This window comes from Burkholderia sp. Ac-20379, from assembly GCF_017104645.1.
In the GTDB taxonomy this organism is placed as follows: Bacteria; Pseudomonadota; Gammaproteobacteria; order Burkholderiales; family Burkholderiaceae; genus Burkholderia.
On record NZ_JAAGPF010000026.1, the window covers coordinates 1 to 42,905 of the forward strand.

General features: G+C 63.3%; 36 protein-coding genes. 23 read left to right on the forward strand and 13 right to left on the reverse strand.

Annotated features, from left to right (window positions below; translation table 11 throughout):
• Window positions 1-920, forward strand: a 920-nt coding sequence (locus G3N92_RS05625; protein ID WP_206126471.1) for an electron transfer flavoprotein-ubiquinone oxidoreductase, incomplete at its 5' end; no start/stop codon positions are given.
• Between the two features lie 74 nt (window positions 921-994).
• Here the strand turns inward: G3N92_RS05625 and G3N92_RS05630 are convergent.
• From G3N92_RS05630 to G3N92_RS05645, 4 genes are all read right to left on the reverse strand, one after another.
• Window positions 995-2,380, reverse strand: a complete 1,386-nt coding sequence (locus G3N92_RS05630) for an MFS transporter (protein ID WP_206126472.1) — start codon at window positions 2,378-2,380, stop codon at window positions 995-997.
• An 81-nt stretch (window positions 2,381-2,461) separates the two neighbouring features.
• Window positions 2,462-3,640 (reverse strand): CaiB/BaiF CoA-transferase family protein, encoded by a 1,179-nt coding sequence (locus G3N92_RS05635; protein WP_206126473.1) that lies wholly within the window; start codon window positions 3,638-3,640, stop codon window positions 2,462-2,464.
• 13 nt (window positions 3,641-3,653) lie between these two features.
• Window positions 3,654-4,817, reverse strand: coding sequence for an acyl-CoA dehydrogenase family protein (locus G3N92_RS05640; protein WP_206126474.1), 1,164 nt, complete (start codon window positions 4,815-4,817; stop codon window positions 3,654-3,656).
• 26 nt (window positions 4,818-4,843) lie between these two features.
• On the reverse strand, window positions 4,844-5,686 hold the full coding sequence (locus tag G3N92_RS05645; protein WP_206126475.1) for a MaoC family dehydratase N-terminal domain-containing protein: 843 nt from the start codon (window positions 5,684-5,686) through the stop codon (window positions 4,844-4,846).
• A 141-nt stretch (window positions 5,687-5,827) separates the two neighbouring features.
• Between G3N92_RS05645 and G3N92_RS05650 the strand changes: the two genes are divergently transcribed.
• Complete coding sequence (locus G3N92_RS05650; protein ID WP_206126476.1) at window positions 5,828-6,775, forward strand: LysR substrate-binding domain-containing protein; 948 nt, start codon at window positions 5,828-5,830, stop codon at window positions 6,773-6,775.
• Here G3N92_RS05650 and G3N92_RS05655 read toward each other — a convergent pair.
• Entirely contained in the window at window positions 6,772-7,710 is a 939-nt protein-coding gene (locus G3N92_RS05655; RefSeq protein ID WP_206126477.1) for a LysR family transcriptional regulator, read from the reverse strand. The two genes, G3N92_RS05650 and G3N92_RS05655, sit on opposite strands and share 4 nt — an antisense overlap.
• Window positions 7,711-7,827: 117 nt before the next feature.
• Between G3N92_RS05655 and G3N92_RS05660 the strand changes: the two genes are divergently transcribed.
• The 3 genes from G3N92_RS05660 to G3N92_RS05670 all read left to right on the forward strand — a co-directional run bounded on the left by G3N92_RS05660 (window position 7,828) and on the right by G3N92_RS05670 (window position 10,536).
• Window positions 7,828-8,364 carry a phosphonopyruvate decarboxylase gene (locus G3N92_RS05660; protein WP_206126478.1) on the forward strand — a complete coding sequence of 179 codons (537 nt, stop codon included), beginning with the start codon at window positions 7,828-7,830 and terminating at the stop codon, window positions 8,362-8,364.
• Entirely contained in the window at window positions 8,364-8,960 is a 597-nt protein-coding gene (locus G3N92_RS05665; RefSeq protein ID WP_206126479.1) for a thiamine pyrophosphate-dependent enzyme, read from the forward strand. The genes G3N92_RS05660 and G3N92_RS05665 overlap by 1 nt, the downstream gene beginning before the upstream one ends.
• A 271-nt stretch (window positions 8,961-9,231) precedes the next feature.
• Window positions 9,232-10,536: an MFS family transporter gene (locus G3N92_RS05670; protein WP_206126480.1), complete on the forward strand. Its 1,305-nt coding sequence runs from the start codon at window positions 9,232-9,234 to the stop codon at window positions 10,534-10,536.
• A 264-nt stretch (window positions 10,537-10,800) separates the two neighbouring features.
• On the opposite strand, the gene G3N92_RS05675 is transcribed toward G3N92_RS05670, so the two are convergent.
• Complete coding sequence (locus G3N92_RS05675; protein ID WP_206126481.1) at window positions 10,801-11,724, reverse strand: LysR substrate-binding domain-containing protein; 924 nt, start codon at window positions 11,722-11,724, stop codon at window positions 10,801-10,803.
• 161 nt (window positions 11,725-11,885) lie between these two features.
• On the opposite strand from G3N92_RS05675, the gene G3N92_RS05680 reads away from it, so the two are divergent.
• The 4 genes from G3N92_RS05680 to G3N92_RS05695 all read left to right on the forward strand — a co-directional run bounded on the left by G3N92_RS05680 (window position 11,886) and on the right by G3N92_RS05695 (window position 15,383).
• Window positions 11,886-12,545: an RraA family protein gene (locus G3N92_RS05680; protein WP_206126482.1), complete on the forward strand. Its 660-nt coding sequence runs from the start codon at window positions 11,886-11,888 to the stop codon at window positions 12,543-12,545.
• Window positions 12,546-12,581: 36 nt separating this feature from the next.
• Window positions 12,582-13,244, forward strand: a complete 663-nt coding sequence (locus G3N92_RS05685; protein WP_206126505.1) for an RraA family protein — start codon at window positions 12,582-12,584, stop codon at window positions 13,242-13,244.
• Between the two features lie 25 nt (window positions 13,245-13,269).
• The gene (locus G3N92_RS05690) at window positions 13,270-14,487 is read left to right on the forward strand and encodes a pyridoxal phosphate-dependent aminotransferase (protein ID WP_206126483.1); all 1,218 of its coding nucleotides are present in this window, start codon (window positions 13,270-13,272) and stop codon (window positions 14,485-14,487) included.
• An 80-nt stretch (window positions 14,488-14,567) separates the two neighbouring features.
• Window positions 14,568-15,383, forward strand: coding sequence for an alpha/beta hydrolase (locus tag G3N92_RS05695; RefSeq protein ID WP_206126484.1), 816 nt, complete (start codon window positions 14,568-14,570; stop codon window positions 15,381-15,383).
• A gap of 432 nt (window positions 15,384-15,815) precedes the next feature.
• Here the strand turns inward: G3N92_RS05695 and G3N92_RS05700 are convergent, their stop codons facing one another.
• On the reverse strand, window positions 15,816-16,400 hold the full coding sequence (locus tag G3N92_RS05700) for a TetR/AcrR family transcriptional regulator (RefSeq protein WP_206126485.1): 585 nt from the start codon (window positions 16,398-16,400) through the stop codon (window positions 15,816-15,818).
• 81 nt (window positions 16,401-16,481) lie between these two features.
• On the opposite strand from G3N92_RS05700, the gene G3N92_RS05705 reads away from it, so the two are divergent.
• The 5 genes from G3N92_RS05705 (at window position 16,482) to G3N92_RS05725 (ending at window position 25,120) form a co-directional block, all read left to right on the forward strand.
• The gene (locus G3N92_RS05705) at window positions 16,482-17,567 is read left to right on the forward strand and encodes an FAD-dependent monooxygenase (RefSeq protein WP_206126486.1); all 1,086 of its coding nucleotides are present in this window, start codon (window positions 16,482-16,484) and stop codon (window positions 17,565-17,567) included.
• Window positions 17,568-17,670: 103 nt separating this feature from the next.
• Window positions 17,671-19,008: an MFS transporter gene (locus G3N92_RS05710; RefSeq protein ID WP_206126487.1), complete on the forward strand. Its 1,338-nt coding sequence runs from the start codon at window positions 17,671-17,673 to the stop codon at window positions 19,006-19,008.
• A gap of 172 nt (window positions 19,009-19,180) precedes the next feature.
• Window positions 19,181-20,422, forward strand: coding sequence for an efflux RND transporter periplasmic adaptor subunit (locus tag G3N92_RS05715; protein WP_206126488.1), 1,242 nt, complete (start codon window positions 19,181-19,183; stop codon window positions 20,420-20,422).
• Window positions 20,423-20,490: 68 nt separating this feature from the next.
• A complete protein-coding gene (locus G3N92_RS05720) occupies window positions 20,491-23,658 on the forward strand; it encodes a multidrug efflux RND transporter permease subunit (RefSeq protein ID WP_206126489.1) in 3,168 nt (1,055 codons plus the stop codon).
• 10 nt (window positions 23,659-23,668) lie between these two features.
• Window positions 23,669-25,120: a TolC family protein gene (locus G3N92_RS05725; protein WP_206126490.1), complete on the forward strand. Its 1,452-nt coding sequence runs from the start codon at window positions 23,669-23,671 to the stop codon at window positions 25,118-25,120.
• Window positions 25,121-25,189: 69 nt separating this feature from the next.
• Here G3N92_RS05725 and G3N92_RS05730 read toward each other — a convergent pair whose 3' ends face one another.
• Complete coding sequence (locus G3N92_RS05730) at window positions 25,190-25,852, reverse strand: GntR family transcriptional regulator (RefSeq protein ID WP_206126491.1); 663 nt, start codon at window positions 25,850-25,852, stop codon at window positions 25,190-25,192.
• A 395-nt stretch (window positions 25,853-26,247) separates the two neighbouring features.
• On the opposite strand from G3N92_RS05730, the gene G3N92_RS05735 reads away from it, so the two are divergent.
• The 4 genes from G3N92_RS05735 (at window position 26,248) to G3N92_RS05750 (ending at window position 30,807) form a co-directional block, all read left to right on the forward strand.
• Window positions 26,248-27,033, forward strand: coding sequence for an aldolase (locus G3N92_RS05735; protein WP_206126492.1), 786 nt, complete (start codon window positions 26,248-26,250; stop codon window positions 27,031-27,033).
• A gap of 54 nt (window positions 27,034-27,087) precedes the next feature.
• Window positions 27,088-27,792, forward strand: a complete 705-nt coding sequence (locus G3N92_RS05740; protein WP_206126493.1) for a haloacid dehalogenase type II — start codon at window positions 27,088-27,090, stop codon at window positions 27,790-27,792.
• A gap of 296 nt (window positions 27,793-28,088) precedes the next feature.
• A complete protein-coding gene (locus G3N92_RS05745) occupies window positions 28,089-29,417 on the forward strand; it encodes an MFS transporter (protein WP_206126494.1) in 1,329 nt (442 codons plus the stop codon).
• A gap of 376 nt (window positions 29,418-29,793) precedes the next feature.
• The gene (locus G3N92_RS05750) at window positions 29,794-30,807 is read left to right on the forward strand and encodes a GlxA family transcriptional regulator (RefSeq protein WP_206126495.1); all 1,014 of its coding nucleotides are present in this window, start codon (window positions 29,794-29,796) and stop codon (window positions 30,805-30,807) included.
• Between the two features lie 252 nt (window positions 30,808-31,059).
• On the opposite strand, the gene G3N92_RS05755 is transcribed toward G3N92_RS05750, so the two are convergent.
• Genes G3N92_RS05755 through G3N92_RS05765 form a run of 3 tightly spaced genes read right to left on the reverse strand, consistent with a single transcriptional unit; the run spans window position 31,060 to window position 37,001 of the window.
• Window positions 31,060-32,595, reverse strand: a complete 1,536-nt coding sequence (locus G3N92_RS05755; RefSeq protein ID WP_206126496.1) for an efflux transporter outer membrane subunit — start codon at window positions 32,593-32,595, stop codon at window positions 31,060-31,062.
• 13 nt (window positions 32,596-32,608) lie between these two features.
• On the reverse strand, window positions 32,609-35,728 hold the full coding sequence (locus tag G3N92_RS05760) for an efflux RND transporter permease subunit (protein ID WP_206126497.1): 3,120 nt from the start codon (window positions 35,726-35,728) through the stop codon (window positions 32,609-32,611).
• Window positions 35,729-35,735: 7 nt separating this feature from the next.
• Entirely contained in the window at window positions 35,736-37,001 is a 1,266-nt protein-coding gene (locus G3N92_RS05765; protein WP_339385817.1) for an efflux RND transporter periplasmic adaptor subunit, read from the reverse strand.
• Window positions 37,002-37,239: 238 nt separating this feature from the next.
• Between G3N92_RS05765 and G3N92_RS05770 the strand changes: the two genes are divergently transcribed.
• On the forward strand, window positions 37,240-37,944 hold the full coding sequence (locus G3N92_RS05770; protein WP_206126498.1) for a response regulator: 705 nt from the start codon (window positions 37,240-37,242) through the stop codon (window positions 37,942-37,944).
• Window positions 37,944-39,041, forward strand: a complete 1,098-nt coding sequence (locus tag G3N92_RS05775; RefSeq protein WP_206126499.1) for an ATP-binding protein — start codon at window positions 37,944-37,946, stop codon at window positions 39,039-39,041. Before G3N92_RS05770 ends, G3N92_RS05775 begins: the two co-directional genes overlap by 1 nt.
• A 53-nt stretch (window positions 39,042-39,094) precedes the next feature.
• Here G3N92_RS05775 and G3N92_RS05780 read toward each other — a convergent pair whose 3' ends face one another.
• The gene (locus G3N92_RS05780) at window positions 39,095-39,418 is read right to left on the reverse strand and encodes a hypothetical protein (protein WP_206126500.1); all 324 of its coding nucleotides are present in this window, start codon (window positions 39,416-39,418) and stop codon (window positions 39,095-39,097) included.
• Between the two features lie 93 nt (window positions 39,419-39,511).
• On the opposite strand from G3N92_RS05780, the gene G3N92_RS05785 reads away from it, so the two are divergent.
• Genes G3N92_RS05785 through G3N92_RS05795 form a run of 3 tightly spaced genes read left to right on the forward strand, consistent with a single transcriptional unit; the run spans window position 39,512 to window position 41,988 of the window.
• A complete protein-coding gene (locus tag G3N92_RS05785) occupies window positions 39,512-40,048 on the forward strand; it encodes a transposase (protein ID WP_206126501.1) in 537 nt (178 codons plus the stop codon).
• Window positions 40,024-40,377 (forward strand): IS66 family insertion sequence element accessory protein TnpB, encoded by a 354-nt coding sequence (tnpB, locus tag G3N92_RS05790; RefSeq protein ID WP_206126502.1) that lies wholly within the window; start codon window positions 40,024-40,026, stop codon window positions 40,375-40,377. Before G3N92_RS05785 ends, tnpB begins: the two co-directional genes overlap by 25 nt.
• Before the next feature lie 30 nt (window positions 40,378-40,407).
• Complete coding sequence (locus tag G3N92_RS05795; protein ID WP_206126503.1) at window positions 40,408-41,988, forward strand: IS66 family transposase; 1,581 nt, start codon at window positions 40,408-40,410, stop codon at window positions 41,986-41,988.
• Between the two features lie 54 nt (window positions 41,989-42,042).
• On the opposite strand, the gene G3N92_RS05800 is transcribed toward G3N92_RS05795, so the two are convergent.
• Entirely contained in the window at window positions 42,043-42,795 is a 753-nt protein-coding gene (locus G3N92_RS05800; RefSeq protein WP_339385818.1) for an aminoglycoside phosphotransferase family protein, read from the reverse strand.
• Window positions 42,796-42,905 lie beyond the last annotated feature (110 nt).

A 42,905-nucleotide genomic window follows, 5' to 3' on the forward strand; every position in this document is an offset into this window, starting at 1 on the left:
ACACCTACGGCGGCTCGTTCCTGTATCACCTCGACAACAACCAGGTGGTGGTCGGCTTCGTGGTCGGCCTCGGCTACTCGAACCCGTATCTGTCGCCGTTCGAGGAATTCCAGCGCTACAAGACGCATCCGGAAATCCGCACGTTCCTCGAAGGCGGCAAGCGCGTGTCGTACGGCGCGCGCGCGATCACGGCGGGCGGGCTGGTGTCGCTGCCGAAGACGGTGTTCCCGGGCGGCGCGCTGGTCGGCGACGACGCGGGCTTCCTGAACGCCTCGCGCATCAAGGGCAGCCATGCCGCGATCAAGACCGGCATGCTGGCCGCCGACGCCGCGTTCGAGGCCGTCCAGGCCGGCCGCGAGCGCGACGAGCTGAGCGCCTATCCGGACGCGTTCAAGCAGTCGTGGCTGTACACCGAGTTGTACAAGGCGCGCAACTTCAAGCAGTGGATGGGCAAGGGCCTGTATCTGGGCACGCTGATGGTGGGCATCGAGCAGAAGCTGCTGGGCGGCAACGTGCCATGGACGCTGCATCACCAGCACGCCGACCACGAGATGCTGAAGCCGGCCTCGCAATGCACCCCGATCCCGTATCCGAAGCCGGACGGCAAGCTGACGTTCGACCGCCTCTCGTCGGTGTTCATCTCGAACACCAACCACGAGGAGAACCAGCCGGCCCACCTGACGCTGAAGGATCCGAGCGTGCCGGTGAACGTGAACCTGCACACCTACGCGGGCCCGGAAGCGCGCTTCTGCCCGGCCGCCGTGTACGAGTTCCAGAAGAACGACGACGGCAGCGACCGCCTCGTGATCAACGCGCAGAACTGCGTGCACTGCAAGACCTGCGACATCAAGGATCCGACGCAGAACATCGTGTGGGTCACGCCGGAAGGCGGCGGCGGGCCGAACTACCCGAACATGTAGCGGGAAACCATCCTGGAAGACAGAGCGGGCATCATCAATTGATGATGCCCGCTCTGATTGCATTACATGGTTGGCTAGGTCGACTGCTTGGTTGCCAGGCTTGATGCCATATCGTCAGGCCCTTGCGTTTCAATCTCTTCGAGCGATTGCTGACTCGTTTCAACACGGAGCAAGACGATGGCGATGGTAAGTAAAACGAATACCACGGTGACCATCGAGATGACGCCGGAGACACCGAACTTCTGATAGAGAAAGAGTGCGAGGTAGGGCGTACCAATCGAAGACGCGCGTCCGCACGTGCCCGCGATGCCGGTGCCACGGAGGCGCAGGGAGGTCGGGAACAGTTCCGGGATATAGCCGAACAGCCCCAGCGTCGTCAGCGTGTAAATCGACGTCACCAGGCCGAATCCGACGGCAATGATGGCGGCAGGCTCGCGCAGCGACACGTAGATCCAGCCGAGCACGATGCTGACCGCGAGCGAAAGGATGATGCCTCTTGCACGCCCCAGACGGTCAGCGATGGCGTAGCCAATCAGGCCGCCGACAGGCGAGCCAATCGACATCAGAAATACGAACCCCAGAGACTTCACGACCGACAGGCCTTCCGAAACGAAGAACGTCGGAAGCCACGCGATAAAGCCGTACAGACCGACATTGACGCCGACAGCAGTCAGCGCTGCCACGAAGGTGCGGCTGGCCATACCCTTCGCGAACAGGCGCGAAATCGGAACGCGGCCTGCTTTCACAGCCGTGATCTGGAGCGGCGGCGGCAACTCGCCAACTTGCGCGCGAACCTGGCGTTCAATGTCGGCCAGTGTCGCTTCGGCCTCCTCGATGCGGCCGACCGATTCGAGCCAGCGCGGCGACTCGGGCATGCGATGGCGAAGGAACCAGACGAACAGTGCCCCGATGCCGGCGAGCGCGAACATGTAGCGCCAGCCGAGGTGGGGGATGACCCAGTAGCCTGCGGCCAGCGCAGCGAACAAGCCGCTGTTGGTGACGACCGCCAGCAACGAGACCCACTTGCCGCGGGTAGCCGGCGGCACGAATTCGGCCAGTGTTCCTGCCGCAACGACCAATTCGGCACCCAGGCCGATACCCATGACAAATCGCAGGAAGATGAGCCATTCGATCGTCGGGGCGAAGCAGGCTGCAATCGAGGCGATACCGAAAACGGCGAGATTGAGCTGGTAGGAATAACGTCGTCCCAGCCAGTCGCCAACCTGGCCCGCTGCAAATGCGCCAATCATCATGCCGACGAAGGTCGACGAGATGAACATCGCGCCATGATGGAGGTCAGTGAAACCTTCCTTGACCATGGATGCGACTGCGCCGTTCGCCAGGTAAATGTCGAATGCGTCCAGGAAGGCGCCACCGGCGATGAGCCAGAGAATCTTCCAATGAAAGCGTGAAATCGGCAGGCGGTCGAGGCGGCCTGCCGCATTGACTGTGGTGGGCATATCAGTGTCTCCAATGTTTTCGGCCCCGACCTGGCTCAAGCAGAAGTGGGGCCGCTTTAATGTTGCGTTCCGGCTCGCCAGCTACACGGCGTTTTGCTCGTGGAGACCGGCAATCTGTTCTTCGTTGAAGCCGAGTTCGCGCAGGATGTCGTCGGTGTGCTCGCCGAGTGCCGGCACCGGGTCCATCCGCGGTGCGTCCGCCGCGAGAAACCCGGGGGGCAGCAGCGCCGGTACCTTGCCAGCCGGCGTATCGATGGTCGTCCACCGTTCGCGAGCAATGAGCTGTGCGTGTTTCCAAACGCTCGCCATGTCGTTCATATGGGCGTTGGCAATCTTCGCCGTCTCGAGCCTGTCGATGACGGCGTCGGACGTCAGGCTCGAGAACGCGCCCTCAATCAGCGTCTTCAGTTCGGAGCGGTGCGCGACACGACGGCTGTTCGAAGAAAAGCGGTCGTCCGCCGCGAGGTCCGGCTGCTGAATCACGGTGTCGCAGAACTGCTTCCATTCGCGTTCGTTCTGCAGGCCCAGCATCACGGTTTTTCCGTCACCGGCGACGAAGGGGCCATACGGATAGATGGTCGCGTGCGAGGCCCCGGCACGCTGTGGAGGCTGCTGCCCCTCGTAGGCGTAGTAGAGCGGATAGCCCATCCACTCGACCATGCTTTCGAGCATGGAGATGTCGATGTGGCGCCCTTCGCCTGTCTTTACACGAGCCAGCAACGCACCGAGGATGTTCGTGTAGGCGTACATCCCTGCGGCGATGTCGGCAATCGAGCAGCCGGCCTTGGATGGTTCGTCGGCGCCGCCAGTAATCGACAGAAAACCGGACTCGCTTTGAATGAGAAGGTCATAGGCCTTCTTGTCGCGATACGGGCCATTGAGTCCGTATCCGGAGATATCGCAGACAATCAGCTTGGGATACCGCTTGCGCAGGGTCTCGTAGTCGAGGCCCAGGCGCTGCGTGGCGCCGGGGGCCAGGTTCTGGACGAAGACATCGGCGTCAGCCAGCAGCCGATGCACGACGTCGAGCGCCGCAGCCTGCTTCACGTCGAGCGTGAGACTTTCCTTCGAGCGATTGGTCCAGACGAAATGTGAGGCAAGGCCATGCACACGTTCGTCATAGTTACGCGCGAAGTCGCCCACGCCCGGCCGTTCGATCTTGATGACGCGGGCGCCCAGGTCGGCGAGTTGACGCGTACAGAACGGTGCGGCGATGGCGTGCTCGAACGTGACGACACGAATTCCTTCGAGTGGCAACATGTCCAGGCTCCGGTTAGAACGACCGCGGCAGACCGAGGATGTGTTCGGCGACGTACGACAGAATCAGGTTCGTCGAAATCGGCGCGACCTGATACAGGCGCGTCTCGCGGAACTTGCGCTCGACGTCGTATTCGCACGCGAAGCCGAAGCCACCGTGGAATTGCAGGCATGCGTTGGCGGCTTCCCACGAAGCGTCCGCAGCCAGCAGCTTGGCCATGTTCGCCTGCGCACCGCATTGCTGGTGCGCATCGAAGCGACGGGCCGCCTCGAAGCGCATGAGGCTGGCGGCTTCGACGTTGATGTACGAGCGGGCGATGGGGAACTGGACACCCTGGTTCTGGCCGATGGGGCGACCGAACACGACGCGGTCCTTCACATACTGCGAAACCTTGTCGACGAACCAGTAGCCGTCGCCGATGCATTCCGCGGCAATCAGCGTGCGCTCGGCATTCAGGCCGTCAAGAATGTATTTGAAGCCCTTGCCTTCCTCGCCGATGAGGTTTTCGGCCGGAATTTCGAGGTTGTCGAAGAACAGCTCGTTCGTCTCGTGATTCACCATGTTGGGAATCGGACGCACCGTCATGCCGTTCTTGACCGCGTCGTGCAGGTCGACGATGAAAATCGACATGCCTTCGCTCTTCTTCTTCACGTCCGCGAGCGGCGTGGTGCGCGCAAGCAGAATCATCAGGTCGGAGTGCTGGATGCGGGAGATCCACACCTTCTGGCCATTGATGACGTAGCGGTCGCCCTTGCGAACAGCGGTGGTCTTGATTTTCGTCGTATCGGTGCCAGTCGTCGGCTCGGTCACCCCCATCGATTGCAGGCGCAATTCGCCGGATGCGATTTTCGGCAGATAGCGCGCCTTCTGTTCGTCGGAGCCGTGGCGCAGCAACGTGCCCATGTTGTACATCTGGCCATGGCAAGCGCCGGAGTTGCCACCGCTGCGATTGATTTCTTCCATGATGACCGACGCTTCGGTCAGGCCCAGTCCCGAGCCACCGTATTCCTGGGGAATCAGTGCGGCGAGCCAACCGGCTTTGGTCAGTGCATCGACGAAGTCGGCCGGATAGCCGCGGTCCTCGTCGACCTTGCGGAAGTATTCCGCGGAGAACTGGCTGCAGAGGTCGCGGACGGCGTCGCGGATGTCCTGGTACGGGTCGTTGATGAGGTCGTTCATGGTGATATTCCGTTTGATTGTTCGATTCAGGCGAGGACGGCATTGGCCGACATGGTCAGCCAGCCGTCGTGGTCCGCAGCCCAGAGCTGAATGGTCTTTCCGTCGTCCAGGCGCCGGCCGCTGACCGAGAAGCTCTCGCCCAGAAACGTGGGGCGTACGGCCTTGTAGGTGTATTCGCGCACGATGGCGCCCGGCACGAATCGCGCGACGGTGTCGAGCAGCAACGTCGCGATGAGCGGGCCGTGGACCACCAAATCCGGGTAGCCCTCGGTGCTTTGCGCGTACTGGCGGTCGTAATGGATCCGATGGCCATTGAACGTCAGCGCCGAATAGCGAAACAGGAGCACTTCGGTCGGGTCGATGATGCGTTCCCAGTCCGCACCGAACGGAGCGGCGGTGGGCGCTGGCTCCTTCTGGCCGGGCGTGGCCGCTTCGCGATAGACGATGTCCTGTTCCTCGCGAATCAGGCGCTCGCCGGCCGATGTGATGTCGTGGCGTACGGTAACGAACGCCAGGCGGCCGCTGCGGCCTTCCTTGTGCTCAGTGGCGACGATGCTGGATTCACGTGTGGCGGTCGAGCCGATGACGAGCGGGGCATGGAACGTGAACCGTCCGCCGGCGGCCATTCGTCGAGGCAGCCCGAGGTCGGGGAGAAACCCCCCCGTCTTCGGATGGCCGTCCTGGCCGATTTCCGCCTGAGGCGCGGCCGACCAGAAATACAGCCAATGCCACATCGGGGGGAGCGGTTGAGACGACTGCGGAACGGATGCACTGTCGAGCGTGGCCGCAAGCGCGGCGGCGGGTGCTGGGGCGATGAAGTCGGTCGTGGCCTGACTTGCCGGTTGCACGGGGATACTTTGCGGTGTCATTTCAGTCTCCAGCGCCGGTAGTCGGCGCTTTGGAATTGGAATGAACCGACTGTATGGGATTGCGGGCTGGGGCAGGAAATACCGATTGATTGTGCCCGTCATAGGGGTATCCTATGACCTGTTCCGGCAATCAAGGGCACCATGGACATTCGCCAGCTTCGTTACTTTGTGAACATCGTCGAGTACGGAAGCTTGGGGAAGGCTGCCGAGATGCTCTATGTGGCGCAGCCGTCCTTGAGCCAGCAGATGTCCAAGCTCGAGAATGATCTGGGCGTCGCGCTGCTGATTCGGAGTCCGCAGGGCGTCAAGCCGACGCCGTCCGGAGAGGCGCTTTACCGGCATGCCCGAACCGTTCTCCACCAGATGGAGCAGTTGCGGCAGGAAGTGGTCGAGGGCATCGGTGCCGAGTCGGGCACGGTGGCGATCGGGCTTCCCACCACGATGTCCGCAGTGCTGGCCATATCGGTGTTGAAACGGGTTCGCGAGCGTTTCCCCGGAATTCGGCTCCAGCTGATCGAGAGCATGAGCGGGTATTTGACCGAACTGCTGGTCAATGGTCGCCTCGATCTGGCGATTCTCTTTCGCGAATCCAATACGGTGGGGATAACAGCGATTCCCCTGTTCGACGAAGAGCTGTACGTGATGGGCGAAATCGAAGGGCTCCCCGAGCGCTCCCGTACTTGCCCGTTGGCGGCACTCGGTGGCCTGCCCTTGATCGCGCCAGGAGAAGCCAATGGCCTGCGGAGGCTACTCGAGCGGACCTTCGGCCGGGAGCAGGTTCCACTGAACATTGTTGCCGACATCGATTCGCTGCCTACGTTGCTCGCCGCGGCGAAGTCGGGCGAGGCTGCGACGATCTTGCCTGCCTCCGCCGTCGCGGCTCACTCGGCCAAGGACCGGCCGAAGATGAGGCGCATCGTGGATCCGGTTATCGAGCGGCCCGCGAGTCTTTGCTGGCCGAGCTGGTTGCCTGTCAGTTCGGCCTCTCTCGCGGTTCGGAAGGTCATCATTGAATTGGTCACCGAGCTCGGCGGCAGAGGCGACTGGATGGGGATCTCCCTGCGCGAATCGTCTCCTGATGCCGATTAACCGGCGGCAGTCGCAATCCAGCGAGAGGGCCAATCGTTATTGGCCACGGCCTCGCGGATAACCTCCACCAGCAGCTGCGTGGTGCAGCGGACTGGCGTCGCCAGACGCCGAAGGTTGGGTAGCGCGAGCGAGATTTGCCTGACGAGCTCCGGCTCGGTGAGCGGCGCGGCCTTGAGTTTTCCTTGGGCAAGTTCGTCTTGTATCGCAATGCTCGGGAGAATGGTATAGCCATGCCCACCGATGACCAGGCTCTTCTGGACATCCAGCGAGTTGGTCGCGGTAACCACGTCAAACTTCACACCGGTGTCGCGGCATGCGCGATCCAGCAGACTGCGAATGGCATGTGGCGAGCTCGTCACAATCATTGGCCAGCGGTCCAGTTCACTGAAGCGGACTGGCGTCTCGAGTTGCAGCGATGACGACGCCGAACCTACCAGCATCAGGTTTTCTTCAAGCAGAGGTTGGGCTTGAAGCGTCGGTAGCGTTCGTGCGTCGTAGAGAAGGGCTGCATCTATCTCGCCTGCTTCAAGCCATTGAAGCAGGTGGCCGGCGTAGCCGACCACGATGCGCAGTTCAATGGCCGGGTATTGAGCCTTGATGCGCCCGACGAGCGGCCCTGCCAGGAGGCCTGACGTGCTCGGGAGCAGTCCGATGGTCGCGATGCCCGAGACTGCCGCGGTGGAGGGCTGAATCTCCGCGCGTGCCCGATCCAATTCCAGCAGCGCGCGCCGCGCGTACTCGACAAGGATGTCGCCTGCATCCGTCAATTCCATTCCGTACCTGCCTCGCTCGAAGAGCGACGTGCCGATGTCCTCTTCCAGCAGCTTGAGCTGACGCGATACCGCCGGTTGGACGATGTGCAGCGCCTCGGCTGCCCTCGTTACGCTGCCTGCCTCCGCAACGGCAAGCAGCGCGCGGAGTTGCTTGATGTCCATAGTGGATACCCCTTCTCATCCATGCCGTTTTGTGATTTCTGAATCACAAATCTCTATTTCTGGGCCGTTTGTATGTGATTTTATGATAGCGCCATCCACCTAGTTGAGGAGTGAAACATGAGTCATGCGAGCGGACAGGTGCCCGAGTGGCAGAAGTCCATTTTTTCGGTGTTGAAAGCCGGCGGGGTTCAGCAGATTGCCTACGTCCCTGATGCGGGTCACTCGTACGTGATTCGGGCTGCCAAGGAGGACGCGGACATCGAGGACGTCGTGTTGACGACCGAAGAGGAGGGCGTGGCGGTCGTGAGCGGCGCCTGGCTCGGTGGCAAGCGCGCGGTGCTGCTGATGCAAAGCAGTGGCGTGGGCAACTGCGTGAACATGTTTTCGCTGCTGGAGAGCTGCCGATTCCCGTTTTTCACCCTCGTCACGATGCGTGGCGAATACGCGGAATTCAATCCGTGGCAAGGCCCGATGGGGCGCGCAACGCAAGGCGCGCTCGAGCTGATGGGCATCACCGTGCTGCGCGCGAATTCACCGGAAGAAGTCGAGGAGATCGTGAGTGCAGGGTTCGACGCCGCATTCGAAGCAGGCGAGCGCGTGGCGGTTCTGCTGTCGCAGAGCCTGATTGGCCGCAAGAAATGGGAGCGCAAATAATGAGCGAGCAAAACCAGAATACGCTGATCGAGCGTCGTTCTTTCGTGGCCAGGCTGCTGGCTGGCGTTCCCGAAGCACTCGTCGTGACCGGCCTGGGCTCGCCCTCGTACGACGTGTTCGCCGCCGGCGACCGCGACGAGAATTTCTACCTCTGGGGGGCGATGGGCGGCTCCGTGGCACTCGGCCTGGGACTGGCGTTGGCCCAACCCGACAAGCCGGTCGTCGTGGTGACTGGCGATGGCGAAGCGCTGATGGGTATCGGCGCGCTCGGTACGGTCGGCGTCAAACAGCCGAAGAATCTCACCGTCGTCGTGCTCGATAACGGTCACTACGGCGAAACCGGCATGCAACGCAGCCACTCGAGCCTCGGTACTCAACTGGTCGCGGTATCGAAGGGTTTCGGGATTGCCGATTCGTTCGAGGTGCACAACGCAGACGATGTCGGTCAGATTGTCGAACGCATCAATGCACGCGCGGGCACTGCGCTGGCTCAGGTACATATCCGCGCGGACGAGCCGCCGCGCGCACTGCCGCCGCGCGATGGCGTGTTCGTGAAGAACCGCTTCCGCGCGAACCTCGGTTTCGGACCTTACTGAGCCGAACAGCAGGCGACATCGCGCAACGTTGTCCCAACGACCTCGACGGCCCAGGCCGTACGTTTTGCAGGTACGGCCTGAGTGAGGCCGGCATTGACCAGGCGTTTGCAGCGCCGGCGCCAATCGCTGGTTGCCACCCGCGTCGCACCGGGATTGCGTTGAACCCGAAGTAAGTGAAGCTGGGCGCCCCGATACCCGATGGGTTGGGGCGCGTGCGCCCGTCAACGTGCGGCATCAGACCGTACAGGGCTTGATGGCAGGAGACAAGCATATGAAAACGCAGTCGGTGTCTGCGGAGGTGGGCTCGACCCCCGTCCGTACTTCGAGCCAGATTCGCGCAATTGTCGCGGCGTCATCGGGCAATTTGATTGAGTGGTTCGACTTCTTTGTCTACTCGTTCACCTCGCTTTACTTCGCGAGCGTGTTCTTTCCATCCAGCAATCCCACGGCCCAGCTGTTGAATACCGCCGGTGTATTCGCAACCGGTTTCCTCATGCGACCGATCGGTGGCTGGCTTTTCGGAAGAATCGCTGACCGACGCGGCCGGCGTACGTCGATGGTGCTGTCCGTATGGTTGATGTGCGGTGGGTCGCTTGCAATAGCGTTGCTGCCCGGATACGCCCAGATTGGAACGGCGGCGCCCGTGTTGTTGTTGCTCGCGCGCTGCTTGCAAGGCCTGTCGGTCGGCGGGGAATATGGCGCGAGCGCGACCTACATGAGCGAGATTGCTCAGGAGGGCCGGCGAGGGTTCCTGGCGTCGTTCCAATACGTGACGATCATCGGCGGCCAGATCGGCGCGCTCGTCGTGGTCCTGCTCCTCCAACAATGCCTCACGCCGAGCGAGCTGCATGCATGGGGCTGGCGTGTTCCGTTTGCACTGGGCGGCTTGGGCGCAATCTTCGCTTGGTACCTTCGTCGATCGCTTCAGGAAACCAGCAGCGCGAGTGAGCGTCGCCAGGATGGCGCGGGGACCATTCGAAGTCTGTTCACGCACAAGCGGGCGCTCCTGATTGTCATCGGCTTTACCGCAGGCGGCTCGTTGGCGTTCTACACGCTGACGACGTACATGCAGAAATATCTCATCAACTCGGTCGGGCTAGGTGCGAAGACCGCCAGCCTCGTCATGACGGTAGCGTTGATTGTCTACATGTTCATGCAGCCGGCGTTCGGCGCGTTGTCCGACAGAATAGGCCGTCGCCAATCAATGCTCCTGTTCGGCATTTTGAGCGCTATCGGTACGGTTCCGTTTCTTGAAGGACTGCGTTGGGTCACGAATCCCTATGCGGCGCTCGGGCTCATTCTGCTGGCACTTGCCGTTCTCAGCTTGTATACCTCGATCAGCGGCTTGGTGAAGGCGGAACTCTTCCCTGCTGGCGTGCGGGCGCTCGGAGTCGGCTTGCCGTACGCCTTGGCGAATGCCGTATTCGGCGGATCCGCCGAATACATTGCGTTGTCGTTGAAGGCGGCCGGCAGCGAACAACTGTTTTTCTGGTATGTCGCCGCGATGGGGGGCTTTGTCGCCATAGCGGCATGTGCAATGCGGGCGACTGGAAAGAAGGGCTCAAGCCTGCTGTGACTTGGGGCGGCGACGTGAATGATGACGCGTCGTTTCACGCCGACCGCTACAGTTCGCTCGCCCCCCGGCCGGGCATCGATCGGGGTGTTTGGGGCACCGATTCCATGACGTCTTGTCTTGTCTGCTTGGATGCAGACCCCTGATCTTTTCAGACACGCATCGTCGTCGAAAACACGCTTGCTGATCCGGTGCGGGCTTTTGAACCAGCAGCAAATCACAACCGCAATGTCTGCCCGCTGGCACCAAGCCTGCTCGCCAAGCTCCCTATGCCGAACTGGCCTTGGCGTGGATGCCGGCTATCTTTGCCCATTCGACCACGGCGGTAACTATCGGATGGTGGCGGCTTGCATTCCATGCAAGTGCCGCTGTAACGACCATCACCCTTTCCTTGAGAGGGCGAATGACCACGTTGTCGGATGCAAGTTGTTCCATCGAAGCTGGAACCAGCGCGACACCCTGGCCGCATCCGACATAGGCAATCTGCGACATCACGGACCGAACTTCATGCAGCACCCGTGGAGCGAAACCGTGACTCTGGCAAATCGAAGTCAAGAAGTCGAAATACGCGGGGCTGACTTGCCGCGACGACATGATGAGCGACTCGTCCGCGAGTGAGCGCAGACGAATCCGCGGCACTGCTGCGAGTGGGTGGCCACTCGGGACTGCAACCGCGAGCCGGTCCTCGGCCAGCGGTATCGTCGAAATCCCGTGATCTACGCTGCCATCGAGCCTCACAAACGCGACATCCAGCTCTCCGCTTTCGAGCGCCGGGATGGCGTCCACGCTATCGATTTCCCGGATGAACACTGTCAGATCCGGGTGATCTCGTTTCATGGCCGCCAACATCGCCGGAACCGTCTCCAGCATTGCAGACGTTATCGCCCCGACCTGCAGGACGCCGGTGTGGCCTGCTGCAACCTCTCGAACGACGCGCTCCAGGCGCTCGACCTGTTCCGCGAACTGTTTGACGGCGGGGAAGATGGCGGCGCCGGCCGCGCTCAATTGCGTGCCCCGGCGCGAGCGCTCGAACAGCGTGAGCTTGAGCGAGTGCTCGAGCACCTTGATCTGCTCGGTCAGCGGTGGCTGCGACATGTTGAGCCGCTGCGCGGCGCGCCCGAAGTGCTTCTCTTCCGCCACGGCGAGAAACATCCATAGCTGCCGAATCAGGCGGAAATCAATGGTGGACATCTCGGAGGCCTTGTCGAAGTGGGCGACCTGCCAGCTCCTGAGCCGGTTGCTCCGAGCAGGGTCGCTGATTGCTAAATCGTATCAGACAGATACTGTATCGATAATTTACATATCAGCTTGACGAGTCGACCATTGCGTCACCGTACCAATGGACGTCTTTCATGACTCACGCTTCCACCCTTGAGCGATTGGCTTCGCTCGATACCAACACCGTTTCCGATGCGCTCGATTTCCTGGGCCTTCCGGGGGCCACTTATGGCCTGCGGCCGCTTTGGGACTGCCCCAAAATCGTTGGCCGTGCGAGCACCATCCAGCTCGGTCCCAAAACGGACATTGCGCCCACTGTTCATCTCATCTCACCCGTCATCGATGCGGTGACGACCGACGACCGTGTGCTGGTTATCGGTGGTGGTCTCGAGGGCATCTCCTGCTGGGGCGACATCCTCGCCAACGCAGCGGTTGCAAAGAAGGTGAGGGGTTCGATCATCGACGGCGTGAGCCGCGACATCGAAGGCAGCGAAGCGGTGGGGTACCCGGTGTTCGGTCGCGGCGTCACGATGATCAGCGCGCGCAATCGGGTCGTGCAGGTCGCCTCTGGCAAGCCGGTTCAAATCGCCGGCATCACCGTCAATGAAGACGATTTCGTGATTGCCGACCGGTGCGGCACGGTGTTCGTGCCGGCAGCCAGGATTGATGAGGTCCTCGAGCTCGGCGAGCGCATCGTTCGTCGTCAAGACGGGATGGTCGCGGCCGTTCGGGCGGGGCGCTCCGTTGCCGAGGTCATGCACGACAAGGAATTCGAAGCCATTCGGGCTCGATAACTCTCTCTGGAGCTCCCTATGACGAATCCGAAATCCATATCCGCTGAAGACAGGGAACTGGTCGAACTTTTTGCCGGTCTCGACACGCCCGGCGTCTCCGATGCGCTCGACAAGCTCGGCATCCATGGACAGGCGCTGGGCATCGCCCCGCTTGCGGACTACACCCACGTTGTCGTCGGCCCGGCCTTCACGGTCAAGTACGTACCTGCGAGCGTGCCGCCCGGCACCGTCGGCGATTTCATCGATGAAGTCGCGCAGGGCGACGTCGTCGTCATCGACAACGATGGGCGAACCGACTGCACGGTTTGGGGCGACATCATGACTCAATACTCGGGCCTGCGCGGTATCGCCGGTACGGTGATTGATGGGGTCTGCCGCGACGTGAACAAGGCGCTGGGCGATGGCTACCCCTTGTTCACCGCTGGCCGCTTCATGCGCACCGGCAAAGACAGGGTCCAGGTCGAATCGGTCAACACGACGGTCGGCATCGGAACGGTGCGTGTGGCGTCACGAGATATCGTCGTCGCCGATGCGAACGGCGTGGTCATCGTGCCCCGAGCCCGTGCGAAAGAAGTCGCCGCGACGGCGCGCAAGATTGAAGAGACCGAGTCGCGTATTCGCGAGCTGCTCGTCGAAGGCAAGACGCTTGGCGAGGCGCGCGAAGCATTGGGTTATCACACACTGCAGAGGAAGTCATGAGGTTGACAAGCTGGAGAGCCTCGCAATGACGACGGAACTCCATACATTGAACCGCTTCCTTGCGGCCGCTCGTCCGTCTGCAACGTACAAGGTAATCGACCGTGTCGCCGCGCGCCGGGCCAGTGGTGCATCCATCATCTCGCTGAGCGCGGGCGAGCCCGATTTCGATACGCCCGAGCACGTTCGCGAGGCGGGAATTGCAGCAATCAAATCCGGCCAAACGCGCTACACGCAGGTTGCCGGTCTTCGAGCGCTGCGAGAGGCGATTGCGCAGAAGTTTGCGCGCGAGAATGGCCTGCCGACCGAGTGGCAGGACACGCTCGTTTGCAGCGGTGGCAAGCAGGTCATCTTCAACGCGCTGGCTGCGACCCTCAATGAAGGCGACGAAGTCGTCATCCCGGCGCCATACTGGGTGAGCTACCCGGAAATCGTTCAGCTTTGCGGCGGCGCTTCTGTCATCGTGCCTTGCACTGCGCAGACCGGTTTCAAGCTGACACCAGACGCGCTTCAGGGGGCAATCACGGCGAAGACCCGCTGGGTGATTCTGAACTCTCCGTCGAACCCGACGGGCGCTGTCTACAGCCGGGCCGAGCTGCAGGCATTGGCCGAGGTATTGCTGGCGCATCCGCAGGTGCTGGTGCTATCGGACGACATCTACGAGCACCTGATTTTCGACGACGTACAGTTCGTGACCATCGCACAGGTTGAACCCCGCTTGCGAGGGCGCGTTCTGACGATGAATGGCGTGTCGAAGGCGTACGCAATGACGGGGTGGCGCATTGGATATGGCACCGGTCCGCGTTGGCTCATCGATGCGATGGAGAAGTTGCAGGGGCAGCAGACGTCGGGCGCGTCGAGCATCTCTCAGCACGCAGCGCTTGCGGCGCTGACAGGGCCTCAGGACTTCATCCTTCAGTCGCGGGCCGTATTCCAGAAGCGCCGCGACCGGGTTGTCGAGCTACTCAATCAGGCACCTGGGTTGCATTGTCTCGTGCCGCAAGGCGCCTTCTACGCGTTCGCGTCTTGCGAGGGCTTGATTGGCAAAACGACGCGTGCAGGGGCCCCTCTAAAAGACGATGAGGCCGTAGTGAGCGCTTTGCTCGACGAAGCCGGTGTAGCAACCGTGCACGGCACCGCCTTCGGTCTCGGCCCGTACATCCGAATCGCCTATGCACTGGACGATGAGTCCTTGGCACGCGCGTGTGACGCCATCAAGCAGTTCTGCATGACGCTCTCGCACTGAACTCATGAGGAGCCGGCGGCACGGCCGGTAGTGTTCACTAAGGCAGGCCATCGATTTGCCTGCCAATCTTTCTCCACATCATGACGCCCGAATTCCAACATTCGAAAATCCCTCTGACCGTGGCTGAGTCGTCCGTCACCGTGTCCGCGATTTCCAGGCAAGGTCCAAGGGCACCGGTCCTGTTTCTCCACGGATTCGGCTCGACTAAGGAGGACTACGCAGACATCGTCCGTTATCGCGAATTTGATGGCCGAAGTTTCGCTGCTTACGACGCCCCGGGTTGTGGAGAAACCGTCTGCGACGACCTGGACAAGGTATGCATCCCGTTCCTCGTGGATACCGCTCTCGCTGTCGCCGGGCACTTCGGTTTTGAGCGGTTCCATCTCGTCGGCCATTCGATGGGAGGGCTCACGGCATTGATGCTGTCGTCGCAACACCCGGAGCGCGTTCTTTCCTTCACGGATATAGAAGGAAACATCGCACCGGAGGACTGCTTCCTCAGTCGCCAGATCGACCAATACCCGGCCGGCAGCGCGACGGAATTCTTCGACGATTTCATTGAGCGTGCACTGCATGCACCGGCATTCGCCAGTGCCCTGTATTCGTCGAGTCTGCGCCACAAGGTGCGTGCCGGCGCGGTCTCGGGCATCTTCAAATCGATGGTGCACCTGTCCGACCATGGAGCGTTGATGAGCAAGTTCCTCGGGCTCCCGTTTCCGCGCATGTTCATGTATGGGGCACAGAATTCACATCTGTCCTACCTTCGCCACATCGAACGTGAAGGGGTCGAGCTGGCGGAAATCCCCGCGTGTGGGCATTTTCCGATGTATTCGAATCCGGTCGCCATGTGGAAGGCAATCGGCGATTTCATTGGGCGGGCAGAGCCTGAGTATTGATTCAATTTTACAAACGTCAGGTTTCGCCACAGCACAGCTAATTTTCTAATTCGCCCGCTTCATCAATTCGTCGGCGCTCCTTTTCCGCTCGCTGTGGCGATCGACCATAAATGGATCGAGAGGCCGCCGAGTAGGTTGCCTACGCCGCTCAAGAATGCAACCGCTGGCGGCATCGCCTTGTATGTCGCTGGCTAGGCGAGCCTCCTCCGCATCGCTCGGACCGTCCGCGATACCTATTCCGCCGACCACCTGCTCGCGATAGCGAAACACGACCCCGACCACTGCTGGCACGATCCCCAGGATTGCCCCGATGAAGTGACAAACGGGATTGATGGCTGGCGGTTCAACGACAGTCAGCTTTGTTGACGCGCCGACGGAAGTTCGCCGACGGTATCAATGGGAACCGCCATCCAAGACGCTGTGGCCGTTGCGTTACGTTTGCGCGACCATGCCGGCAAGCAGCAACTCAACCATTCGAACCGCTGAAGGCTTCCAGTTTTCGCTCACCCTGATCGTTGCCACGCCGGATAGCGCGCGAAGCAGATCCAGCGGCTCGATATCGCGATGGCACTGGCCGGTTTCAATCGCGCGGTTCACCAGCGTCGTGATCGGTAACGCCAGCCGGTCGGGCGTCTTGCTGTACAGATCCTCCGGCCCCCCGATGAGCGTATCCATGGCTTCCGCCATGCCATGCTTCGCATCGAGAAAATCGACGAAAAGCATCAACCACGCTCGCAGCGCCGCCACCGAGTCGGGTTGCTCCATCAGGCGCTCCGCCGCTTCGATGAGCGCATCGACTTCCTGTCGATAGACCGCCGAGATCACCGCGTCCCGCGTCGGAAAGTGACGATAGAGCGACGCGATGCTGATCTTGGCCTCGCGCGCGATTTGCTCGAGGCTGGCCGACGCCCCCTTTTCCGCAAACACCTGCTTGGCCGCATCGATCAACCGCAAGCGGTTGCGTTCGCCGTCGGAACGCGGGCGACGGCTTGATTTGGAAGGCGGATCCGATTGCACCTCAGAAAGCTCCTTGTTAAACGTAGGCTTCCTACGTTACTATAAACGTAGTGTTCCTACGCATATTACAGGATCGAGCGAATGAGGCATACGACAGACAAAACCCGAGGCGAGGCCGTACTGGTCGGGGCATCGTTGTCGGGACTGATGACGGCACTGTCGCTGTCCCGTGCCGGGATGACGGTCACGCTGCTGGAGCGTTCGGGCGAAAAATCCCGAGCTGGGGCCGCTTTGCCGGTGGGCGAGGGTCTCATCCAGCGCTTGACCGGCCGGCATGCCAGCGCGGACGCGCTGCCTTCCGGGCCGCAGGCCTGGGCCGATGTCCATGCCCGCCTGCGCGCCGTCGTCGATGCCGATCCGGCTATCCGGGTTCGCGCGCCGGTGCGCGTGACAGGCGTCGAGCAGGACGATCGCTCGGCGTGGGCGGTCATGGAGGGCGGGGAGCGGGTGGGCGGCGACCTCGTCGTCGGCGCGGATGGTCACGCCAGCGTCGTCCGCCGCCACGTGGCGCCCGACCAGCCGCACGCGGTGTTCGCCGGTTATCTGATCTGGCTCGGCATCGTTGACGAATGCGAACTTCAGGCGCCGCCGTGGCCGGAATCGCTCGCGATACTGGACGCGCGCGGTTACTGCCTCAACGCCTACTACCTGCCGGGCACGGACGGATCGCTGGCGACGGGCCGGCGCCGGTTGGGCTTCGGCTGGTACGACGCCGGACGCGACGACCTGTTGCGCGCGAGCGGCGCCGTGCTCGGGGATGTGGTGCAACGGACAGTGCGCCCTGGCGATATTCCCGATTCGGTATTCGACGATCTGGCGGCGGAAGCCAGGGCCATCTGGCCGTCTCCCTGGCGCGACGCCATTCTTCACTGCCTGTATCGGCGTGCCGTGATCGGCACGCCGATCGGGGAATACATGCCGTCTCGCCTGGCGCGCGGGCGCGTCTGTCTGGTCGGCGATGCCGCCCATGTGCCGTCGCCGATGACCGGCCGGGGCTTCGACGCCTCGGCGCTCGATGCGATGGCCTTGCGCGATGCGCTGCAGGACGAAGCGCGGCGCGATGGCATCGTCCGGGCGTTGCGTCGCTACGAAACTCGGAGGCTTCGGGCAGCCCGCGAACTCGTGCGGGCGGGATACGACTTCAGCGAGTCGTTCGCGTCGCATTGAATGCAACGATTCCGTGCCGTTTCCCGCAATCGGCAATACAAACCAGTGAAAAACAATGGACATGCCTCATCCGACCCAAGATCGCGGACGCGACGCGCCGCCGATGACCACACGACAACGGCTCGTCGTCGTGCTGCTGCTCGGTGCCAACTTCATGCTGTCCGCCGATTTCTCGATCCTGAACGTCGCCTTGCCCGAAGTCGGGCAGGCGGTCGGCCTCAAGGTGGGCGATTTTCCGTGGATCGCCACGGCCTTTGCGTTGCCGGCCGCCGGGCTGTCGCTCGTGTTCGGGCGGCTCGGCGATCTCTACGGCCTGCGCCGTATGTTTCTGATCGGCCTCGCACTGCTCGCGGCGTCGTCGCTGCTGGGGGGCGTCGCAAGTGAGGCCGTTCCGGTTCTGGCCGCTCGCGCGCTGCAGGGCGTTGCGACAGCGATGACCGGGCCGGCGGCGTTGGCATTGCTGATCTCCGCATTCGACGACGACCGTCAGCGCGCGCGGGTGCTCGGCCTGAGCGGCGCATTGCTTTCCGGCGGTTTCACGTTCGGCGCGTTGGTGGGGGGCGTGCTCGTCGACGGCTTGAGCTGGCGCTGGGCGTTCCTGATCAACGTCCCGATCGCGCTCGCGATCCTCGCCGCGACGCCGTTCGTCGTTGCCGCGGCCCATGCCCGAAGCGGCGTTCGCCTGGACGTCCCGGGCGCCATCTCGGGCACGCTGGGGCTGGTGGCGATCGTCTTCGGTTTCACCGAGCAGTCCGCGTTGGCGATCGCAGTGGGCGCGGCGCTGCTCGTGCTGTTTGTCTGGATCGAACGGCGCGCGCCGGCGCCGCTGGTGGCCATCGACATGTTGGCGTGGCCGTCGGTGCGCTGGGGCAACGTGGCGATCCTGGTCATTTTCTCGATGGAAGCCGGCCTGATTTATCTGGTGACGCTCTATCTGCAGGACGTCCTGCATTTGGGCGCGTTGGCGACCGGCCTGGTGTTTGGGATCCCGGGGCTGGCGTCGGTCGCCGCCGGCGTACTGGCCGGCCGGATCGTGGCCAGGCGCGGTGCGCGCGCCGTGCTGCTCGTGGCGCTGCTGGTGCAAGGCGGCTTCACGGCGCCGCTTCTGCTGCTCGGCGCCGATGCCAGCGCGATGTGGATATTGATTCCGGCGTTGTTCGTCGGTTTCTTCGGACATATCTCGGCGGTGGTGGCCGCCACGGTTGCCGCAACCATGGAGGTGCCGGAAGCCAGTCGAGGGCTGGCTTCCGGTCTGACGACGACCAGCCAGCGCGTGGCGTCCACCGTCGGTATCCCGGCCCTGGCGGCCGTGATGGCCGCACGGGCGGACCTGCTCGAAGGTGTGCATCTCGCGGTGGCGGCCGATGTGCTTGTCACGGCGGTCGCGGTGATGGCGATTGCCGCCGGTCTGCGTGCGCGCAAGTCAGGCGTCGCTGGATGAGCGTGCGTGTGCCTGTCTGACCGGATGTAGCGCCGCCGCTCGATCGGATCGGCAACGTTGCATCCATAAACAGAGGATTACTAATGATAGAGCGAAGCATATCCATGCCGGGTCGGCGCCGTTCGCGCTTTCGCGCTCGTCCGAGGTTGCACATGTGGAAAGGAACGCAACGATGATCGATGATCGAAAGGGCGCGTCCCGGCGGGCTCGCCTGCTGCGCCGATATTCCGGCCTGCTGACCATTTTCGCGACAGGCGTGGCGCTGGCTGCGTGGCTGCTGGTCGAGCATGCCGGCCGCAAGACGCAGGCAGCCGGGCCGAGCGAACAGCGCGTCACGGTCGCGCAGCCGCTGCAACGCGACGTGCGCGAATGGGACGCCTATACGGGACGATTCGAGGCGAGCCGGACCGTCGAAGTGCGCCCGCGCGTATCGGGGCAGGTGAGCGAGGTGAATTTCCGTGACGGCGAGATCGTGAAAGCCGGTCAACGTCTGTTTACCATCGACCCGCGTCCGTTCGAGGCGGCGTTGGCGGAGGCGAGGGCGGCCCTCGCCGGCGCGCGCAGCGACCTGGCCCTGGCCCGCGCGAATGCCGCCAGAGCCGCGCGTCTCACGGGCGACGACGCCATTTCCCGAAGCGACGTCGATGCGCTCGAGGCCAAGGTTGACGCAACCCTGGCGGCTGTCGGGCAAGGGGAGGCCGCGGTCCGTCGGCGCGCGCTCGATCTGGCGTTCACGCAAGTCCGGGCACCGATCGCAGGCATGGCTTCGTATCGGCGCGTGGACGCCGGCAATCAGGTGGCGGCGGGAAGTGCCGGCACGCTGTTGACGACCATCAACGTGGTCGATCCGATCTATTTTTCGTTCGACAGCTCGGAATCGCTCTTCATCAAGATGAAGCGGATCGGGACGGCGGGCGGCGCGCCGTTGTCCGTCGACATCCGTTTGCAGGACGAAACGTCGTATCCGTGGCACGGCGTGGTCGATTTCACCGACAACGCGCTCGACGATCGCTCCGGCACGATCCGGATTCGCGCGACCGTCTCCAATCCCCATCTGTTCCTGACGCCCGGCATGTTCGGCGATCTGCGATTGCCGATGGCCGGCACGCAGCGCGTCGTGCTGGTGCCCGACACGGCCATCTCGAGCGACCTGACCCGCAAGATCGTGTTTGTCGTCGGTACAGGCGATGTGGTCGCCGCGCATGCGGTCGAGCTGGGGGCGCGCGTCGACGGCCTGAGAGTGATCCGCTCCGGACTGACGCCCGCGGATCGGGTGGTGGTCAGCGGCGTTCAACTCGTCAAGCCCGGACAGAAAGTCCAGCCGCTTCCGGGCCGAATCGCCGCGCAGCCTCAGGCCGCCAGCGAGACGTTCTCCGTGCCGCAGGCCGGCGCGGCGACGATGGGGGTGCAATGAACCGTGACGTGTTTTGCGGCATCGCGCCGACGGGCTGCGATCTGTCTTGTCGCCAGGAGAGCTGACGCATGAGATTCTCACGCTTCTTTATCGACCGACCGATCTTCGCCGCCGTCATCGCGACCGTGGTGACGATCCTCGGGGCCATCTGCTACACCGTATTGCCGATCGCGCAATATCCCGAAGTCGTGCCGCCCACCGTCCAGGTCACGGCGACCTATCCGGGCGCGTCGGCGGAAACGGTCGCCGAGACGGTGGCGGCGCCGATCGAACAGGAAATCAACGGCGTGGACGGCATGCTCTATCAGTCGTCGCAATCGACGGGAGATGGCCGGCTCGTCATTACCGCCACGTTCAAGCAGGGCACCAACCTCGATACGGCGCAGAACCTGGTCCAGAACCGCGTGGCGACGGCGGTGCCGCGTCTTCCCGAGCCGGTGCAGCGGCTGGGTGTCGTCACGAAGAAGACGGCGCCCGACATCCTGCTCGCGATCAATCTGATTTCGCCCGATCACTCGCTCGACGAAGCGTATATCTCGAACTACGCCGTGACCCGCATTCGCGACGAACTGTTGCGCGTGGAAGGCGTGGGCGACGCCGAGTTGTTCGGGTCCCGCGAGCTGAGCATGCGCGTATGGCTCGATCCGCGGCGCGCCGCGGCGCTCGGTCTGACGGCAGGCGACATCGTGAGTGCGCTGAGAAACCAGAACGTGCAGGTTGCGGCGGGCACGCTCGGCCAGCCGCCCTCCGACGGCGACGCGTTCCAGCTCAACGTGCAGACGCAGGGGCGGTTCACCCAGCCGTCGCAGTTCGCGGACGTCGTGATCCGCACGGATCCCGACGGGCGGCAGGTTCGCGTCTCCGACGTCGCGACCGTGCAGTTCGGCGCGGAAGATTACGGTCTCGCCGCGTATCTCGGCCGCCAGAAATCCGTGGTCATCCGGGTCGTGCAACTGCCGGGTTCGAATGCGCTTGCCGCGGCCGAGGGCGTGCGCGCCGCGATGGCGCGCCTCGCACGGCAATTTCCGCCGGGGCTGACGTACCGGATCGCCTACGACCCGACCGAGTTCATCCGGAAGTCGATCGACGAAGTCGTGCAGACGCTGGTCGAGGCCGTGTTGCTGGTGACGCTGGTGGTGATCGTGTTCCTGCAGAAGTGGCGCGCCGCGATCATTCCCGTGCTCGCCATTCCGGTTTCGCTCGTCGGCACCGCCATCGTGCTGGCCGGAGTGGGGTACTCGCTGAACAATCTCTCGCTGTTCGGGCTGGTGCTGGCGATCGGGATCGTCGTCGACGATGCGATCGTGGTGGTCGAAAACGTCGAACGTCATATCGAGCAGGGGAAATCTTCCGGGGAAGCGGCCCGGATCTCGATGGACGAGGTATCGGGCGCATTGGTCGGCATCGTCCTCGTGCTGTGCGCGGTGTTTCTCCCGACGCTGTTCATGAGCGGGCTGTCGGGCGCGTTCTATCAGCAATTCGCGGTGACGATCTCGACTGCGACCGTCATCTCGTTGCTGGTGTCGCTGACGCTGTCGCCCGCGCTCGCCAGAATCCTGCTCGAGCCGCATCGCGCGGAACGGGCCCGCGGGCGCGGATGGCGGATGGTCGAGGCGGCCGGCACGCACTTCAATGCTGCGTTTTCCTGGGCGAGCGAGCGTTATGCACGGCTGACCGCGCGGCTCGTGCGCCGGCCGAAAATCATGTTGCTGATATACGGCGGGCTCATTTCCGCGGCGGCGGCGCTGTTCTGGATCACGCCGGTCGGCTTCGTTCCGGCGCAGGATCAGGGCTACTTCATCGCGGCGATCCAACTGCCGCCGGGTTCGTCGGCAGCGCGCACGCAAGCGCTGCTGGAAGCAGTGTCGGCGCGCGTGCTGCCGATTCCCGGCATCAGAACGAGTATCGGCTTCGCGGGCGTCGACGGCCCGTCCGAGACGCGCGCGGCGAGTTCGTCGGCCGCCTTCTTCATGCTCGACGACTACGATGCTCGGGCGCGTCGCGGCCAGACGCTCGACACGCTGATCGACGCGGCGCGCTCCGCGACCGCCGACCTCACGGATGCCAAGATCATGATCGTCAAGCCGCCGTTGATCCGGGGCATCGGATCGGCCGGCGGCTACCGGCTCATGGTGGAAGACCAGAACAGCGCCGGTTATCGTCAACTGGAACAGGCGTCCAATGCGCTGATTGCCCGGGCCAACGCGACGCCCGGGCTGACGGGTGCGTACACGTTTTTCGATACGGCCACGCCGCGCGTCACGGCGAACATCGATCGCGTCAAGGCGCAGATGCTGGGCGTGCCGCCCGAGCGCGTATTCGAGGCGCTGCAGGTGTATCTCGGCTCGGCGTTCGTCAACGATTTCAACCTGCTGGGACGGACGTTCCGCGTGACCGCGCAGGCCGACGCGGCATTCAGGCGAACCAAGGCCGACATCGCCAACCTGCAGACGCGCTCCGATTCCGGCGCGATGGTGCCCATCGGATCGGTTGCCACCTTCGGCGACGACACCGGGCCGTATCGCGTGATGCGCTACAACCTGCACCCGGCCGTTGCGGTCGACGGCGACACGCAGCCCGGCACCTCGTCCGGCGCGGCGCTCGCGGCCATGGAGCGCGCCGCCGGCTCCGCCTTGCCGGGCGGGTTCTCCTACGAATGGACCGGCATCGCGTTCCAGCAGCATGCGGCCGGCAACACGGCGCTCCTCGTGCTCGCGCTGTCGGTGGTGTTCGTGTTTCTTGCGCTGGCCGCACAGTACGAGAGCTTCACGCTGCCGCTCGCCGTCATTCTCATCGTGCCGATGTGTCTCTTTTCCGCCATGGCGGGCGTGAACCTGCGCGGGCTGGACAACAACGTCCTGACGCAGATCGGGCTCGTCGTGCTGATCGCCTTGGCGGCGAAGAACGCCATCCTGATCGTCGAGTTCGCCCGGCAGGCGGAGGCGCAAGGCGCGTCGCCGCAGGAGGCGGCCGTGATTGCCGCGAGAGAGCGGCTGCGGCCGATCCTCATGACCAGCTTTGCGTTCGTGCTCGGCACGCTGCCGTTGCTGATCGCAGCGGGCGCCGGCGCCGAGCTGCGCCAGGCGCTCGGCACGGCCGTGTTTTTCGGGATGCTGGGCGTGACCGCGTTCGGGCTGTTGTTCACGCCGACGTTCTATGTCGTGTGCCGGCGCATGTCGCGGCGCCCGGCCGGCCGGCGCGACAACGGCGCGGCCGCGAACCCGATGGTGAAATAGGAGAAACCGGATGCGCTTCTTATCTTGGACCGGCATCGGCCTCGCGCTCGCGCTGGCTGGTTGCGTGGCGGGGCCGGACTACGTGCGCCCCGTCGCGCCCGCCTCGGCGAACGGCGCGTTCGTCGCAACGATGGCCGCGGTCAGCACGGCCGACGCCGCGGACGACTGGTGGCGCCTCTATCGCGATCCGGTGCTCGATCGCCTGATCGCGGATGCGCTGACGGCCAATACCGACGTGCGCATGGCCGTCGCCCGGCTTGCGCGTGCCCGTGCGGCGGAGCGCGAGTCGGCTGCGGCGCGGCTGCCCGACGTGGAGGCGGAGACGAGCGCCACGTATGGCCGCACGAGCGCGGTCGACACGATACCCGGCAATGCGCGGCGCGGCCGGCGCATCGATCTGGGTCTCGATGTCGGCTACGAACTGGATCTGTTCGGCCGCGTGAGCCGCAGCGTGGAAGCGGGGCGCGACGACACCGCCGCGTCGGCCGCCGATCTCGACGCCGTTCGCATCGCCGTCGTGGCCGAGACGACGCGTGCCTATGCCGATGCGGCATCCGCGCTCGCACGCCTTCAGACGGAGACGCGCGCCATCGCGCTGCTCGATCGCAGCGTGACGATCATGACGCATCGCGTCGGGATCGGCCTGATCACGCCGCTGGAGCCGGCGCGTATCGCCGCGTTGCGCGATCAGCGCCGCGCGGACGTCATCGCCATCGAGGCGGAGCGGCAGGCGGCGTTGTTCAGGCTGGCGACGCTGACAGGACGGCCGCCGGCCGACTTGCCGGAAATCGCGGCCGAGCGTTCCATGCCGCTCGTCTACGATCAGCCGATCCCGGTGGGCGACGGCGCCCGATTGCTGGCGCGCAGGCCGGACGTGCGCGCGGCGGATCGTCGCCTTGCCGCGGCGACCGCGAGGATCGGCGTCGCCACTGCCGACCTGTATCCGCGCATCACCCTCGGCGGCGCGCTCGGCTCGACGGGGGCGGGCGTGGACGACCTGTTCGGCGGAGGGCCGCTCCGTTGGCTTGCCGGGCCTCGAATCAGTTGGGACGTGACCGGCGTGCGTGCGCGTGCGCGGATCGGGCAGGCGCAGGCCGATCAACGGGAAGCGCTGGCCGCATTCGACAAGACGGTGCTTCGTGCGCTCGAGGAAACCGAAACCGCGCTGTCCGATTACGCGCATCTGCTGGCGCGGCAACAGGCGCTGCGGGCGGCGCGGGACCAGGCGCAACGGGCTGCGGACATCACGCAGGCCCAGTTGCGGGAAGGGCGCGTCGACACGCTTGCCGCACTCGATGCGGAGCGAACGCTGGTGCAGGCTCAGGCCGACGTGTCGCGCGTCACCGGGCGCGTTTCGGATGCCCAGATCGATCTGTTTCGGGCGTTGGGTGGCCGCTGGCAGGATGCGCCGCTGCCCCGCGCTGAATCGGCTGGCGCACGCGTTTGGGTCGAGCAGCCGTAACCTTATCGAATGAGGCTTCCGATCCACCGAGGTATCCGGCCATGCGTCGCGGGAAAATTTTACGACCGACTAGGCTGTTCGCATTTTTTCGCGGCGCTCGGAAATGATGGTCTCGTAGTCGACTTCGAGGCTCTGCTTGTGGATGTGCTCGCTCCACACACGTTCCAGTTCCGATATCTCGCCTTTCTCGATCGCGTCGTACACCTCACGATGTTCGCCGACCGTCTTGAGCATGTCGTTCATCCCGGTCGTCAGGCCCAGGACGATGACAAGCTGGCGGGACGTTGCTTCCCAGAGATGGAGAACGGTTTCATTCCCGGCGATCTTGACCACTTCCCGATGAAATGCCACGTCGGCCAGCGCCAGCTCGTAATGGTCCTGACGTAGCGCCATCAGTTCGATCACGTCGATCCGATTGCGCAGCCGTTTCAGAAAGTCGGCTGAACGATGATGTTTGTCGGCAACCATCTTTCGAAGGGCGACCAGTTCGAGGGCAATGCGAGCCTCGAGCAAATCCGCGACCCGCTGACGAGTAACGGGCGTCAACCGGATGCCCTTGTTCGGAATGCTGCTGACGATTCCCTGCATCTCGAGCATGCGAAGCGCTTCCCGCACCGGAATGCGGCTCACGCCCAGTTTCTCCGCGATCTGGGATTCGACGATCCGATCGCCGGGCAGGATCAAACCCCGAGATGCGCCGGCGACGATGGCGTCGACCGCGGCATCAACCATGGTGCGCGCCTTCACAGGCTCCCACGTTGGGACTGCTCCACTCATATCTGCTCTCTCCAAACACGCCTCCCGTGCGAGGCCGTTCAAGCGGCTTTCGACGGCTCGACCGGTCAATCGGCGAGTCTCTCACAGATGTATACACGCATGCAATTGGGCGATTTGCTGCATTGCGCGATCCGGCGACGACGGGATTGATGTCCGCGCAGCGACCAAGTGCTCCGTGTAAACCCTGCGACTTTGCGCGAGTCAGTGTGCTTGACATGTGTATTCTTTCACGATTGTATACAGGTATGCGAAATGAGCGCGACGCAATCTGTCGGACGCTCCGGTGAAAGGGGCGGCCTCAGAGGCAAGGGCGAGCTTCCGGCATGACGATCAATACGAGGAGGTAGGCGATGGCAGTTGAACTGGTAGTCAAAAGCGGCGGGCGCGGCGTCGATGTCGATGTCGACACCGATGCGATCTGGAACGCGCGGGTTGAACTGGCGGCAGCGCTGCAAATCAGCGGTCACCACGGATACAGCGAGGGGGTCGACAACCATTTTTCGGCGGTGGTGCCGGGACGCAGCGATCTTTTCCTGATCAACCCGTATGGCCTGGCATTTCGGGAGGTCGTGGCTTCCTCGATCGCGGTTTGCGATTTCGAGGGCAATGTCTATTCGGGGAATGGCCGCCCCGAGGCGACGGCATTCTGGATTCACGCGCGCATCCATATGCGCCGGCCGGACGTGAAAGCCCTGTTTCACACGCACATGCCGTATGCCACCAGCCTGTGCATGCTGGATATCGATCCGTTCGACTGGTCGCTGCAAACGTCGATGAAGTTCTACGACCGGATTGCGATTGATCGCAACTACAACGGGTTCGCGCTCAGCGAAAACGAAGGCGATCGGATTGCCGATGCAATGGATGGCAAGCCGATCGTATTCATGCAGAACCACGGGGTGGCGGTGGGCGCGCCGTCCATTGCCGAAGCCTGGGACGATCTCTATTTCCTCGAGCGTGCGGCGGAAACACAGGTGAAAGCGCTGAGCACCGGATTGAAAACCGTGCCTGTCGACATCGGGATCGTCAAAACGGTGGCGGCCGCGGAGCGGGCGTCGGCCGTCGACAGTGCGCGGCTTCACTTCGCCAGCATCAAACGCTTTCTCGACAAGGCCCAATCCGATTACGCGTCCTGAGCCGCTCGTCGGCCTACGGACGCGATTTTATTATTTTTGATGAGGGAGACGACGATGTCGCTGATGGGAACGAAACAACCGAAGTGGTTGACTTTCGACTGCTATGGCACCTTGATTCAATGGGATGAGGGGCTGCGTCATGCTGTCCAGACAATACTCGACGATCGACAATCGGGCAGCCTGGACGTGACCGCGTTCATCGAGGCCTACGATCGATATGAGCACGCGCTCGAGCAGGAATCCCCGTTCCGCTCGTTCAGGGAAGTTTCCGGCCTGGGGCTGAATCTTGCATTGGACGCGTTCGGGCTCGATGGCAGCGCGCGCGACGCCGAGATTCTGACTTCCAGCATTTCGAGCATGCCGCCGTTCCCGGAGGTCGTCGAGGCATTGGGCGCCCTCAAGGCGATGGGGTACAGACTCTGCATCGTGTCGAATACCGACGATGAAATCATCGCGGGCAATGTCGCTCAGCTCGGCGGCCACATCGACAAGGTGATCACCGCGCAGCAGGCCGGTGCCTACAAGCCTTCCAAACGCATATTCGAATACACCTATGCGTCGCTCGGTGTTTCGAAAGACGAGGTTGTGCATATCTGCGCCAGTCCGCACCTGGACCACGCCGCCGCACGCGATATGGGATTTCGCTGCATCTGGATAGACCGAGGGACCGGCCGGAAATTGCTGCCGAATTACAGCCCGGATACCACGTTGTCGACATTGGATCAGGTGCCGAGGCTCTTCACATCGCTTGGCTGGTGATGGTCTTCTGTCCGTTGATGCGCGAAGCGATATCTCGCCAATAGCGCTGTCCCCAGAAGCCGGCTTGCGCGAAGCAACGGTTTTTGGGGATGTCGCGAGTCTTGAACTTGAAGCGGGGCGTGTGACGCGCCCCTCGCCAGGCCCACTCCGAAACCATGGGCTCGCTTGAGCGAATCCGCTCGCGAATGGGGTTGGTCCATGGCCCGGCTTTCTGATTCCCCATATTAAAAATGCGTTGGGCTGGTGGTTGGGTGTAATCGTCGCTTCATCTAATACGAAAAAATTGGAGGCATGCAATGAGTGTCGTTGAGTATGGAAAGGGTGGTGGTGTTCAATCGATGGCGCCATGCCGATTCGAGGATTCCGATCTTCGAACGATACATTTCAAGGCGCTCGCAGGCGCGATGGGCGGCCAGTTCGCCGATGGCTACATCATCGGAATCGTCGGGATTGCGCTGAGTCTGGCGACTGTTTCTCTGAAAATCGACGCGTTCTGGGCCGGGCTGATTGCATCCGGTTCGCTCATCGGGATACTGATAGGCAGTTTGATTTCCGGGCTGGTCGTCGATCGGTTCGGTCGAAAAAGCATCTATGTGCTGACCGTCGAAGTTTTCGTCGTCGTATCTGTCCTTCAGTATTTCGTTCATTCCCCTGCTCAGCTTCTGGTTCTGCGCGTGATTTTGGGGATTGCAATCGGCGCGGACTATGCCGTTAGCCTGTCTTTGATGAGCGAGCTGTCTCCGAAGCGTTATCGGGCGAGGATGATGAGCGCCATCATGGTCGCTTGGTATGCCGGCTTCGTTACTGCCTACATTGCCGGCCTCTATATCGGGAGATTGGGGGGCGACGCCTGGAAATTGGCCTTTGTCAGTTGCGCGGTGCCGGCGGCGATCACGCTTGTCGTTCGTCTTGGAACCCCCGAATCGCCGCTCTGGTTGCTTTCCAAGGGCAGGGTGGAGGATGCGCGACAGGTGGTGGTGCGGCATTTCGGTGAAGATGTGGCGCTGCCTATTTTGAGCAAGGAGATCAAGCCCGGATCGTTTTCCCAGTTGTTTGGTAAAAAATGGAGAAGAAGTACGTTTGTCGGATCGGTGTTTTATTTCTGTCAGGTCATTCCTCTCTTTGCGCTGGGTGCATTCATTCCGAGAATCATGGAAGCGATCGAGGTGAAGGATCCGAGCGTCGGCGTGGTTGTGTATAACGTTTCATTGTTCGTGGGGGTTTTTCTGGGGCTGTGGGTCGTTGGCAAAATCAGCCGTCGGGCTTTTTTGGCCGGGTCGTTCTACTTCAATGCCGCGGCGCTTGCAATTCTGACTTTTTGGGGAGGCATGCCGGCATTCTGGATTGTGGCAATATTCTGCGCGTTTGCATTGGTGATGTCCGGCAGCAGCGTGCTCGAATATGTCTATCTGCCCGAGCTGTTTCCGACTGAACTCCGGGGTTCCGGCATCGGGTTTTCCGTGGCCATGAGTCGCGTGGGCGGCGCTGGCGCGACGTTTCTTTTGCCGATCATCATGAGCGGATATGGGGTGCATATCACGCTCGGTTGCTGTGTGGCGGCGCTTGCTTTTGGCGGGGTGATTTGCCATCTCTTTGCGCCGGAGCCGGAAAAAAACTTTCACTGATCCGAGGCCGCGAGACGCTTCGTTGCGACGAGCATTTCGCGGGCTGACAACCGTGCCTGACGGCATCGAGATCGCCGAAGCTGCGAAAACGATCTTGGCCGCGTGGCCGGTCTCCGCGGTTGTCGGCGCGTCACTTCACTTCTCAAACCCAGGCCGCAGGGGACACGTTCCCTGGTTCGCATGGCAATCGAGGCTTCATGCCCGATCGTATTGCCTGCCCTGCATCCGGTGTCGGATCCGCAAGCCGGGAGCGCACGATGCATGTCGCGACGTGCGCTCCACACGATCACAGTGTTCTCGTGCCGAAGGTTCGAACGCCAGCCGCTTACAGCCCGGGTGATCGCGCGCAGCGGTGCCACGATAATCGGTGATATGCATGTTTTCTCAGGATTCTCCAATCGGTCAAATCGGTGAGGCGCCGATTCGCTTTGGCATCGTGCTCCTGCCGAATTTCACGCTGACGGCGTTCTCAGGGTTCGTCGACATGTTGCGGCTGGCCAGCGATGAAGGAGACTGCAGCCGGCCGGTGCGATGCACGTGGGTGATCGTCGGTGAATCGCTGGCGCCGGTACGCGCCAGTTGCGGAATTCAAGTCGCGCCGTGGAAGCACTTTGATGAAGAGGCGGCGTTCGACTACCTGATCGTAATCGGCGGCTTGTTGCACGCCGGTCCGGCCGCCAGCGACGCGACGCTGGCGTTCATCCGTGCAAGCGCGCAGTGCAAGACCGTGATCGTCGGACTTTGCACTGGCGCATTCGCGCTGGTGCGAGCCGGAACCATGGATCGATATCGGATTTGCGTGAGCTGGTTTCACTATGTCGATTTTGTCGAACGGTTTCCGGCTTTCGACGAGCGCGACATCGTTGCCGACCGGCTGTTCGTGGTCGATCGGGGGCGCATTACGTGTTCCGGCGGGCGAGCCTCGATCGACGTCGCTGCAACGATCCTCTTGCGCCATGTCGATGCCAGCGTTGTTCAGAAGGCATTGCGAATTTTGATCGTCAACGACACCCAAAAGGGCAGTGCGCCTCAACCGTATTCGACCCACGCGGCCGCGGCGATGCACCCGCGGATTCGCCGTGCCGTGCTGATCATGGAGCAGCACATCGGAAATCCGTTGTCGTTGGCCGAACTCGCACGGCGCCTGGATTTGTCCGTTCGGCAAATGGAACGCCTGTTCTCATCCGAAGTCGGAAAAACGCCCAGTGCGTTCTCAAGGCAGATGCGGGTGCGAAGCGCCGCATGGCTGCTTGCAAGCTCCGACCGGTCTGCATCGGATATCGCCATCTCGTGCGGATTTTCCGACGCGTCGCATCTTGGGAGGGCGTTCCGGAAGGAATACGGTACGTCTCCCGGGTCTTATCGGATGCGTCATGCTTCGGCGCATTGATTGTTCCAACCCTTGCGCACGCAACCGATGATCTGCTCTTCGGTGAACCGTGTCTTCACGCCCTGGCTGCTGGCGAAATGATTGGAGTCTAGAGCCGCTAACACAACCTGGGCGTGACGCTGCGAACGTCGTATTGTCTGAGCGACGTCCACCGCCCTCGAATCGCGCGACGCTTTAGCGTCCAATCACGTAGTGGCCGGTTCGCGTTCCGCGTCACGATACCGAGCACGGAGCGTCGCGCGGCCGCCTCGGTCACCGTGAATCGGCAATCCCGTCCCAGCCGCCGCCAAGCGCCTTGTTGAGCGCGATGTAGTCGTTCGCGATGAGAACCTGGCTTTGAATCAGCGCATCCCGGGCGGATAGCTGGGCGCGCTCGGCGATCAGTGCGTCGAGGAAGCCGGTCGAGCCGGCATCGAAGAGCGCCCGCGCCAGCGTCGCGGCCTGCTCGTACGATCGTGCGGACGCCTGAAGCGCCCGCACGCGCGCCGTTTCGCGAGACAGCGCGACGCCGGCGTTCTCCACGTCCTTCAGGGCCGACAGCACCGATGCGTTGTAGGCGATGAAGTATTGCTCGCGCTGCGCGTCCGCCATCTCGACGGCCGCCTTGAGCCTGCCCGCGTTGAAGATCGGAATACTGAGCGACGGCCCGATCGACCAGCCGATCGTCGAGCGGCTGCCGAGGTCGCCGAATTGCGTTCCGGACGTCACGATGTTGCCGGTCAACGTGACGCTCGGATAGCGCGCCGCTTCGGCTTGGCCCAGCTTTGCGGTGTATTGCGCATAGTGGCGCTCCGCCGACCGAACGTCCGGGCGTGCCAGCAGGATGTCGGCAGGCACGCCGGCCGGCACGGGAAGGTCGGGCTGCGGGATCGGGCCGGGCGCCGCCATGCGGTCGATGAGCGCGTCGGGGGCCTTGCCGCTCACGACGGCCAACGCGGCGACGGCCTGCAGATACGACGTCTCGAGTTCGGGGATCGAGGAACGGGTGGTCTGGGCCAAGCCGTCGGCATTGGCCACATCGAGCGCGGACACCGCGCCCGCCGCGTATCGCACGCGCGTGAGCCTGGCCGTCGCTTCCTGAGACGCCGCGGTATTGCGCGCGAGCGCGAGCCGCGCCTGATACCCGCGCGCCGCGACGTAGTAGGTCGCGACGTCGCCGATGAGCGTCAGTCGCGAGGCACGCAGCGTCCACTCGGCGGCGTCGAGACCGTATTGGGCCGATTCCGCCGCGCGGCGATTCGCGCCGAAGATATCGAGTTCCCAACTGGCATCGAAGCCTGCCTGATACAGGGACGACGGGCCGCTGGAGGCCTGCGTGTCGGCCGATGGCGCGTTGGTGAGGGCCGCCGCGTTCGTCGAGCCCAGGGCGGCGCCGCTGCCGCCGCCGCGTTTGTAGGACGCGGTGCCCGCGAGCGACGGGTAGCGCGCCGCGCCGGCCTGACGTGCGAGCGCGCGAGCCTCCCTGACTTTCGCCCGCGCGCTCGCCAGATCCAGGCTGCCGGCCGCCGCATCGGCGATCAGCGTGTCGAGCATGGGGTCGCCGAGCTGCTTCCACCATGCGCCCCTGCGCGGCGGGCGCGGATCGATGGCGGCGTCCTGCTCGGCCGTGGCGTGCCACTGCAACGGCACGCTCGGCACGACGGCGTGGTAATCGGGGCCGACCGCGCATGCGCTCAATATGGCCGGCGCCAGGGCGGTCAACGCGATTCGCCCGATGGCGGAATGCGTCGAGCGTTTGCGCAGCGTTGCGCCGTCGTCGTCTCGATGCGTGAAATCGTTGTCGATCATCGTCTTGCTTCGATCAAGTGTTGTCAATGTGCGTACCGTTGCGCCGGCCCGATGCGGCCTTGACCGCCACGAACAGCAGCGGCGCGAAGAAGATGCCAAGCACCGTCGCGGCCGTCATGCCGCCGAGCACGCCGATGCCGACGGCATTCTGCGCACCGGAGCCGGCGCCGCTCGCGATCGCAAGCGGCATCACGCCGGCAATGAACGCAAGCGAGGTCATGAGAATGGGCCGCAGGCGCTGCTGTGCCGCGTCGAGGGCGGCCTCCAGAAGCGGCGCGCCCTGGGCCAGCCGGTGCATCGCGAACTCGACGATGAGAATGGCGTTCTTGGCGGCAAGCCCGACCGTCGTGAGCAAGCCCACCTTGAAGTACACGTCGTTCGCCTGGCCGCCGAGGAAGGCCGCCGCCAGTGCGCCGGCGACACCCACGGGCACGGACAGCATCACGGCGAACGGAATGGCCCAGCTCTCGTAGAGCGCGGCCAGGCAGAGAAACACGACCAGCACGGAAATCGCATACAGCCCCGCCGCCTGCTTGCTTGCGCTTTGCTCCTCGAGGGAAATGCCGGTCCACTCGTGGCGGAAGCCCGGCGGCAGATGCGCGACCAGTTGGTCGATCGCCTTCATGGCCGCGCCCGAGCTGACGCCCGATGCCGGTTCCCCTTGAATCTGGAACGCGGAAATGCCGTTGTAACGCTCCAGACGCGTGGGGCCGTAAGTCCATCGTCCGTCGGCGAACGAGGAGAAGGGAACCATCTGGTTCGTACTGCTGCGCACATGCCAGGCATTCAGATCGCTGGGTTGCATCCGAAAGTCGTAGTCCGCCTGCAGATAGACGCGCTTCACGCGGCCGCGGTCGACGAAATCGTTGATATAGCTTCCACCCCAGGCCGCCGACAGCGTGTTGTTGATGTCGCCGATATTGAGGCCGAGCGCGCTGGCCTTGGCCTGGTCGATATCGACGAGGAATTGAGGCTTCGATTCCTGGCCGGTCGGCCGCACGTTGGCCAACAGCGGCTGCTTGCCCGCCGCCGCAATGAGCTGGTCCCGGACCTGCTCCAGGCGTTCTCGGCCCACGCCGTTGACGTCCTCGAGATAGAACTCGAAGCCGCTCGAGTTGCCGACGCCCTCGATCACCGGCGGCGCGAGAACGTACACCTGCGCATCGCGCAATTTGGCGAACGCGGCGCCGGCCCGCGCCGCGATGGCTTGTGCCGAAAGCGTGTTCGATCGGCGCGCGTCGAAATCCTTGAGGCGCACATAGACCATCGCCGAACTCTGGCCCGATCCCCCAAAGCCGTATCCCTCGACGGACAGCACGCCGTCCACGGCGGCCTTCTCGTTCTGCAGGAAATATTGCTCGACCGCATTCAGCACGTCGCGCGTTCGATAGTTCATCGCGCCGTTGGGCAACTGCACCGAGGTCAGGAGCGTGCCTTGGTCTTCCTGAGGAAGAAACGAGCTCGGCAGGCGCGCCATCATCCAGCCGGTGGCGGCAATGAGCGCCACGTAGATCGCCAGGAAGCGGCGGCCGCGCGCGAGCATGCCGGAAAGCCCGCGCCGATACGCGCGCGAGCCGCGCTCGAAGTGCCGATTGAACCAGCCCGAAAACCCGCCGGCGCGAGCGTGCTCGCCAGGCGGCCGAAGCATCGTCGCGCACAGCGCCGGCGAGAAAATCAGCGCGACGCCGACCGACAGCAGCATCGCCGTCACGATGGTGACGGAGAACTGGCGATAGATCGTGCCGGTTGCGCCGCTGGTGAACGCCATCGGCACGAACACCGCCGAGAGCACCGTTGCAATGCCGATCAGCGCGCCGCTGATCTCGCCCATCGACTTGAGGGTCGCGTCGCGCGGGGAGAGCCGCTCCTCCGCCATCACGCGCTCGACGTTCTCCACCACCACGATCGCATCGTCGACGAGCAGGCCGATGGCCAGCACCATCGCGAACATCGTCAAGGTGTTCACCGAATATCCGAACATCGCGAGCACGCCGAAGGTGCCCAGCAGCACGACCGGTATCGCCAGCGCGGGAATCAGCGTGGCCCGCACGTTCTGCAGGAACACCAGCATGACGATGAAGACCAGCACGACCGCTTCGATCAGCGTCTTCACGACTTCGTGAATGGACAACTGAACGAAGGGCGTCGTATCGTACGGATAGACCACCTCGACCCCGGGCGGGAACGTCGATTTCATCGAGGCCACCAGGCGCTTGATGGCCTTCGCGGTTTCGATCGCGTTGGCCCCCGCGGCCAGATTGACGCCCATCGACGACGCCGGCATGCCGTTGTAGGTCGAGGCGTAGTTGTAGTTCTCGGCGCCGAGCTGAACGCGGGCGACATCCTTGACGCGCACCACCGAGCCGTCGGACGCGCTCTTGAGGATGATGTCCTCGAATTGCGCGGGCGTCTGCAACCGGCTCTGCGACGTCACCGTCGCATTGAGCTGTTGCCCCGGCCTCGCGGGCAGCGAGCCGAGCTGACCCGCCGACACCTGTACGTTCTGCGCGCGAACCGCCGTTTCCACGTCGCCGGGCATCAGCGCGTACTTGGCCAGTTGATTCGGGTCCAGCCAGATGCGCATGGCGTAGCTCGAGCCGAACAACTGCGTGTTGCCGACGCCGTCCACCCGGCGTATCTGCTCCTGGAGCGTGCTTCCGACATAGTCGTCGAGATCGACGGCGCCGAGCTTGCCGTCCTTCGATATCACGCCCAGCACCATCGCGAACGCGGCCGACGATTTCGACACCGTGAGGCCGGTCGTTTGCACGACGGTGGGAAGCTGCGACGTGACCAGTTGAAGGCGGTTCTGAACCTGCATCTGGGCCACGTCCGCATTGGCCCGGTTGTTGAACGTCACGCGAATCTCGACCTCGCCCGACGAGTCGGAGCTCGCCGACATGTACATCAGGTTGTCGAGGCCGGTCATCCCCTGTTCGATGACGCGCGTGACGGAATCCTCGATCGTCTTCGCATCGGCGCCGTTGTACGAGGCGAGGATGGAGATGGTCGTGGGGGCGATCTCCGGGTACTGCGCGACGGGCAGACGCTGCAGGGCCAGCAGGCCCCAGAGCATGATCGTGATGGCGATGACCCATGCGAAGATGGGGCGCTTGATGAAGAATGCCGACATCGTCGTCCTAGTTCCGGGTAGCGTCAGGTTGGGCGTTCAGGGCGGGCGCGCCGCCGGCGCTGCCCGGGCGCGCGGGCGCGGAGGCGGCCGCCGCCTCGACGGGGCGCACCTTGCCCGTGGCCGGATCCAGCGCGACGTCCTGAACGTCGACCGCATCGCCGTCGCGGACTTGCTGGGACCCTTCGACAACGAGCTTGTCGCCGGCCACCCAGCCGTGCTCCACCAGCCAGTCGTTGCCGTGCTCCTTCGCGTCGGGCAACACCACGGTCATGACCACGCCGTGGCGAACGACCAGCGCGGTTGCCTCGCCGCGCGTATTCCGCCCGGCCGCGCGCTGCGGCACCAGATACGCATGCGGGATCGTGCCTTCCCGGATCACCGCCCGGACATACATGCCCGGCAGCAGCAGGTGCTTCGGGTTGGGCACCTGCGCGCGCAGCGCGTACGTGCCCGTCGATGGGGAGACGCTCGCTTCCCCGAATTCGAGCGTTCCCTGCTGCGGATACGTCGTGCCGTTTTCCAGCTTCAACGTGATGGGCAATTCGCGCCCGGCCCGGACAACCCGGCCGCTGTCGATGGCTTCGCGCAGGTCGAGGTAGCGCGTGCTCGACTGCGTCAAGTCCACGTACACGTTGTCGAGCCGTTGTATGGTGGTCAGCGCGGTCGTTTGATTGGCGCTGACCAGCGCGCCGGGCGTGAGCGACGAGCGCTCGATGCGGCCCGAGATGGGTGCGCGGATGACCGTGCGGGCGAGGTTGATGTTCGCGGTGTCGAGCGCGGCCCTGGCGGTCGCCACGCTCGCCCGCGCCTGAGAAAGCGCATCCGACGATTGCTCGAATTCCTGCTTGCTGATGGCGTCTTGCTGGAACAGCGACCGGTTGCGATCCGCTTTCGCGAGCACGGCCGGGATCGCGGCCTGGGCTCGGGTCAGCTCGGCCGCTGCGGAATCGCGGGCCGCCCGATAGCTGGCGGCGTCGAGCTTGTAGAGCGGCTGACCGGCCTGGACGGCGGCGCCTTCCACGAACAGGCGTTGGACGATGACGCCATCGACTTGCGGGCGAACCTCCGACTGCAGCTCGGCGACGATCCGCCCGGGGAGCTCCACCGTCAGCGGCACCGGCTGCGCTTGCAGCGTCATCGCCCCGACACGCACGCGCTGCGGCGCTTCCGCCGCGGGGTCGCGCTGCCGCGCGTCGCAGCCCGCGAGCAAGAGCAGCAGCGCCGCACCGACCGCGGTTCCCGCCGTCGCGACTGTGTGGTGATATGTCTTCACGTTCTGACTGAACCTTGACCATTGAAAGGTAAAGGCCGCATGCTCGCAGCGCTTCGTCGGCAATCGATGGAGGCCGTGTGGAGATTGTGCGAACGCGGCGAAATCCGCCGCCGGAAAGCCGTGCCGCGGCGCAAAAAGAGGGGGTTTCGTTGAGATATGATGGAGATTCGATGGAGGGGGTTGTGCCGTCTCGTTCCTCCTTTCACGATGTCGCATCTGTGTCGATGCTCTCTTTGAAATGACTGCCCTCATACTTATCGCGGAAGACGAGCCCGAAATCGCGGACATCCTGGACGCGTATCTGACTCGCGAGGGCTACCGCACCTACAAGGTGGCGAACGGGCAATCGGCCCTGGACGTTCAGCTCTTGCTGAAGCCCGACCTGGTGCTGCTGGACATCAAGCTGCCGGGCAAGGACGGGTGGGAGGTGCTGGCGGAACTGCGCCGCCGGGGCGACACGCCGGTCGTCGTGCTGACCGCGCTGAATCAGGATATCGACCGCTTGCAGGGGCTGCGCATCGGTGCGGACGACTACATCGTCAAGCCGTTCAACCCGGTCGAGGTCGTCGCCCGGGTCGGCGCCGTGCTCCGTCGCACGCTGACCTCGCGCAGCGAGCCGGTGATCCGCGTCGGGCGTCTCGAGATCGATACGGAAAGCTACGTGGCGAGCGTTCGGGGCGCGCATTCGACGCGCGAGAGCGGGCCCGGCGTGCAACTGTCCCTGACGCTCACCGAGTTTCGGGTGTTGACGCACATGGCGAAAAATCCGCACCGCGTCTTTACGCGCAGCGAGCTGATCGATGCGTGCCTGCCGGGCAGCGGGGCGCTCGAGCGCACCGTGGACAGCCACGTCAGCAACCTGCGCAAGAAGCTCGAGAAGGCCGGGGCGGCCGACATGCTCGCGGTGGTGCGCGGCGTCGGCTACAAGCTCACGGGGCTTTGATGCACGGCCCGGCGCAGAACGCCACGAAATCCCGCGGGCGCCTCGGGCGGCAGATCGTGCTGTCCATGGGGCTGGTGTCCGTTATCACGGCGCTGATTCTGTTCGTGGGGTCGTTCGTCATCTATGGCTTGCTGACGGCGGCTTCGCTGGCCCCGCCGGAGCCGCGGACCATCGAGGACGCGTTCATTCCCGACTCGCAGGATTACCTGATTTTCGCGATCCTGCTGCTGATCGGGCTGGTGGTCGCCGTGGTGGTGGCGTCGCGTTTGGCCAAGCGGATTCTGGCGCCGCTCAATTCGGTCGCGGAGAGCGCCCGGCGAATCGCCGCGGGGGACCTCGACGCGCGCGCCTTGCCCGGCGACCGCTCGCTTGGCGACACCGCGCTGCTCGTCGACGATTTCAATGGCATGGCGGTGCGATTGCAGCGCATGACCTCGGACATGACGGAATGGAACGCCGCGATCGCGCACGAGTTGCGTACGCCGCTGACCATCCTGCGGGGCCGCTTGCAGGGCATTCGCGACGGGGTCTTTTCGCCGGACGACGCCCAGATTCGCGGGCTGCTCTTTCAGGTGGAGGGCCTGACGAGAATCGTCGACGATCTCTACATCATGACGCTGCAGGATATCGGGCGGCTGGAGATGTTTATCGAACCGACACGGATCGACATCGAGATCCGGCGCGCGATCGATTCGGTCGGCGACGCCTTGAACGATGCCGGGTTCACGCTGGAAGTGGATTTGGCCGCCGAAGTGGCGCCGTGCGACGGCGCCAGGGTCAAGCAGGCCCTGCTGGCGCTGCTGGACAACGCCCGCCGCTACGCGGTGCCCGGCCGCTTGCGGATATCGCTGAGCGGGCGGGATACCTGGCTGTTGCTGGCGGTCGAGGACGAAGGCCCCGGCCTGTCCGCGGATTTTGCGCCGTTGGTTTTCGAGCCGTTCACGCGAGCCGATGCGTCGCGTTCGAGAAAATTCGGCGGCGCCGGCCTGGGCCTCTCCGTGGTTCGCGCGATCGCGCTGGCCCATGGCGGGAAGGCCGGCTATCGCACGTCGGCATCCGGCGGTTCGATCTTCGAGTTGAGCTTGCCGCGCGCCTGAGCCTGCGCCTGCGCTTGCGGCGCGTGATTGCGATCCGACGCGAGCGGATTCCCTCAACGCCCGGCGGCGCGCGCCTCGCTCAAGGAATACGTGCCCATGTTTTTCGCCGCCGCGCCGTTCTTTTCGATCAGGAAAAATCCCCGCTCCGGGCTGTAATACGATGGATCGAAGGCCTCGATGCCGATCGCTTCGGCATAGGCCTTGAGCGTTGCGGGCGTGAATCGGTCTTTGATCTTCAGAGCGGAATACAAGGACGAATCTTCGAACGCTTGAACCGCTCCCGATTCGGAAAAGCGCCAGCGCCGATCCTCCTTGATGCAGGAAATCGCGCGTTCGATATTGAGGAAATCGGTTGGGTTCGGGCTATAGATTTCCAATGTGCTGGATCGTAAGCGGTCCATCTTTAACGTCTGTCAAATTTTGACCGGTGCGAGGAGCATAGGTGTCCACCTATTTTGAGGTGGACACCTATGGCAGACAAACACTCAGAGTTAAGAGTTGTTCGGCAAAGCAGCGATGGACGTCGCCGCTACGACGAGAAGAGCAAGCGCGTGCTGATTGAAGCTGCGTTGCGTCCAGGAGCGTCGGTCGCGCGTCTGGCGCAGGAGCACGGGATCAACGCCAACCTGCTACGCAAGTGGATCACGAAGTACCTGATGGAGCGCGAGAAAGGCATGTCGTCGGTGCCGCAGGATCACGGCAACGATGAACGCGAGCTGACGCAGACCGATGAGAGCAACGACGGCGTGAGCATCGATCTGCCGGGTTCGCACAAATATACCCCCGTCACGGTAACGCCATCCGCGTTCGTGCCGGTCATCGCGGCACCGCCATCGACCACACGAGCTGAACCGTTACCACCGCCGTCGATGACGCTCACGTTGCATGTACGGCTGTCGAACGGTGTCGCGCTCGAGCTCGGTGGAGCGATCGCGACCATCGACGAACTGACGACGCTGGTCCAGATCCTGGGGAGGCTGCCTTGTTCCGCTTCGACGACAACCTGAAGGTGTATCTGCACCGCGACCCCGTCGACTTCCGCCACGGCATGAACAGCCTGTCGATTCTAGTCGAGCAGTCGATGCGGCTGAACCCGATGGACGCTTCGCTTTACATCTTCGGCAACCGCCGTCGCGACCGGATAAAAATTCTGGCCTGGGATGGCAGCGGTTTCTGGCTTCTGATGAAACGCCTGGAGACGAGCTGCTTCATCTGGCCCGACAACAAGGCCGTGGTCGTGAAGCTGACGACCGATGTGCTGCACGCGCTGCTAGACGGTGACGACATCACCGCGATCCGGCGGCATCCGAAGCAGGAATATCTGCGGGTGAGCTGAACACGGGATCGGCATGTCAGTCTAATCTGCATGCCGATCGAGGTCACCATCACTGCCGACGAACTTGCTGCGCTGCTCGCGATACGCGAGGAGCACGCAGCGCTTCAACACGAGCGCGATGAACTACGTGGCACGCTGCGTTTCGTGACAACGGAACGCGATCTTGCCGAAGAACGGTTGCGTGCCTACCGGCGCGAACTGTTCGGTGCGAAGAGCGAAGCGAGGGATTCCGACCAGCCGGGCCTGTTCAACGAAGCCGAAGCGCTTGGTGCGAACGCGACGCCTGCGCAGGAAGACATCCCCTCAACGACGAGCGCCGCACACACGCGCAAGAAGCGCGGCCACCGCACGCCACTCGATCCCCATCTGCCACGCGAGGTCGTGCGGCACGAACTTCCCGAAGCCGAGCGCTTCTGCACGAATGACGGTCATGCGCTCGTTGAGTTCGGCGTGGAGATCAGCGAGCAGCTCGATGTGATCCCCGAGCAACTGCGCGTGATCCAGCACCAGCGTGTCAAATACGCGTGCCCGTGCTGCGATCTGGGCATCAAGGTCACGCCGGCACCACCGCGCATCATCCCGCGTGGGCGGCTCACCGAATCAGCGCTGGCGTGGATCGCAGCGGGCAAGTTCCAGTTTGGCATGCCGATCTATCGTCAGGCGGGTCTGCTGCGCCGCTTCGGCGGCGACATCTCGTCGAACACGGTTGCCGTCAGCATGGTGCGCGCCGGTCTGGCCACGCAGCCTGTGATCAACCTGATGCGTGACGCGCTGCTCGAGGCCGCCATCGTCCTGAGCGACGAGACGACATTGCAGGTACTCAAGGAAGAAGGCCGCAAGCCGCAAACGAAGAGCTACATGTGGGCGCAGATGAGCGGTTCGGGTATCCCGATCCGCTGCTACAGTTACACGGCAGGACGCGGTGCGAAGCTCGCTGACAAACTGTTCGCCGGCATCCGCAAGGATGCGGTCCTGATGAGCGACGGATATGAGCCCTACAACGAGATCGCGCAGCGCTACCAGCTCGTGCACCTCGGCTGCTGGGTTCACGCCAGACGCTACTTCGTCAAGGCCGAGGACAACGTACCGAAGGCCGCACGTACGCCCGATCTGCTCGCGACACGCTTCATCAAACTGATCGGCAAACTGTTCGCCGCCGAAGCACGCAGTGAAACATGGGAGGCTGAGCGGCGGCAACGATTGCGACGACGATACAGCGTGCGTGTGCTCGATGCCATCGAGAAGCTGATGATCGAACAGTCACCTGGCGTCGTGCCGCAGAGCCTGCTCGGAAAAGCGCTCACCTATCTGCATGGACAATGGCCGAAGCTGGTCCGCTACGTCGAGAATGGCAACTGGCCGATATCGAACAATCCCTGCGAGAATTCCATCAGACCGTTCTGCGTCGGGCGCCGCGGCTGGCTGTTCGCCGACACCGTTGACGGTGCAAACGCGAGTGCAAATCTCTACTCGCTGGTCGAAACCTGTAAGGCTAACGGTATCGACCCGTATTGCTATCTCACCTGGCTGTTCCAGCATCTCCCGATGGCCAAGACCGTCGATGATTATGACGCGCTGCTGCCCTGGAAAATGCCCGTCGGCCTTCGTTGATCGTTGCTCCCCCAGGCTCTGTTTATATTTGCTGTAAGCGTTGCATCTGAAGACTTAATCGACAATACCAAGCGCAGACGCCGCGAGTTTCCCTACTTCCAATGTGCTGCCTGCATCGTCGCCATCTTCGAGCATCCAAACCGTCGATAGACCAGCCCACGCGAACACCCATTGTAGAAGTCGGCGACGCTCGATACGGGAGACCGTGCTAACCAACTCAATGCGCCGCGCGAAGACTCCCGGTGCCAATGCGCTTTCGCCGTCTGGATTGCAGAAGAGGTTCGCATAGTCGAAGCAGCGCTCACCATACAAGCCCTTTGGATCTATAGCGAGCCAGCCATAACGCTCAAAGTCGAGCACATTGCCGTGGTGAATGTCGCCGTGTAACACCGTGACGTCGCGAGGTGTTCCCAGCAGTTCGCGTGCAGTACGTGCGCAGTGATCGAAAAAGCGGCCGTGCATGCCAGTACTGGATAGCAGCGAGTCGAACCATTGCGTCAATGTAACCATTGCAGGAATCGGTTCGGCACGCGGCCTGTGTAGATGTGAGGCGGTTGTACACAAGATGTGTGTTGCCTCGTCATCGCGTCCCTGTTTTACCATCTGCGTGAGCGAGACTGAGCCTTGCGCACGCACCATAAGCAACGCTTCGCCGTCGTGAGCGAGCACGGGCGCCGCACCGTCACCGTCCCACCACACCATTAGGCGACTGCCTGCCTGCTCCTCGGGTGCTTGCGAGATCTTGAGCATGGCAGGTACGCCGCGTTGGCGTACAGGAAGAAGATTACCGTGGACTGCCCAGGGAATGCTAGACGCTGCCGGCCTATGATTTGAGCATAGGAGGGCGTCATGAGTGCACAGAGATTTACCCCGGAATTCAAGCAGGAAGCGGTTCGGCAAATCACGGAACGGGGCTA

Bases quoted from the DNA above. Each gene is read 5' to 3' on its own strand.
- G3N92_RS05630 (WP_206126472.1), bottom strand. From the start codon at position 2,380: ATGCCCACCACAGTCAATGCGGCAGGCCGCCTCGACCGCCTGCCGATT.
- G3N92_RS05635 (WP_206126473.1), bottom strand. From the start codon at position 3,640: ATGTTGCCACTCGAAGGAATTCGTGTCGTCACGTTCGAGCACGCCATC.
- G3N92_RS05640 (WP_206126474.1), bottom strand. From the start codon at position 4,817: ATGAACGACCTCATCAACGACCCGTACCAGGACATCCGCGACGCCGTC.
- G3N92_RS05645 (WP_206126475.1), bottom strand. From the start codon at position 5,686: ATGACACCGCAAAGTATCCCCGTGCAACCGGCAAGTCAGGCCACGACC.
- G3N92_RS05650 (WP_206126476.1), top strand. From the start codon at position 5,828: ATGGACATTCGCCAGCTTCGTTACTTTGTGAACATCGTCGAGTACGGA.
- G3N92_RS05655 (WP_206126477.1), bottom strand. From the start codon at position 7,710: ATGGACATCAAGCAACTCCGCGCGCTGCTTGCCGTTGCGGAGGCAGGC.
- G3N92_RS05660 (WP_206126478.1), top strand. From the start codon at position 7,828: ATGAGTCATGCGAGCGGACAGGTGCCCGAGTGGCAGAAGTCCATTTTT.
- G3N92_RS05665 (WP_206126479.1), top strand. From the start codon at position 8,364: ATGAGCGAGCAAAACCAGAATACGCTGATCGAGCGTCGTTCTTTCGTG.
- G3N92_RS05670 (WP_206126480.1), top strand. From the start codon at position 9,232: ATGAAAACGCAGTCGGTGTCTGCGGAGGTGGGCTCGACCCCCGTCCGT.
- G3N92_RS05675 (WP_206126481.1), bottom strand. From the start codon at position 11,724: ATGTCCACCATTGATTTCCGCCTGATTCGGCAGCTATGGATGTTTCTC.
- G3N92_RS05680 (WP_206126482.1), top strand. From the start codon at position 11,886: ATGACTCACGCTTCCACCCTTGAGCGATTGGCTTCGCTCGATACCAAC.
- G3N92_RS05690 (WP_206126483.1), top strand. From the start codon at position 13,270: ATGACGACGGAACTCCATACATTGAACCGCTTCCTTGCGGCCGCTCGT.
- G3N92_RS05695 (WP_206126484.1), top strand. From the start codon at position 14,568: ATGACGCCCGAATTCCAACATTCGAAAATCCCTCTGACCGTGGCTGAG.
- G3N92_RS05705 (WP_206126486.1), top strand. From the start codon at position 16,482: ATGAGGCATACGACAGACAAAACCCGAGGCGAGGCCGTACTGGTCGGG.
- G3N92_RS05710 (WP_206126487.1), top strand. From the start codon at position 17,671: ATGACCACACGACAACGGCTCGTCGTCGTGCTGCTGCTCGGTGCCAAC.
- G3N92_RS05715 (WP_206126488.1), top strand. From the start codon at position 19,181: ATGATCGATGATCGAAAGGGCGCGTCCCGGCGGGCTCGCCTGCTGCGC.
- G3N92_RS05720 (WP_206126489.1), top strand. From the start codon at position 20,491: ATGAGATTCTCACGCTTCTTTATCGACCGACCGATCTTCGCCGCCGTC.
- G3N92_RS05725 (WP_206126490.1), top strand. From the start codon at position 23,669: ATGCGCTTCTTATCTTGGACCGGCATCGGCCTCGCGCTCGCGCTGGCT.
- G3N92_RS05730 (WP_206126491.1), bottom strand. From the start codon at position 25,852: ATGGTTGATGCCGCGGTCGACGCCATCGTCGCCGGCGCATCTCGGGGT.
- G3N92_RS05735 (WP_206126492.1), top strand. From the start codon at position 26,248: ATGGCAGTTGAACTGGTAGTCAAAAGCGGCGGGCGCGGCGTCGATGTC.
- G3N92_RS05740 (WP_206126493.1), top strand. From the start codon at position 27,088: ATGTCGCTGATGGGAACGAAACAACCGAAGTGGTTGACTTTCGACTGC.
- G3N92_RS05745 (WP_206126494.1), top strand. From the start codon at position 28,089: ATGAGTGTCGTTGAGTATGGAAAGGGTGGTGGTGTTCAATCGATGGCG.
- G3N92_RS05750 (WP_206126495.1), top strand. From the start codon at position 29,794: ATGTTTTCTCAGGATTCTCCAATCGGTCAAATCGGTGAGGCGCCGATT.
- G3N92_RS05755 (WP_206126496.1), bottom strand. From the start codon at position 32,595: ATGATCGACAACGATTTCACGCATCGAGACGACGACGGCGCAACGCTG.
- G3N92_RS05760 (WP_206126497.1), bottom strand. From the start codon at position 35,728: ATGTCGGCATTCTTCATCAAGCGCCCCATCTTCGCATGGGTCATCGCC.
- G3N92_RS05770 (WP_206126498.1), top strand. From the start codon at position 37,240: ATGACTGCCCTCATACTTATCGCGGAAGACGAGCCCGAAATCGCGGAC.
- G3N92_RS05775 (WP_206126499.1), top strand. From the start codon at position 37,944: ATGCACGGCCCGGCGCAGAACGCCACGAAATCCCGCGGGCGCCTCGGG.
- G3N92_RS05785 (WP_206126501.1), top strand. From the start codon at position 39,512: ATGGCAGACAAACACTCAGAGTTAAGAGTTGTTCGGCAAAGCAGCGAT.
- G3N92_RS05795 (WP_206126503.1), top strand. From the start codon at position 40,408: ATGCCGATCGAGGTCACCATCACTGCCGACGAACTTGCTGCGCTGCTC.